Here is a 53,744-nt window from a genome sequence, read left to right as displayed (position 1 = left end):
GGCACGACCAGCATCAAGAGCCAGATGGGCTGCGTCCAGACCTGCAGGCGGCTGATGGCGGAAATGCCGTGCGTCACCAGCGGGATCACGACCAGCGCACACACGAGGTAGCCCCACACCGGCGGGATGCCGAGCGCCAGTTCCAGCGCATAGGCCATCACCGCCGCTTCGAGCGCGAAGAAGATGAAGGTGAAGCAGGCGTAGATCAGCGAGGTGAGCGTGGAGCCGATGTAGCCGAAGCCCGCGCCGCGCGTGAGCAGGTCCATGTCCACGCCATACCGCGCCGCATAGACACTGATCGGCAGCCCCGCGAGGAAGATGATGAGCCCGGTGACGAGGATGGCCCAGAAGGCGTTGACGAAGCCGTATTGCACCAGGAGCGTCGCGCCGACCGCCTCCAGGATCAGGAAGGACGCCGCGCCGCCGAAGGCGGTGCTCGCCACCCGCCATTCGGGCATGCGGCGAAAGCGCTGGGGCGTGTAGCGCAGCGCGTAGTCCTCGAGCGTCTCGCGGGCGACCCAGCTGTTGTAGTCGCGCCGGACCTTGACGATGCGCTGCGGCGCGTCGTCGCTCGGAGCGGGGGGAACGGCGGTCGGGTGCACGGGGATACGGTGCAACAGTCGTGCCACGGCACGACTGTTGCAAAGCGCCATGCCTGCCCATAATGGCCGGCGCATTCAACCGCCGAACTCCGCCATGGAACTGACACCGCGAGAAAAAGACAAGCTGCTGATCTTCACCGCCGCCCTGCTGGCCGAACGGCGCCGCGCCCGCGGGCTCAAGCTCAACTACCCCGAAGCCGTGGCCATGATCTCGGCCGCCGTGATGGAAGGCGCGCGCGACGGCAAGAGCGTCGCGGCGCTCATGAGCGAGGGCCGCGCGGTGCTGACCCGCGACGACGTCATGGAAGGCGTGCCGGAGATGATCCCGGACATCCAGGTCGAAGCCACCTTCCCGGACGGCACCAAGCTCGTCACCGTTCACCAACCGATCCTATGAACACCGCGGAGGCAGTTCCGATGATCCCCGGCGAACTCATCACCGACGAGGGCGATCACGTCCTCAATCCCGGCCGGCGCACGATCACGCTGGTCGTGCAGAACACCGCGGACCGGCCGATCCAGGTCGGCTCGCACTACCACTTCGCCGAGACCAACGGCGCCTTGGGCTTCGACCGCGAAGCCGCGCGCGGCATGCGGCTGAACATCGCATCGGGCACCGCGGTGCGCTTCGAGCCGGGCCAGCAGCGCACGGTCGAACTGGTCGATTTCGCCGGCGATCGCGTGGTCTACGGATTCCGCGGCCTGGTGCAAGGAAAACTCTGATGGCCACCATCTCAAGGCGTGCCTACGCCGAAATCTTCGGCCCCACCGTGGGCGACCGCGTGCGGCTCGCCGACACCGACCTCGTGATCGAAGTCGAGGAGGACTACACCCTGCATGCCGGCGGCTACGGCGAAGAGGTGAAATTCGGCGGCGGCAAGACCATCCGCGACGGCATGGCGCAGGGCCAGCGCACGCGCGCCGAAGGCACGGTCGATACCGTGATGACCAACGCGCTGATCCTCGACCACTGGGGCATCGTGAAGGCCGATATCGGCCTGAAGGACGGCCGCATCGTGGCGATCGGCAAGGCCGGCAATCCGGACGTGCAGCCCGGCGTGGACATCGTGATCGGCGCCGGCACCGAGGTGATCAGCTGCGAAGGCAACATCGTCACCGCCGGCGGCATCGACAGCCACATCCACTTCATCTGCCCGCAGCAGATCGAGGAGGCGCTGGCCTCGGGCGTGACCACCATGCTGGGCGGCGGCACCGGCCCGGCGACCGGCACCTTCGCGACCACCGCGACGCCGGGTCCGTGGCACATCGAGCGCATGCTGCAGGCCGCCGACGCCTTCCCGATGAACCTCGGCTTCCTCGGCAAGGGCAACGCGAGCCTGCCGGCCGCGCTGCACGAGCAGATCGACGCGGGCGTGATCGGCCTCAAGCTGCACGAGGACTGGGGAACCACGCCGGCCGCGATCAGCAACTGCCTGGACGTCGCCGATGCCACCGACACGCAGGTGGCGATCCACAGCGACACGCTCAACGAATCGGGCTTCGTCGAGAACACCATCGCGGCGGTGAAGGGCCGCGCGATCTGCGCCTTTCACACCGAAGGCGCGGGCGGCGGCCATGCGCCGGACATCCTGCGCGTGGTGGGCGAGGCGAACTTCCTGCCCTCATCGACCAACCCGACGATGCCCTACACCGTGAACACGCTCGACGAACACGTCGACATGCTCATGGTGTGCCACCACCTCGACGCCGGCATCGCCGAGGACCTCGCCTTCGCCGAAAGCCGCATCCGCAAGGAGACCATCGCGGCCGAGGACATCCTGCACGACATGGGCGCGATCAGCATGTTCAGCTCCGACAGCCAGGCCATGGGCCGCGTCGGCGAGGTCATCATCCGCTGCTGGCAGACCGCCCACAAGATGAAGGCGCAGCGCGGCAAGCTCGCCGAGGACACGGAGCGCAACGACAACTTCCGCGCCAGGCGCTATGTGGCCAAGTACACGATCAACCCGGCGATCTCGCACGGCATCTCGCACGAGGTGGGCAGCATCGAAGTCGGCAAGTGGGCCGACCTCGTGGTGTGGAAGCCGGCCTTCTTCGGCGTGAAGCCCTTCGCGATCCTCAAGGGCGGCACCATCGCGATGGCCGCGATGGGCGATCCGAACGCATCGATCCCGACGCCGCAGCCGGTGCACTACCGGCCGATGTTCGGCGCCTTCGGCGGCTCGCTGGCGAAGAGTTCGCTCACCTTCGTCTCGCAAGCCGGGCTCGCAGCCGGCATCGGCCAGCGCTACGGGCTCGCGAAGCACCTCTGCGCCGTGAAGAACATCCGCGCGGTGCGCAAGCAGCACATGATCCATAACGCCTATACGCCGAAGATGGAGATCGATCCGCAGACCTATGCGGTGCGTGCCGACGGCCAGTTGCTGACCTGCGATGCGGCGCTATCGCTGCCGATGACGCAGCGCTATTTCCTCTTCTGATCAGAGCTCGAAGATCCTCGTCATCGCCACCCATTTCTCGCCTTCGGGCGTCCACGGCGTCGGCGCCTGGAACTTCCACATCAGCGCCTCCCATTCGCGGATCCGCGGGTTGTCGCGGGTCGCGCGCGCCATGGCTTGCGCGTCGTAGCGGGCGTCGTCGGTTTCCATCAGCATCACCATCCGCGTCCCGAGGCGGTAGATGCTCATGGCCGTCACGCCATGCGCCTGCAGGTGGTCGCGGACCTCGGGCCAGATGCGGCGGTGGTGCGCCTCGTATTCGGCAATGAGGGCCGGGGCGTCCCGCAGGTCGAGGGCCAGGCAGTGGCGCATCTGGCCGGCCCCAAGTCAGTCGTACAGGACCGCGGCGATCTTCGGGTCGTCGATGTTGCTCTTGTCGTACCAGTAGAAGCCCGTATCGATCACCTTGGGCAGTTGCTCGCCCTTGATCGCCTTGACCGCCGCCTCCACCGTCTTGTAGCCGATGCCCACCGGGTTCTGCGTGATGGCGCCGGCCATGCTGCCGTCGCGGATCGCGTCCTTCTGCTGCTTGCCTGAGTCGAAGCCGACCACCACGACCTTGCGCTTCATTTCCTTGACGCCGTTGACCACCCCGATGGCCGAGCCCTCGTTGGTGCCGAACATGCCCTTGAGATTGGGATAGGCCTGCAGCATGGACTTGGCGATCTCGGTGGACTTGAGGTGATCGCCGCCGCCGTACTGGACGCTCACCACCTTCACGTTCGGATAGTTCGACTTCAGGCGGTCGAGGAATCCGTCGCGGCGATCGATCCCGGTGCGGCTGGTCTGGTCGTGCGCGATGACGGCCACTTCGCCGGACTTGCCGATGGCCTCGGCCAGCTTGTCGGCCGCCATCGCTGCGGCAGCCTTGTTGTTGGTGGCGGCGGTGGTGACCGGAATGTCGCTGTCCACGCCGGAGTCGAAGGCCACGACCGGGATCTTCTCGGCCTGCGCCTTCTTCAGCAGCGGGATCGCGGCCTGGCTGTCGAGCGCGGCGAAGCCGATGGCCTTGGGCTTCTTGGCGAGCGCGGCCGAGAGCATGTCGATCTGCTTGTCCACCATCGATTCCGACTCGGGTCCTTCGAAGCTCACCCGCACCTTGTAGTCCTTGGCGGCCTGCTCGGCACCCGATTTCACGGCCTGCCAGAACTGGTGCTGGAAGCCCTTGGACACCAGCGGAATGTAGGTGTCCTGCGCCTGCTGCGCTGCCGCGGGTGCGGCAAGCCCCGCGAGCGCGGCGCCCAGTGCGGCGGCCCATCCAGCGGCCAGCATTCTTCTTTTCTGGATCATGCTTCGTCTCCTTTGGGTGGTTGAAAAGCTCATGACTTGGCGCCGCGCCGACGCAGGATGTCGGTGTAGACGGCCAGGATGATGATGACGCCGGTGACCACGGTCTGCCACTCCTGCGCGACCGACAGGATGCGCAGCCCGTTGGTCAGCACGCTCATGATGAAGGCGCCGATGATGGTGCCCACGATGGTGCCCGTCCCTCCGCTCAGCGAGGTGCCGCCGATCACCACCGCCGCGATCGCATCCAGCTCGTAGCCCTGGCCCAGCGCCGGCTGCGCCGAATTCAGGCGCGAGGCGATCAGGAGCCCCGCCACGCCGCAGATGCCGCCGCTCATCGTGTAGACCACGATCTTCCAGAAATCGACGTTCACGCCCGACAGGCGCGCCGCCTCCTCGTTGCTGCCGAGCGCGAAGGTGTAGCGCCCGAGCAGCGACCTGTTGAGCACGATGCTCGCGGCCACGGCCACCAGGAACAGGATCAGCACCCCGTTCGGAATCGGCAGCGCCGGAACGAGCTCGCCGATCAGCGACTCCTGCGAGATCGCCGAGAAGCCCGGCGTGTTGTTGAAGTAGATCGGCTTGGTGCCCGAGATCACGAGCGACAGGCCCTTGAGCAGCATCATCATGCCCAGGGTGGCGATGAAGGGCGGGATCTTCAGCTTGGCCACCAGCGTGCCCGACACCAGGCCCGACAGCGCGCCGAAGAGGATCGCGGCCGCGATGCCCAGCGGCAGCGGCAGGCCCATGTAGGTGAGCGCCACGCCGGCCATGACGGCGCAGAAGGTCATCAGCGTGCCGACCGACAGGTCGATGCCCCCGGTGATGATGACGAAGGTGCAGGCGATCGCCAGCACGCCGTTGACGGCCGTCGACTGCAGGATGTTCACGAGGTTGTCGGTCTGCAGGAACTGCGGCGAGGCGATGCCGAAGAACAGCATGAGTGCCATCAGGCTGGCAAAGGCCAGGAGCTTCTGCCGCATCGCCGGGCGCAGCAGGCCCGTCCTGGGCGCCGGTGTTCCGGGTCCCGCTTCCAGGGCGTTGGTGCTTCCTTGCTGGGTCATGAAATGGGGCTCTCCAGTCGCTGTCGGTCGCTGGCGGCGGCGCCCTCGCGCCGGGTCGCGAGATGCATGATCTTTTCCTGCGTGGCCTCGTGCGCGGCGAGTTCGCCGGTGATCCGGCCTTCGCACATCACGAGCACACGATGGCACACGCGCAGGATCTCCGGCAGCTCGGAGGAAATGATCACGATGGCCTTGCCTTCCTCGGCCAGCGCGTGCAGCAGCCGGTAGATCTCGGCCTTGGCGCCGACATCGATGCCGCGCGTGGGCTCGTCGAAGAAGAGCACGCCGCAGTCGCGCAGCAGCCACTTGGCCACCACGATCTTCTGCTGGTTGCCTCCCGAGAGCAGGCGCACCGGCTGGTGGACCGAGGGCGTCTTGATCTGCAGCTGCCGCACATAGCGCTCCCCGGTGGCCTCGAGCGCCGCGCGGTCGACGAAGAATCCCAGCCTGAGGAACTTGCGCATGCTGGCCAGCGCAATGTTGCTCTCCACGTCCAACCCCACCGCCAGCCCCAGCTGCTTGCGGTCCTCGGAGAGGTAGCCGATGCCGTGCGCGACCGCGTCGCCCGGCGAGCGGATCGACACCTTCCGGCCGTGCACGCGGACTTCGCCGGCATCGATGGGGTCGGCGCCGAACACCGCCCGTGCCAGCTCGGTGCGGCCCGCGCCCATCAGGCCCGCGAAGCCGAGGATTTCTCCCCGCCGGAGCACGAAGCTGGCATCGCGCACGGCGTCGCCGCGGGTGATTCCCCGCGCCTCCAGCACCACCGGATTGCCGGAGGTGTCGGGCAGGTCGGCATGCATCTGCGCGAGCTGGCGACCGACCATCATGGCGATCAGCGCTTCCATCGGAGTCGAGGCCATGGGCCGGGTGGCGATGTACTGGCCGTCGCGCATCACGGTCACGCGGTCGGCGATGTGCTGCAGCTCGTCCATCCGGTGCGAGATGTAGACGATCGCCACCCCCTCGGCCTTGAGTTGACGCACCACGCGGAACAGATCGGCCACTTCCTGGTCGTTCAGCGCGGCGGTGGGCTCGTCCATGATGAGCACGCGCGAATGGAAGGTGAGCGCCTTGGCGATCTCCACCATCTGCTGCCGGGCCACGGTGAGCTCGCCCACCGGGGTGTCCGGGTCGAGCCGCAGGTTGATGCGCTCGAAGACCGCCTGCGCATCGCGGCGCATCGCGGCTTCGTCCACGAAGAGTCCGAGGCCCCGGCGAGGCTCGCGCCCGATGAAGATGTTCTGCGCCGCGCTCAGGTGGTTCATCAGGTTCAGTTCCTGATGGATGATGCCGATGCCCAGGGCCAGCGCCGCGCGCGGGCTGGCGATGTCGACCGGCTGGCCGTCGAAGACGATCTCGCCGGCATCCTTCGGGTAGACGCCGGCCAGCACCTTCATCAGCGTGGACTTGCCGGCACCGTTTTCCCCCATCAGCGCATGGACCTCGCCGGGCAGCAGTTCGAACTGCGCGTTGTCGAGCGCGCGCACGCCGGCAAAGGACTTGCAAAGGCCTCGGATCTGGACGATGGGCTGCGATGCCATGGGTCGTTCCAGTGTCCCATTCCCCCGGATTGGCCTTACCAGTGAAAACGAGAATCCGACGGACCTGGAAAGCTCTTTCCTGGCCGCGGGTTATAACCATCGTTGCAACCTCGCCAGACTCCCATGCTCCACGTCAACAAACTCATGCCCCAAGGCCGCGGCCTGGCTTCCGTCCTCGTGCGGCGCGCCGCCACCCTCGAACTGGACTGGGACGTGCGCCAGAAGAGCCGCTTCGACGCCACCGACTCCAACGGCCGCAAGCTGGGCATCTTCCTGCCGCGCGGCACGGTGGCCCGCGGCGGCGACGTGCTGGTGGCGGAAGACGGCTCGCTGATCAAGGTCGTCGCTGCGCGCCAGCCGGTGCTCGTCATCACGCATTGCGCCGACCACGGCACGCCCTTCGACCTGCTGCGCGCGGCCTATCACCTCGGCAACCGGCATGTGCCGATCGAACTGAAGCCCGACCACCTCAAGATCGAGCCCGATCACGTGCTGGCCGGGATGCTGCGTTCGATGCACCTGATCGTGCGCGAGGCCGAGGAAGCCTTCGAGCCCGAGGGCGGTGCCTACGGCGCGCACGGCGCCGGCCACGGCCACTCCCATGGCTCCGCGCCCGTGGGACCGGTGCTGCATCCGGATGCGTATTCGGGCTCGCACGCGCACGGCCATGGCCACGACCATTCGCACGGCCACTCGCATTGATGGATGAAGCGACGGCCCTCCCCGCCGCAAGCCTGCTGCAGCTGATCTGGCTCGCCTCGCCGGCGCTGCCCGTCGGCGGCTTCTCGTATTCCGAGGGGCTCGAATCGGCCATCGAGTGGGCCGGCATCGGCAGCGAGCAGCGGGCCGCCGACTGGCTGGCCGATCAGCTCCACCTGAGCCTCGCGCGCGCCGATCTCGCGGTGGTGGCGCAGGCCGTTCCCGCGTGGCGCAGCAGCGATCATTCGCGCATCGCGGCGCTCAACGACTGGGTGCTGGAGACGCGCGAGTCTTCCGAATTCCTCCTGCAGACCCAGCAGATGGGCCGCTCCTTCGTCGAATGGCTCAAGCTGCATCATGGCGATGCAGCGCAGCTCTTCGACAAGCTGCCGGCGAGCTATCCCGTTGCCTTCGCATTCGCCGCCAGCCGCACCCAGGCCAGCGCCCACGATGCCTGCCTCGCATTCGCCTTCGGCTGGGCCGAGAACATGACCGCCGCGGCGGTCAAGGCCGTGCCGCTCGGCCAGAGCGCCGGGCAGCGCATGCTGGCGCGGCTCGCAGCGGAAATCCCCACGGCCGTCCGGCATGCGCTCACACTGTCGGATGACGAGCGGCAGGCCTTTTCACCCATGCTGGCGGTCCTCTCGTCACGCCACGAAACCCAGTACTCCCGACTCTTCAGAAGCTGAACACCATGTCCTCCGCCCTTCACCACATTCCCCGCCGCACCAAGAAGCTGCCGCCGCTGCGCGTGGGCATCGGCGGCCCGGTCGGCTCGGGCAAGACCACGCTCCTGGAGATGCTCTGCAAGACGATGCGCGACAAATACGACCTCGTCGCCATCACCAACGACATCTACACCAAGGAAGACCAGCGCCTGCTGACCGTCGCCGGCGCCTTGCCCGCCGAGCGCATCATGGGCGTGGAAACCGGCGGCTGCCCGCACACCGCGATCCGCGAGGACGCATCGATCAACCTCGAAGCCATCGACCGGATGCTCGATGAGTTCCCCGACGCCGACGTGGTGTTCGTCGAGTCGGGCGGCGACAACCTGGCCGCCACCTTCAGCCCCGAACTGTCGGACCTCACGATCTACGTGATCGACGTCGCCGCCGGCGAGAAGATCCCGCGCAAGGGCGGCCCGGGCATCACCAAGAGCGACCTCTTCGTGATCAACAAGACCGACCTGGCGCCCTACGTCGGTGCCGACCTGGGCGTGATGGAAGCCGACACCAGGCGCATGCGCAAGGAGCGGCCTTTCGTCATGACCAACCTCAAGACGCTCTCCGGACTCGCCGAAGTCGTCGCCTTCATCGAAGACCGCGGCATGCTCGCGGCGCACTGAAACACGATGGCCCGGCGGACCGTGAAATGGTCCGCAACTTGCTGAGGGGACATAGGACAAAGGACCTATGTTCGGCGTTGCAGTTACGCCAGACACTCTTTGAAACGAGTCAGCAAGTCGAGATCCATCATGGCTTCCGAAGCTATCTTCCTCCCCGCGGTCGGCAGCGTTCAGTTCGCCATCTACCCGGATGGCTACGACGGTGCGCGCATCATTGCGCGGATCGACGAGGAGGCACTGCACAAACGCTTCCATGCGCCGGAGGGCCAGAAGGATCTGGTCCAGGCCTACGCGCTCAATGCGGATTCGATCGACGCCCTTGCGACGGCGCGCTACCGCGCGAACCCGAACGAGGCGATCTGCCTGCACAGCACCGACTTCTGAGCTTGACCTTGTAGTCACTTCAGGGTTTCCAATGGCGGCATGGCCAGAAGCTCCCCAGAAACACCGGTCGGCGGCGCGCACGGCGCCCACGGCGCACATGCCCATTGCTGCGCGGCCGATCACGCCCACGAACCCGCCGCCACCGCGGGGCCCATCGCGGACAACACCTTTCGCATTCCGACCATGGATTGCAGTGCGGAGGAATCCGAGATCCGCCGCGCGGTCGAGCCGATCGCCGGCATCCGCGGACTGCACTTCCAGCTCGGCCAGCGCACGCTGAGGATCGACGGCACCCCGGGCGCGATCGCGCTCGCGCTGGACGCCATCCGCAAGGCCGGATTCGCGCCCTCTGCGCTGGCCGCATCGCCGGCGCAGGGCAAGGGCGAACATGCGCACGACCACGGACAGGCCAGCGGCTACCTGCGCCTCGCCGCCGCGCTCGCGCTGGCCCTGGCGGCCGAGGGCGTCTCCTACTTTGCGCCCGACACGATGGCGTGGAGAGCCTTCGGCATGGCGATCGCGGCCGTCGCGATCGGGCTCGCAGGCCTCGAGACCTACGCCAAGGGCCTGCAAGCGCTGCGCAAGGGCCGGCTCAACATCAACGCGCTGATGTCGGTGGCGGTGACGGGCGCTTTCGTCATCGGCCAATGGCCCGAAGCGGCGATGGTGATGGCGCTGTACGCGATCGCCGAGCTGATCGAAGCCCGCGCGGTGGACCGGGCGCGCAACGCGATCAAGGCGCTGGTCGATCTGGCACCCAGCGATGCCGACGTGCAGCAGGCGGATGGAACGTGGCAGCGAATGCCGGCCGTGTCCATCGCGATCGGCGCCATCGCCCGCGTGCGGCCTGGTGAACGGCTGGCGCTCGATGGCGTGGTCACCAGGGGCAGCAGCAGCATCAACCAGTCCCCGGTCACCGGCGAAAGCATCCCGGTCGACAAGGAGCCCGGCGACACCGTCTTCGCCGGCACGGTCAACGAGCACGGCGAGATCGAGTTCCGCGTCACGGCGGGCGCCAACGACACCACGCTGGCACGCATCATCCATGCAGTCGAGGAAGCACAGGGCTCGCGCGCACCGACGCAGCGCTTCGTGGACCGCTTCGCGGCCATCTACACGCCGGTGGTCTTCGTGCTGGCCGTGGCGGTGGCGGTCCTGCCGCCGCTCGTCCTCGGCTGGGAATGGCTGGCGTCGATCTACAAGGCACTGGTGCTGCTGGTGATCGCCTGTCCGTGCGCGCTGGTGATCTCGACGCCGGTGACGATCGTGAGCGGCCTCGCGGCCGCCGCGCGCCGGGGCATCCTGATCAAGGGCGGCACCTATCTCGAAGACGCGCGCCTGCTCAAGGCGGTCGCGCTGGACAAGACCGGAACCGTCACTGAAGGCGAGCCGAAGCTCGTGGCGTTCAGGGCGTGGGGCGCCATGCAGGCGGACGAAGCCGGCGCGTTGCAGCTCGCGAAATCACTGGCCGCGCGCTCGGACCATCCGGTTTCGAAGGCCATTGCCGAGGGTCTGGAAATCGGCGCCGTCGAAGTCGATGGCTTCTCCGCACTGCCTGGCCGCGGGGTCGCCGGCACGGTCCGGGGCGAAGCATTGGTGTTCGGCAACCACCGGCTCATGAGGGAACGCGGCCAGACCGATGCGAAGCTCGAAGCGGAACTCGCCGCGCACGAAGCGCAGGGGCGCACCGTGACGCTCCTGGCGGACGAACGCGGCGTGCTCGGCCTCTTCGCGGTCGCCGACACGCTGCGGCCGGATGCGGCGAGCGCCATCTCGCAGCTCCAGGCGCTCGGCGTCGCGCCCGTCATGCTCTCCGGCGACAACGAGGCCACTGTGCAGGCCGTCGCGCGCGAGGCGGGCATCGCCGACGCGCGCGGCGGCCTGCTGCCGCAGGACAAGCAGGGCGCGATCCGCCAGATGCGCGAGCGCTACGGCGCGGCCGCCATGGCCGGCGACGGCATCAACGACGCGCCCGCACTGGCACAGGCCGACATCGGCTTCGCGATGGGCGCGGCCGGCACCGACACCGCGATGGAAGCGGCCGACGTGGTGATCATGAACGACCGGCTCGGCCGCATCGCGGAAACGATCCGCCTGTCGCGCCGCACACATGCGGTGCTGTGGCAGAACATCGGACTCGCGCTCGCGATCAAGGCGGTGTTCTTCGTGCTCGCGGTGTTCGGCAGCGCGACCATGTGGATGGCCGTGTTCGCGGACATGGGCGCGAGCCTGCTGGTGGTGGGCAACGGCCTGCGGCTGTTGCGCGGCGCCGGGCGCTGAAACAAGAAAACGGCCCCGAAGGGCCGTTGTCGTGGGTTGCAGCCCGCGGGCTGCAGCGAATTACTTCTTCGCCTTCTTGGCTGGAGCGGCAGCCTTCTTCGCAGGTGCGGCCTTCTTGGCAGCGGGCTTGGCCGCAGCCTTCTCGGCCTTGCGCTTGGCGGCCTTCGGATCGATCGCAGCCTTGAACGCTGCGCCCGGCACGAACTTGGGCACCTTCTGGGCAGCGATCTTGATCTTGGCGCCGGCTTGCGGGTTGAAGCCGGTGCGAGCGGCGCGGGCCACTTGCTTGAAGGTGCCGAAGCCGATGAGCTGAACCGGGTCGCCCTTCTTCACTGCGGCAATGATGGAGTCCGTCACCGTTTCCAGGATGCGGGCGGCCTCGGCCTTGCTGACGTTGTGGGCGGTTGCGATCTTTTCGACCAGTTCGATACGGTTCACTGAGTTTCCTTTGATTGAATACGCCATGTTGCCGATGGCGGCGCAGCATTCGACACAAGCTGCAAGCGGCGCGGAGTATAGGGCAGCGCGCAAGCGCCCCCGCCGGCTCAGCGCTCCGAAGGCTTTCTGGAGGAGCGCGAAGCGTGGTCCGCCATGGCCGAATACTGCGCGGCGGCGTCGCCGGTGCGGCCGGTGCGCATTTCCGCCGCAGTCACGCGATCGACTCCGGTGCCGGGCGCGCTCGAACGCAGGGGATCGCCACTGAATGCCGCGCCGCAGGGGCGGTCGGAAAGAACCGTCTGTCCCTTGTCATCCTTGCAGCGGTGGATTTCCGCCAAGGCCGAGACGCTGGTGATGCCCAGCGCGAGAACGAGCGCGGCCTGGAAAACGTGCGGAACCGTGGATCGCATAGTCGCCTTCGTGTTTGTTACGACATGTTAACGAAAGCGCCCGATGCGTCCGCAGGTTTTTTGCGATGGTTTGCCCGATCGTGAAAAAGGCCGCACTCGGCGGCCTGGTGTGATTCCTGGAGGCCCTGCCCATCAGGTTCCGGGCGTAGGGCCGGTGGGCTGCCCAACCGGTCGCTGCGGCCATGGACCAGGGCTCGGGGGACCACCCGGGCGTCTTCGGTCATTCACGATCGGGACCCTGCCACGAACGGACGGATGAAGGAAGCGAGCGTCGACCCAGCCGCGCCCGCTGCGCCGCGCCGAAATTTCACACCACTGCCACCCGTTCGTGCATCGATCCACCCACACCGAGGTGCGCGCAGGAAGCACCGTGACGACGCGGAACGAAGTCCCGGGCCCGGCACGGACATTGAGCGACCGCGTGGTGGCGGTATTGAAGGCCATCGCCGACAGCGGCAGCACCAATGACGCGGCGACGAGCATCGGCCGGATGATCGCTCCCGACATGGACGTCCTCCCGACGGTCGCTCAGTTCTTCTGCGGTTCCTGGTGCATCGGCATTTCGTTGCGGCGCATCTTGCCTCCGCCCTTGACGCTGCCGGTGACCGTCGTGTTGCCGGCACCCGTCACGCGCTTTTCGCAGGCCGTGCGTGCCTTGCCGGGGGGGTGGCTCTGGCAACGCTTCAACGCGTTCTCGTCGTATCCACCGGGACTGTTCAGGCGGCCTTGCCGCTTGGCTTCCTGGGCCGCTGCCGCCTCGCGATAGCAGGCCGTCCGGTCGACGCGCGGGTCCTCGCAAGTGACGGTAGCCTGGGCGAAAGCGCTCGCCGCCAGCATGGCCGTACCGCCTGCGACCAGAGCCCTCGATGCGATGTGAAGAATGGATCTTTTCACGAACTGCTCCTTGCTCAGGTGGGAACCGCGCGCAGTTTGGCGCGCTCCACGATGTTTGCCAAGTCTTCCGATGGAGGAGACGCCCAGACGGAGCCGCGGCAATCTTGCAAACTTTTTCAACTGCAATCGAGACGGCAGCTCAGCCGCCCCATTCCCGCAGCGCCTCCCACCCGTCCTCCGTCAGCTCGGCGTAGACGGTCTGGAAGCTGTCGGGATCGCCGGAATTGACCATGCGCGTGCGACGGACCCGGACCCAGCCCTTGCGCTCGTATTCCTCGGCGAGCTTCACCTCGGCCGTGCCGATGAGCTCCATCAGACGATTGGCGGCGGCGATACGACGAAGCAGTTGCATTCGAGGCCTCCGGACGATGTCGGGTGTTGGAAAGAAGAGATTCTTTTCATCCCGACCCCGCTGGAGATTGACGAGGATCAAGATGCCGGGCTCCGCGAAGCGGCGAGATCGATCCGAAAGGCCCATTGGCGGAGAGTGTGAGATTCGAACTCACGGACGATTGCTCGTCGGCAGTTTTCAAGACTGCTGGTTTAAACCACTCACCCAACTCTCCTCGGCTGTCCTTGCGTTGCACAAGAACAGAAGCGGGATTTTAGTCGGTGCGCTGCTGCGCCCCTGCGGGGCGGGGTGCCCAGCCTTGCAGCACCAGGTCGGCGATGCCCTCGGCCCAGACGCGGCGTTCCTCCGGGCCGGCCAAGGGCTTCGAAATGAAGAAGCGCACGCCGCCGAAAGCGAGGGTCGACAACTGCACCGCTGAAAGTTCGGGCTGCGGCACGTGCAGCGTTCCCGCGCGATGGGCCTCGGCGAGGTAGTCGACCACCGGCGCGAGCACGTAGCTGTTTTCGGCGTAGAGCGACTTGGCGAGTTCGGGAAAGCGCACCGCCTCGGCGATCACGAGACGCAAGAGCGCGAGCGTCTTCGGCTCGGTCGCGCTCAGGTACATGCGCTCGATGAGATCCAGCAGCACCTGCCGCTGGTCCTGGTCGTGCCGCACCAGCGTGGCCTGCATGGTCTCGCGGGCACCGGTCACGGCGCGATGCACCACTTCGCGGAACAGGGCTTCCTTGTTGTCGAACTGCCGGTAGATCGTGATCTTGGCGACGCCCGCCTCCCGGGCGATCGCCTCGATGCTGGTGGCTGCGTAGCCCTTTTCGAGGAAGGATTCGAGTGCCGCCGCGAGGAAGGATTCGCGCAGTGCGACGGCCTGCTCCGGGCTCGGCCTTCCGCGTGACCGGCGCTTGATCTCGGGAGATTCGATGTTGTTGTCCATGGCAGTGTCTCTTTTCATCAGTCCGGCAGAAAGATCGCCTGAAGATCGCTCAGGAAATCGAATCCGCGCGTCGTCGGCCAAACCCGCGCAAGGTCGCGCTCGATCAACCCTTTCCGCTCGGCCTCCTCCAGGCCGCGCTGGATGGCGGTGATCGCCATCCCTGTCCGCTCCCCGAACTGCGCAAGCGTAAACCCTTCCTTCAGGCGCAGGGCATTCAGCATGAACTCGAAGGGCAGCGCGGCGATGCCGACATCGTCGCTCTGCGCGACGGCGTGGCCCGCGAGCGCCTTGTCCATGTAGAGCCGGGGTTCGCGGAAACGCACCTGACGCACCACGCGGTGCGCAAAGCTGAGCTTGCCGTGCGCACCGGCGCCGATACCAAGGTAGTCGCCGAACTGCCAGTAGTTCAAATTGTGCGCGCACTGATGGCCGGCGCGTGCATAGGCCGAAATCTCGTAGCGGCCCAGGCCCGCCGCCGCGGTGCGCTCGGTGATCCTGTCGAGCATCGCGTAGGCCGCATCGTCCTCGGGCACCTGCGGCGGGTACTTGGCGAAGTAGGTGTTCGGCTCGATCGTCAGGTGGTAGACCGACAGGTGCGGCGGCGCCAGTGCGAGCGCCTCCGAAAGGTCGGCGTCGAGCTGCTCCAGCGTCTGGCCCGGGAGCGCATACATCAGGTCGAGGTTGAAGGTGTCGAAGGTGGCCGCGGCCTCTTGCACCGCCGCGATCGCCTGGGCGCGATCGTGAACGCGGCCAAGCGCCTTCAGGTGCGCGTCGTTGAAGGATTGCACACCCACCGACAGCCGCGTCACGCCCGCCGCCCGGTAGGCGCGGAAGCGGTCGCGCTCGAAGGTGCCGGGGTTGGCTTCCAGCGTGATCTCGCAATCGGGCGCGAGCCTGAGCCGCGCGCGCAGGTCGCCGATGAGCCGGTCGATGGACGCCGGCGAGAACAGGCTCGGCGTGCCGCCGCCGATGAAGATGGTGTGGACCGTACGGCCCCAGATCAGCGGCAGCGCCGCGTCCAGGTCGGCCACCAGCGCGTCGAGATAGCGCTGCTCGGGCAGCTCATCCGTGCCGCTGCGCCACTCGTGGGAATTGAAGTCGCAGTACGGGCACTTGCGCAGGCACCACGGAAGATGGACGTACAGCGAAAGCGGCGGCAGCGCCGAAAGCTGGAGCGGGCCGGGCCGCATCTGGTGCAGCGCATCGTTGGCGCCGGCGGCGCCGTCGGCCGCGCTGTCGCCGTCGGCTGCGATCGGGATGATGCCGTTCACGACCAGCGCTCGCGCATCAGCGCCAGCATCGCGCGCGCCGCCTGTCCGCGATGGCTGTTCGCGTTCTTCACGTCGGGGGGGAGCTGGGCAAAGGTCTTGCCGAACTGCGGCAGGAACATCACCGGATCGAAGCCGAAGCCGTTGTCGCCGACCGGCTCCTTCGCGATCAGGCCGGCCACGCGGCCGACGGCGATCAGCGGTTCGGGATCGTCCGCGCCGCGCAGCGCGACCAGGGTGCTGACGAGCGCGGCGCGGCGGTCGGTCTGGCTGGCCAGTTGCTCGAGCAGTGCACGCACGTTGTTCGTATCGCCCTTTTCGTACCCGAACTTCGTGGCATAGAAGGCGGTGTCGACGCCGGGAAGGCCGCCGAAGGCCTCGACGCAGAGGCCCGCATCGTCCGCGATGGCCGGCAGGCCGGTGTGCGCGGACGCATGGCGGGCCTTGGCCAGCGCGTTCTCGACAAAGGTGCGGAAGGGCTCCTCGGCCTCGCCGACGCCGAGTTCCGACTGGCGAACGAGCGTCACGTCGAGCGGCGCGAACAGGGCCTGCAGCTCGGCGAGCTTGCCGGCGTTGTTGGAGGCGAGGACCAGTTTCATCGCGGATTCCGTGTCGACCGGGCTTCAGCCTGCGAGCGCCAGGGTCTGCAGCGCGATCAGCTCGGAGATGCCCTTCTCGGCCAGCCCGAGCAGACGGTTCATTTCCTCGCGCGAGAACGCAGCGCCTTCGGCGGTGCCTTGCACTTCCACGAAGTGTCCGGCGCCCGTCATCACCACGTTCATGTCGGTGTCGCAGGCGGAGTCCTCGGTGTACTCGAGATCGAGCAGCGGCGTGCCCTGCACGATGCCGACCGAAATGGCCGCCACGTGGCCGCGGATCGGCGATGCGGCGATCCGGCCTTCGGCGAGCAGCTTGTCGACCGCATCCTGCGCGGCCACGAAGGCGCCGGTGATGGCCGCGGTGCGGGTGCCGCCGTCGGCCTGGAGCACGTCGCAGTCGAGGTGGATGGTGCGCTCGCCGAGCGCGCTCAGGTCGAAGACCGCGCGCATCGAGCGGCCGATGAGGCGCTGGATCTCCTGCGTGCGGCCGCTCTGCTTGCCGCGGGCGGCTTCGCGGTCGCTGCGGGTGTGGGTGGCGCGCGGCAGCATGCCGTATTCGGCCGTGACCCAGCCTTCGCCGCTGCCGCGCTTGTGCGGCGGCACCTTCTCTTCGACCGAAGCGGTGCACAGCACGCGGGTCTGGCCGAACTCGATCAGCACCGAGCCTTCGGCATGGATGGTGTAGCCGCGGGTGATGCGAACCGGGCGCAACTGGTCTGCGGCACGGCCGCCGCTTCGTACGAAATCAGTCATGTGGATGAACGAGAGAAAGAAAAACTAGCCCTTGCGCGCGGCGGATCGCTTGATCGCCTCGTTGATCTCGGCGATGGACCGCTCGATGGCGTCCTCGTCGAGGTCGTCGAGCTCGCTGTCCGAAGGCATGCCGGCCTGGATGGTCGACGCGAACACGCCGTCGCTGATGCTGTCGGTGGAGACGCCGCGCTTCTGCCCCGGAGCGTCGGGCGTTTCCCATTCGAGCGCGATCAGGGTCACGTTGTCGCTGTGGGTGCCGCCGTTGCGCAGCGCCATCTCGGCGAGATCGGGCGCCGCATCCGATACCGGCTTGCCGGACGAGAGCACATGGACGATCACGCCGTCGTCGAGCACGCCCCAGACGCCGTCGGAGCAGAGCATGATGCGGTCGCCGCGCTGCAGCTGCAGCGGCGTCGAGACATCGAAGAGCGGCGGCGTCGGCGACCCCAGGCAGGTCAGCAGCAGGTTGCGGTTGACCGGCTCCGGCGCGCCCGCGCGGGGCCGCTCGGCGTGCGAATGGTCACGGGTGCGCATCAGCAGGGCGCCATCGCGGATCACGTACAGCCGCGAGTCGCCGCAATGGATCCACGTCGCCGTGTTGTCCTGGATGATCGCCGCGACCACCGTGGTGCGCGGCGTGTCGAGCATCCCCTTGTTGCCGGCGTAGCGCATGATCTGCTGATGCGCGGCCATCACGGAGGAGGTGAGGAAGGCCTTGACGTCCTTGACCAGCGGCCGGGCTTCGCGCTGGTAGAGCGCCGCGATGGTCTGCAATGCCAGCTGGGCTGCGACCTCACCCTCGGGATGGCCCCCCATGCCGTCGGCGAGCACGAACAGGCCCGATTCGCGCGTGTAGCAGTAGCCCATGCGGTCTTCGTTCTTGAGACGACCGCCCTTGCGACTGACCTGGAAGACGGAAAACTTCACAGCGCCCGCCCGGCCGCCCGAAGGGCGATGAGCCCCCCCTGGGGGGGCAGCGAATACACGAAGTGATGAGCGTGGGGGGTCATGCCGGACGTGTGGTGGGAGCCGCCGCCTTCGGCAGGCCCTTCTTTTCGGATGAACGCATGTTGTCGATGGAGAGGCGGACCTTCTCGCCCACCGTGAGCTTGGTGTAGCGGCGCTCTCCCTCGCGGCTCAGTTCCTTCTGCAGCGCGAACACCGACTGCGGGCGCGAAAGCGGATCGAGCGACATGCACCACTCGACCACCTCGATCAGGTTGTCCGAATAGATGCCGCGCAGGCGCGAGAGCGAAAGGCCGAGGCGGTCCTTCTCGATGCGCTGCGGCGCGTCGTTCGGGGGATAACCCTGCATGCAGGCGTAGATGCAGGCGCCGATCGCGTAGATGTCCGTCCACGGCCCCATGGAGGAATCGCGCCGGTACATCTCGGGCGCCGCGAAGCCAGGGGTGTACATCGGCCGGATGAAGTTGCCCTCCTTGGACAGCACCTCGCGCGCCGCCCCGAAGTCGATCATCACGGCCCGGTCGTCGTCGGTCACGAAGATGTTGGCCGGCTTGATGTCCAGGTGCAGCATCTTGTGCTGGTGGACGATGCGAAGGCCCCGAAGGATCTCGTCGAAGAGCGAACGGATCGTCGATTCGCGGAATACCTTCTGCTTCTTGAGGTCGCGCGCGGTGACGATGAAGTCCTGAAGGGTCGCGCCCTCGAGGTAGTTCATGACCATGTAGACGGTCTCGTTCTCGCGGAAGAAATTGAGAACGCTCACCACCGAGGCGTGCGAAATCTGCGCCAGCGACCGGCCTTCCTCGAAGAAGCTCTTGAGTCCCAGCCGGTAGAGCGACAGCTTCTCGGGCGGAACCTGCGGCGCCAATTCCCCTGTGCCCCGTGTTGCCAGGGACGAAGGCAGATATTCCTTGATGGCGACCTGCTGCCCACCCGGGTCGACGGCGAGATAGACGACCCCGAAGCCCCCGGCGGAAAGCCGGCGCACGATTCGGTAGCCGCCGATCACCGTGTCAGGCAGCAGAGGCGAAGGTTTGACCTTTGACATAATCCGGGAGTTTCGCCCGAAGGCGATGGTGCGGCAAGCGAACGCCGTGCCGACGCCACGGTGCAACAACAGATCACAGCGAGGCGCGATGCCAGTTTACAGCATGACCGGTTATGCCAGCGGGCAGACGAGCCCCGTCGGCAGCCACTCCGAAGCCGAAGCCCGGGCTCATGCGACCCCTCGGCTCGGTGTTGAAATACGCTCGGTCAACAGCCGATTTCTCGACCTGAGCTTCAAGCTGCCGGAAGAGCTGCGCCAGCACGAACCCGCCCTGCGCGAGATGCTCACGGCGCGACTCAAGCGCGGCAAGGTCGAACTGCGGGCCGCCCTCGAAAGCGGCGCCGCGGCCGGCATCGGCGACCCGTCCACCAAGCTTCTGCAGCGCCTCAATGCGGTCCAGGACCACATCCAGGCATGGCTGCCCGACGCGCGCGATCTCAGCGTGGCCGACGTGCTGCGCCTCGCGGCCGGCGACAGCGTCGCCAAGGGCGATTGGGGGCCGGACCTGACCGAGGTCACCGAAAAAACACTCAAGGACCTGCTCGCCGCACGCGAACGCGAGGGCGCACGCCTGGCCCGCATGCTGCAGGACCACCTCGCGCAACTGCGCGCGCTTGCCACCCAGGCCCTGCCGCTGGTCCCTCTGCTGGTGGAGCAGCAGCGCACCCGGTTCCTCGAGCGCTGGCAGGAAGCCATGGGCCTGAGCGGCGGCACGCCGCCCGAGGCCGCCCAGGACCGCGCCCTGACCGAAGCGACCGCGTTCGCGATCCGGATCGACGTCGCGGAAGAACTGACCCGCCTGAACTCCCACCTGGAAGAGATCGAAAGGCTGGTGAAGAAGGGCGGGGAGATCGGCAAGCGGCTCGACTTCCTGATCCAGGAGCTCCATCGTGAAGCCAACACGCTCGGCTCGAAATCCGCCACGCTCGAACTCACCCGCATCGGCGTGGACATGAAGGTCCTGATCGAGCAGATGCGCGAGCAGGTCCAGAACATCGAATAGAAACGGATTCCATGGACTACCCCGGCAACATCTTCGTGGTCGCAGCCCCCAGCGGCGCAGGCAAGTCGAGCCTGGTCAAGGCGCTGATGGAGCTCGACTCCGCCGTCCAGCCCTCGGTCTCCCACACCACCCGCACGCCCCGAGGCCAGGAAAAACATGGGCGCGAATACTTCTTCGTGTCCGAACCCGAGTTCGACCTCATGGTGGCGGCCGATGGATTCGTGGAGTGGGCGCACGTCCACGGCCGGCGCTACGGCACCTCCAAGAAGGCGATCGAGGAGCGTATCGCGCAAGGCGCGGACGTCGTTCTCGAAATCGACTTCCAGGGCGCGCTGCAGATCCGCAAGACCTTCACCAATGCGGTCATGATCTTCATCCTGCCGCCGAGCTGGGAGGAACTGCGCTCCCGGCTCGAGCGCCGGGGCGAGGACAGCCCGGAGGTCATCGAACTGCGCCTGCGGAATGCCGCCGAGGAGATGGCGCAAGCCTCGGCATTCGATTTCGTTATAATCAACGAGGTATTTGAGCGCGCACTTTTCGACCTGAAAGCGATCGTCCACGCTCAGCGGCTTCGCTACTCTGCACAGCGCCGCGCACGTGCAAGCACCTTTGCCGCACTGAACATCCCCTGATCCGCCCAACGTCTGCACATCGCCGAAAGATCATCATGGCCCGCATCACCGTCGAAGACTGCCTGCAACACATCCCGAACCGTTTCCAGCTCGTGCTCGCCGCCACCTATCGCGCGCGCATGCTGAGCCAGGGCCACGCCCCCAAGATCGAGAGCAAGAACAAGCCCGGCGTTACCGCGCTGCGCGAGATTGCAGAGGGCAAGATCGGCCTCGAAATGCTCAAAAAGGTCCCCGGCTGATCTGACGCACCCTTACAACAAGGAAGCACCGCATGCGGTGCTTTTTTTATGCCTGAATGCGTCTTAGCCGCGGCCACGCTAAAGTGGTGCTCATGAGCGCGGTCGTCAAGCCTCAGTCAGAAACCCGTCGAAGTCCGCAGCCCAGCCCTGCGGCATTGAATGCGGCCGCCGCCAGCTTCGCCGCATTGACCGATCGGCTCGACTATCTGGACCCCGAAGACGTCGAACTGGTGAGGCGTGCCTACCGTTTCGCGGATGAGGCGCACCTGGGCCAATTGCGCAACAGCGGCGAGCCCTACATCACCCATCCGATCGCGGTCGCCGCGCAGTGCGCGGAATGGAAACTCGACGCGCAGGCCCTGATGGCCGCATTGCTGCACGATGCGATCGAGGACTGCGGCGTCACCAAGGCTGAGCTCATCGAGAGCTTCGGCGCCCCGGTGGCTGAGCTGGTCGATGGCCTCACCAAGCTGGACAAGCTGCGCTTCAACACCCGCGAAGAGAACCAGGCCGAGTCCTTTCGCAAGATGCTGCTGGCCATGGCGCGCGACGTGCGCGTCATCCTCGTCAAGCTCGCCGACCGGACGCACAACATGCGCACGCTCGACGATGCGCCGCGCGAGAAATGGGCGCGCATCTCGCGCGAGACCCTCGAGATCTACGCCCCGATCGCGCACCGGCTGGGCCTCAATCAGACCTACCGTGAACTGCAGGATCTTTCCTTCCGGCACCTTCGTCCCTGGCGCTACACAGTGCTTGCCAAGGCGGTGGCCAAGGCGCGCGGGCGCCGCCGCGACCTGATCCAGAAGGTCCAGCAGGAAGTCGAGAACGCCTTCGCGGCCGCGGAGATGAGCGTGCGCATCGCAGGCCGCGAAAAGACGCTTTACTCCATCTACCGCAAGATGGTCGAAAAGCACCTGAGCTTTGCGCAGGTCACCGACATCTACGGTTTCCGCTTGATCGTCCCCACGGTGACCTCCTGCTACACCGGTCTCGGCATCCTGCACCAGATGTACAAGCCGCTGCCCGGCAAGTTCAAGGACCACATCGCGATCGCCAAGCTCAACGGCTACCAGTCGCTGCACACGACGCTGGTGGGCCCGGCGGGCGTGAACATCGAATTCCAGCTTCGCACCGAGGCCATGCACGTGGTGGCCGAATCGGGCGTGGCGGCGCACTGGCTCTACAAGGCGGCCGATCCGGCGGCGGTGGCGACCAGCGACCGCCTCGGCGCGAAATGGCTCCAGTCGCTGCTCGACATCCAGGATGAGACCCGCGATGCGGCCGAGTTCTGGGACCACGTCAAGGTCGACCTCTTCCCCGATGCCGTCTACGTGTTCACGCCCAAGAGCCAGATCATGGCGCTGCCGCGCGGCGCGACCGTGGTCGACTTCGCCTACGCCATTCACAGCAACATCGGCGACCACACATCCGCCGCGCGCATCAATGGCGACCAGGTTCCGCTGCGGACCGAGCTCAAGAACGGCGACGTGGTCGAGATCATCACCGCGCCGGTTTCGACGCCGAACCCCGCCTGGCTCGGCTTCGTTCGCACCGGGCGGGCGCGGTCCAAGATCCGCCACTACCTGAAGACACTCGCGCATGCCGAATCCGAAGGGCTCGGGGAAAAGCTCCTCGCGCAGGCGCTGCGCGCCGAAGGGCTCGGCAGACTGCCGGAAGACGACGCCGAGCACCAGCAGATCTGGGAAAAGCTCCTGCGCTTCACCGGCAACCGCACGCGCTCCGAACTGCTGACCGACATCGGCCTGGGCAAACGCATCGCCAGCATCGTCGCGAAGCGGCTGATGGCGCTGCTCGCCGAACGGGGCGCAAAGCCCGATGCGCTGATGCTGAGCCGCGAGCGCTTCGCGGCCAGCGACGCGGTATCGCAAGGCGCCGTGACGCTGGATGGCAGCGAGAACTCGTCCGTGCGCTTCGCGCTGTGCTGCCGACCGATCCCGGGCGACCCCATCGTCGGCTACCTCGGGCACGGCGAGGGACTGGTGGTCCATACCGAGGAGTGCGGTGTCGGCCAGCGGCTCCGCTACAAGGACAGCGAGCGCTTCTTCGCGGTCGAATGGGCCGACGATCCGGTCCGGACTTTCGAGGCGGGCGTGGTGATCACCGTGCGAAACGACAAGGGCGTGCTCGCCCGGGTCGCAGCCGCGCTCGCCGACGCCGAAGCGGACATCACGCACGTCGAAATGGCCGACGAGACGCCGCAGGATTCGACGGATCTTCGCTTCGTGATCGCGGTGCGCGATCGCACGCACCTCGAAGCCGTGTTGCGGGCCGTGCGCCGCACCTCATCGGTGCTCGCCGCCGCGCGGATGATTCCGGTCCCCTGAGATTGCCGGCCGTCAGTCGGGCCTGGAAGAAGGCACGGGATAGCTGACCGCCAACACCTCGATGTCGTGCACGCCCCCCGGTGTGGCGAGCTTGACGACGTCGCCCTCCCGGGCCTTGAGCAGCGCCCGCGCGATCGGGGATATCCAGCTCACCTGCGAGTGCGCGCTGTTCGCCTCGTCGATACCGAGAATCGTGACCTCGCGCTCCTCGCCACTCTCGTCGGCATAGCGGACTGTCGAGCCGAAAAATACCTGGTCGCTGCCGTGATGCACCGACGGATCGGTGACCTCGGCGATCTCGAGGCGCTTGGTGAGGAAGCGAATTCGCCGATCGATCTCGCGCAGCCGCTTCTTGCCGTAGAGATAGTCGCCGTTCTCGGAGCGATCTCCGTTCTTGGCGGCCCAGTGAACGGCTTCGACCACCTTGGGCCGCTCGGCGTCCATCAGATCCAGAAGTTCGGATCGCAGGCGCGCGTACCCGGTGGGTGTGATGTAGTTCTTGCCGCCGGCAGGCAGCGGCGGCAGTCCACCGCCGTCGCCATCATCGTCGTCGGCGTCGTTTTCCTTCGTGAAAGCCTTGCTCATTTCTACAACTCTCAACCCGCAAGGTCGGGCGAATGTTGTATCACATGGCAAAGACACCGATCCGAGGATGCGACCGTTCGGTCCCGGGTCGCCCTCGTCCGCCTCAACCCGATTGCTGGTCGGGCGCCGTCAGATCCGGATCGGGAATCGATTGCTCTGCCTGCGGCGCGCCGGCCGTAACGGCCGCACGCCGGCCTTGCTCGCCTCGCGCGGGGGCCTTGACGATGTGGCGTGGCACGTGGTGGGTTCGCTTTAGCTTGGCAAGCGCCTCGCTGCGCGCGGGCTCCGAGGCGGGCAAGAATATCTGCAATGAACTCATCGTGGTTGTCCCCATGCATGAGCGCCAGAAGATGGATGCATCCGACGGGGGGTCGGATGGATGAACGCCGGTTCCGTCCGGCGCGGCCCTGGCGTTGCCGCCTGGGGATTATTGCCCCTGAACGGCCGGCTGGCACGCACAGCCCTGAAAGCGGTAGTGTCAACGGCAGCACCTTGTTGCAGCATGTGACGTAGTTCCCTTGGCGGTCCCCAAAGAAGTGGTTCACAATGAAGGCTCTCCTCTGGACTCCAAGGTCCTTAGCCCGCTCCGGCGGGCTTTTTCGTTTTGGCTAGCATCTGCGCATGCCCGAACTCACGCTAGCAGCCACTTCCGCGATCGCAGTCGCCTTTGCCGCCGTGATGACTGCCGGATTCGCTGCGCGACAACGACGCTGGGGGCCGGTCCTCATGATGGTGGGGATCCTGGGATTCCTCGGCATCATCAGCTTGGGCATCGTGACGCGCCTCTGAGAAAGGCCGCTCGACACGGGCCCATGCGCGACGCGAACGCACCAAAGAAAAAGGGTTGGTCCGCAATGGACCAACCCTTTATGAAGTGGTGCGGCTGGCAGGATTCGAACCCACGACCCCTTGGTTCGTAGCCAAGTACTCTATCCAACTGAGCTACAGCCGCACAGCTTGCGATTATAGCATCCATTTTGGAGCCACTCGCCAACAGCTTTTAATTTTGTTGAATCTCGCCTGCAGGCAACGCCTGCTGCGTCTCGGATTCAGTGGTAGGCCGTGCTGGGCTTGAACCAGCGACCAACGGATTATGAGTCCGCTGCTCTAACCAACTGAGCTAACGGCCCACGCGTCCGGGATTCTAGTGGCCCGGCGCGTTCGCGCTCCTTCACTTGCGATGACTCAGCGCGTTGGTGACGAGCTTCGACGTGATGTCCACGATCTGGATCATGCGGTCGTACGGCATGCGCGTCGGCCCGATGACGCCGAGCGTTCCGACCACTTGCCCATCGACTTCGTAGTTCGCGCTCACGATGGAGAGATCGTCGAAAGGAACGATCTGGCTTTCGCCGCCGATGAAGATGCGCACGCCGTCGGCCTGGCTCGAGACATCGAGCAGCCGCATCAGCTGCGCCTTCTGCTCGAAGAGGTCGAAAGCCCTGCGCAAGTGGCCCATGTCGCTGGAGAAGTCGCTCACCGACAGAAGATTGCGCTCGCCCGCGATGACCACTTCTTCCTGCGCCTGGGTGAGGACTTCGGAACTCACCTTGACGGCCGCCTGCATCAGCGCGGCGATCTCGCCGCGCAGTTGCTCCATTTCGGACTGGAGGCGATCGCGCACCTGCTCGATCGACAGGCCCGCATAGTTCGCATTGATGTAGTTGGAAGCCTCGACCAGCTGCGACTGCGAGTAGTCGGCTTCCGGAAAGATCACCCTGTTCTGAACGTCTCCGTCGGGCGAGACGATGATGACGAGCAGCCGGCGTTCCGAAAGGCGCAGGAATTCGATCTGGCGAAAGACCGAAGGACGCCGTGGCGCCATCACCACACCCACGAACTGCGAAAGGCTGGACAGCAGGTTCGCGGCGTTGGCGATCACCTTCTGGGGCTGGTCCGGCGCAAGACTGGGCGCGGCGAACTGCTCGCGCTGCGCAGTCAACATGGTGTCAACGAAGAGGCGATAACCTCTGGCGGTAGGAACGCGACCCGCCGAGGTGTGAGGACTGGCGATGAGGCCCAGGCCTTCGAGGTCGGACATCACGTTCCGGATCGTCGCCGGCGAGAGATCCAGACCGGAGGCCCGGGACAGCGTGCGCGATCCGACGGGCTGGCCTTCGGCGATATAGCGCTCGACGAGTGTCTTTAGCAGCAACTTGGCGCGATCGTCCAGCATCGGCCAATTTTAATGTTGTAATTTGTTCATGAGCTCTCGCTTTCGTCACGTCGCACTCATAGGGAAATACCAGGCTTCGGGTGGGCGGGCGCAGGGCGGTGCGCCCGATGTCGTCATGGAAGGCATCGCCGCTTTTCTCGAGGCGCAGGGCTGCACCGTTTTCGTCGAAGAGTCCGAGGCCGACGGGGTCCCGGTCGGTCGCTACAAGGCGCTGACGGTCGAGGAGATCGGCGAGGAGTGCGATCTGGGCCTGGTCGTCGGCGGCGACGGCACGATGCTCGGCATCGGGCGGCAACTGGCGCCTTACGGTGTTCCGCTCATCGGCATCAACCGAGGCCGGCTCGGCTTCATCACCGACATCGCGCTCGACGACTATCAGGCGACGCTGGTCCCGATGCTCGCGGGCGAGTACGAGGAAGACCACCGCCACCTCATGCACGCGCAGGTGATCCGCAACGAGGTGTCGGTCTTCGACGCGCTCGCGATGAACGACGTGGTGGTCAATCGCGGCGGCACCTCGGGCATGGTGGAGCTGCGTGTCACGGTGGGCCGCCATTTCGTGGCGAACCAGCGCGCCGACGGGATGATCATCGCGTCGTCGACCGGCTCCACCGCGTACGCGCTCTCGGCCGGCGGACCGCTGCTGCATCCGGCCGTTCCGGGGTGGGTGCTGGTGCCGATCGCGCCGCACACGCTCTCCAACCGCCCACTCGTATTGCCGGACGCCGAGGAAGTCTCGATCGAACTCGTCGGCGGTCGCGACGCCAGCGCGAACTTCGACATGCAATCGCTCGCCTCGCTGGCCATCGGCGATCGCGTGGTGGTGCGCCGTTCCGACTACCGCGTCCGCTTCCTCCACCCGCGCGGCTGGAGCTATTTCGACACCCTGCGCAAGAAACTGCATTGGAACGAAGGAGGTTCCTGAGATGGCATTGCGGCGCATCGTCCTGCGCGATTTCGTGATCGTGCGCGCATTGGAGCTCGACCTGTCCCCCGGCTTCACCGTCCTGACCGGCGAAACAGGCGCCGGCAAGTCCATCCTCATCGATGCGCTCCAGCTGGCACTCGGCAATCGCGCCGATGCAGGCGCCATCCGCGAAGGCGCCGAACGGCTCGACGTGAGCGCCGAGTTCGATGCCGACCCGGCGCTGAACGGCTGGCTCGACGAAGGCGGTTTCGAGCCGGGCGAAGGATTGCTGCTGCGACGGACCGTCGATCTCCAGGGACGCAGCCGCGGCTGGATCAACGGCAGCCCGGCCACCGCAGCGCAGCTGCGTGAGCTCGGCGACCACCTGCTCGACATCCACGGCCAGCATGCGTGGCAAAGCCTCACCCGTCCGGATGCGGTGCGCGGCCTGCTGGACGCCTATGCCGGCGCAAGCACCGACGCGCTCGACGCCGCCTGGCACGAGTGGCGGCGGGCCATCGCCGCACTCGAAAGCGCACGCTCGGCGCAGGACACGCTGCAGCGCGAGCGCGAGCGCCTCCAGTGGCAAGTCTCCGAAGTGATGAAGCTCGCGCCGGGCGCCGACGAGTGGGAAGAACTCTCGGCCGCCCACGCGCGAATCTCGAACGCGCAGGCACTGATCGATGCGGCCGAGGGTGCCTGCAACGCGCTCGAAGACGACGACAACGGTGCGCTGGCGGCATTGAGCCGGGCGGTCGCGCTGCTGCAGAACTGCGAGCACATCGAGCCGGAATTCAAGGCCCTCGGCGAAGTCCTCGCCTCGAGCGTCGCGCAGGCTTCCGACGCCGCACATTCGCTGCACGGCTATCTGAGGCAGGCCGACACCGACCCCGAAAAGCTCGCCGAGCTCGACGAGCGGATGGGCCTGTGGATGTCGCTGGCGCGCCGCTATCGGCGCCAGCCCGAGGAACTCCCCGCCCTGCTGGCCGGCTGGCAGTCCGAACTGCAGGCACTGGATGCGCAGAGCGACCTCGACGCGCTGGAGCGGGCGGAGCGGGCCGCGGAACAGGCCTACATGAAGGAAGCGAAGGCGCTCGGCAAGGCCCGCAAGCAAGCCGCGCCCAAGCTCGCGCAGGCGGTCACGCAAGCCATGCAGGAACTCGGCATGAAAGGCGGGCGTTTCGAAGTCGCCCTTCAAGCGCTCGCCCAGCCGGCACGCTCCGGCCTCGAAGACATCGCGTTCCTCGTCAGCGGGCATGCCGGCAGCACGCCGCGTTCGATCGGCAAGGTCGCATCCGGCGGCGAATTGTCGCGCATCGCGCTCGCGATCGCGGTGACGACCAGCGAGCTCGGCGCCGCGCAGACGCTGATCTTCGACGAGGTCGATGCCGGCGTCGGTGGCGCGGTCGCCGAGACCGTGGGCCGCCTCATGAAGCAGCTCGGCCGCGACCGCCAGGTGCTCGCGGTCACGCACCTGCCGCAGGTGGCCGCATGTGCGGATCACCACCTCGTGGTCGCCAAGCGCCAGACCAGCGCCAAGGGCCCGGAAGGCACTCGCACCGAAAGCAGCGTCACGATCCTCGACATCGAGGGCCGCACGCAGGAAATCGCGCGCATGCTCGGCGGCGAGCGCGTCTCGCAGACTTCGCTGGCGCATGCACGCGAGATGCTGGGTGCGAAGACGGCGGAGACTTCATCGTGAGCCTCGACCTCGTCCTGATCACCGGGATGTCCGGTTCCGGCAAGTCCGTGGCGCTTCATGCGCTCGAGGACGCGGGCTACTACTGCGTCGACAACCTGCCCCCCGAACTGCTCACGCCCTTCGTCGCGTTGCAGCGGCAGCAGCACACTGCGCGCGTGGCCATCGCGATGGATGTGCGAAGCGGCGTGTCGCTGCCGCTCGTGCCGCAACAACTGGAGGGCCTGCGTCAAGAGGGCGTGTCGCTGCGCTCGCTGTTCCTCGACTCGACCACCGATGCGCTGCTGCGCCGCTTTTCCGAAACCCGGCGGCGGCACCCGCTGTCGCGCCAGGAAGGCCGCACCGACGTGCCGGACCAGCAGCGCGCACTGACACAGGCCATCGAGCTCGAACGCGAGCTGCTCGCGGACCTGCGCGATGGCGCCGACGTGATCGACACCAGCATCATCCGGCCCGCCCAGTTGCAGAGCTACATCAAGACGCTGGTGGCGGCGCCGCAGAGCACGCTCACGCTGGTGTTCGAATCCTTCGCGTTCAAGCGCGGCGTGCCGCTCGATGCGGACTTCGTCTTCGACGTCCGCATGCTGCCGAATCCGCACTACGTGTCCGCGCTGCGGCCCTTGACCGGTCGCGACCAGCCGGTGATCGACTGGCTTCGCGAACACGACGACGTCGCGCGCATGTACGGCGACATCGAGCAGTTCCTCGAACGCTGGCTCGATGCGCTCGCCAAGGACCATCGCAGCTATGTCACCGTCGCGATCGGCTGCACCGGTGGCCAGCATCGCTCGGTCTTCCTCGTGGAACAGCTCGCACGCGCCTTCGCAACGAAGTGGGGCGCCCTCAAGCGGCACCGCGAACTCGACGGGGTCTGAGCGCCCGATCGCCCGAATCAGCCGCCGCCGGTCAGCAGCTTGCGAACAGGCGCCGGCATCCCGAGCGCCGGCCACTCGCGATCGTCGAACCAGCCGCCGCCCGACAGGCCGGCCTGCGGCTCGCTGCACACGACCGATATTGGATGCAGGTGAAGATCCTTGTGGGTCAGCACATGCACGAAGCCCGCTTCGTCGCGCGCGGACTGGCGATCCGCGGCCGCCAGTTCATCCAACAGCGCCGAGCGACTTTCAAAGACGGGAAGGCAATAGAGGCCGGCCCAGATGCCGCGCGCCGGGCGCTTTTCGAGCCACACGCGCCCCTTTGGATCGCGGGCATTCAGCATCCACAGCGACTGCGAGGTCCGGCGCAGCTTGCGGGTCTTGACCGGGTACTTCTCGGGTGCGCCCTCTTTCCGCGCCGCGCACGCATCGGCAGCCGGGCAGATGATGCAGCTCGGCTTGCGCGGCAGGCAGACCGTGGCGCCCAGGTCCATCAGACCCTGCGTGTAGCGGCCGATCGCGCGAGCCTCGGAGGCTGGTGGCAGGAGTTCGGTTGCCTCGTTCCAGAGGGCGCGCTCCTGCGCCGCGGACGCGAGATCGCCATCGAAGCCGAGCACGCGCGAGAGCACGCGCTTCACGTTGCCGTCGAGAATCGCCACGCGCTCGCCGAAGCAGAAGGCCGCGATCGCCGCGGCCGTCGATCGGCCGATACCGGGCAAGGTCTGCAGCTCGGCCGCCTTGCGCGGGAATTCGCCGCGAAAGCGCGATACCACCTCTTGCGCGCAGCGATGCATGTTGCGCGCGCGACTGTAGTAGCCGAGCCCGCTCCAGAGTGCGAACACCTCGTCCTCGGTCCCGGCGGCAAGCGCCTGCACCGTCGGAAAGCGATCGAGGAATCGCGCGAAGTAACCCAGCACGGTCGACACCTGGGTCTGCTGGAGCATCACCTCGGACAGCCAGACGCGGTAGGGGTCCCGCGTGTTCTGCCACGGCAGTTCGCTACGTCCGTGGCTTCGCTGCCACGCAACCACATTGTCGGCAAAGGTCGGCGCGATGCGATGCGCTGCCGACCGCAGGTCGTCAGGCGGCACTGAGTTCGCTACGGTAGGAAGCGGCGTTCGGCGCCTCGTGGTTCAAGAGCACCGCGGTGAGCTCCTCCAGCCGGTGGTGCAGGTCGGCGAGATCGCGCTCCTGTGCGGCGAGCTCGGCCAATCGCTCGTCGAGATTGCCTGCCGCGCCCTGGATGCGCTCGACCGCTTCGATGCGCTTGGTGAAGGTGCGGCGCCGCTCCTTGAGCTGCGCGTCGAGCTGCGCGCCTGCGCCTTTGCTCCAGCGCTCGACTTCGGTCATCGCCGCTTCGTTGACCACACGCAGCCGGCTCGCGAGCGCGCGAACCAGCTTGTCGCAGAAATCGGGCTGCGCGAGCTTGAGCATGTTGCCGACGCCGAGGTAGTGCACATGGCTCTGCTCGATCTGCGTGAGCTGCTGCTCGAAGTCCGTCAGGTCCGGCTCGGGCGGCGCCTGCAACGTGAAGCCGTGCTCCGCATTGAGCTGCCGGAAGGTCGCGTGCAGCATCGACTGGATCTCAGCAGTGGTCGCCTGGACCTCGCGCAGGTTATTGCGCAACGCATCGAAGGTTTCGCCGTAGACCTTGCGCACGTTGAACTTGATGCCGCGCCGCTTCAGCGCGGTCGCCAGATGGCCCATGTCCGCCTTCAGCGCCGTGCTGCCGAGCACCGCATAGACCTCGCGCAGCAGCTTGCCCTGCACCGAGCGCAACGCGAGGATGCGCGTATTGCTGCCTTCGAATTCCGACTGCTCCTGCTCGATGCGCGAGCGCATGTGGCGGATGACGGAGCTGTTCTTGCCGCGCAGCCCCTGCAGCTCGAGCGCCTGCTCCGACAGGTCGCGCTGGCGCACGTTCAGGATACGGGTGGCCTCGGTCCGCAGGGCGCCGATGCTGGCATCCACGGCCAGCCGCAGCATCGTTTCGCGCTTGCCGAGCAAGCCCTCGCCGAGGATGGCCTCGAGCGCGGGAAGACGGCTGGCCTGCAGCAGCGGCACGTCGCGGCGGATCTTGGCCTGCAATCCCTTCTGCGCGGAGACCGGAAGCACCTGCGTCAAGGGAACGCCCAGCACATCGGCGGCGCCCTTGCGCTGGCGCTGGATCTGCGCATCGACCTGGGCCGGAGTGCTCAGGATGTCCCACATCGTGTCGATCTTGTTCAGGACCACGATGCGCGTTTCGCCGGCGTCCCCCTCGGTGACCAGGTGCTCGCGCCAGATCGCGAGATCGGATCGCGTCACGCCCGTGTCGGCGCCGAGGATGAAGACCACGGCATGCGCCTGCGGAATCAGGCTCACGGTGAGCTCCGGCTCCGCGCCGATCGCGTTGAGGCCCGGCGTGTCGAGAATCACCAGGCCCTGCTCCAGCAGCGGATGCGGCATGTTCAGCACCGCATGCCGCCAGCGCGGGATTTCGACGCGGCCGTCGGAATCCGGCACCGGGTTGTCGTCGGGTACGTCGTCGCTCCAGAAGCCCAGCGCCTTCGCCTCGTCCACCGGGACCCAGCGGACCTCGGCGACCTTGCTCATGGCCTGCGACAGCAGTTCGGCGTTGTCGACGTCGATGTCGATGTGGGCCCAGCGCGCCGGCTCGTCGCGCCAGTGGACCAGCGAGTGCGGCTCGAGCCGCGTCTCGATCGGCAGCAGCCGCAGGCTCGGCGGGTGGGCCGGGTCGTAGCCCAGTTCGGTCGGGCACATCGTGGTGCGCCCTGCGCTCGCCGGCATGATCCGGCGGCCATAACCGGCAAAGAAGATCGCGTTGATCAGCTCGGATTTGCCGCGCGAGAACTCCGCGACGAATGCGACCATGACCTTGCTGGTGCGCAGTTGCGTCTCGACGTCGCGCAACCGTTCGGCAACGCTCTGGTTCAGCAGCTCGTTCTCGTTGAGCCAGCGCGTCAGCCACTTCAGGCGGTGCGCGAAATTACGCCGCCAGGCGCCGTGCTGGTCGAACTGCTGAGTGAAGGAAGCGGTCAACGGCGTAAATGTAAAAACAATTTACAAAAGATGGTAGCACCGGGCAGGCCTGCGCAAACCACTCCAGAAGCCACTACCGACGAATGGTCTCATGACTTTTGACACGTCGGACAGAAATACGTCGAGCGCTGCCCCTGCCGCAACTGGCGGATCGGCGTTGCGCAAACCCTGCAGGGCTCGCCGGCGCGGCCGTAGACCGTGGCTTCGAGCTGGAAGTAGCCGCTCTGGCCATCGACATTGGAAAAGTCGCGCAGCGTGCTGCCGCCGCGCTCGACGGCGCGCGCGAGGATGTCCCGGATGGCCGCATGCAGGCGAAGCGCCCGCGGCCTGCTGATGCGCGAAGCGGCCAGCGTGGGCCGGATGCCGGCCAGGAAAAGCGCTTCGGACGCATAGATGTTGCCGACGCCCACCACCACGTCGCCGGCGAGCAGCACCTGCTTCACGGGTGCCCGCCGCCTGCGCAAGCCCGCGTGGAAGGCGTCGAAATCGAAGCTGTCGCCGAGCGGCTCCATGCCGAGCCCGCCCAGGAGCTTGCCGGCGAGCGGCGATGCTTCGTCCTCCACGTAGACCACGGCGCCGAAGCGGCGCGGATCGTTGAGGCGGAGCGTGCCGCGGCTGGTCACCAGATCGAAGTGGTCATGCGCGCCGGCGGCCGGCAGCGACGCATCGAAGCGAAGGCTGCCGGACATGCCGAGGTGCAGCAGCAGAAGCCCCACGTCGAGATCGACCAGCAGGTATTTCCCGCGCCGGCGCACGCCCTTGACCGTGCGTCCGACGAGCAGCCCCGGATCGACCGAAAGCGCCCACCTGAGGGGCTTGCCGACGCGAACCGCCTCGATGCGGGCGCCGGCAATGCGATCGGCAAAACCGCGGCGGGTGACTTCGACTTCGGGTAGTTCGGGCATGACGGGGAAAGCCTGACGCGAATCACGCCGCATCCGGCGTGGCTGGCTCTCGTTTAAGAAGCGTGGATTATTATGATTCGATGAATCTTTCGCTCCGCCGATCCCGCCTCGCGGCGGCCGCAATCACGGCTCTGGTCGCACTTGCCGTGCAGGCCCAGACAGAGCCCCCGGCACCCGCCGCCCCCACCAGCCCCGCACCGATCATCGAGCCCGCCGAACCTGCGGCCACCCCGGAAGCGACCGCGCCTGCCCCCGACAAGCCGGTGGTGGAGCCTTCCGCGATGACCGCCGATCTCTTCTACGAAGTGCTGATGGGCGAACTCAACGCCCGCGGCGGCGACCCTGGCGGCGGCTACGGCCTGATCCTCGATGCGGCACGGCGTTCGCGCGACGACAAGCTGTTCCAGCGCGCGGTCGAGATCGCACTGCAGGCGCGCTCCGGCGATGCGGCGCTCACCGCGGCCCGGGCGTGGAAGGAGACCATTCCGAATTCGCGCGATGCGCGGCGCTTCGAGCTCCAGATCCTGATCGCTTTGAACCGCATCGGCGAAACGGTCGAGCCGCTTCGCGCGGAAATCGCGGCCACTCCGCAGGTCGAGCGCCCCTTCCTGATGGCGGTGATCGCGCGCAACTACAGCCGCGCGACCGACAAGAAGCTTGCCGCTTCGGTCGTCGAACAGGCGCTCGCCGACGAGCTCAAGAACCCCGCCACCGGCGGTGCGGCGTGGGGGACCGTGGGCCGGCTCAAGCTTGCGGCCGGCGACCCCGCTGGCGCACTCGAAGCGGCGATCAAGGGCCAGGCGATGGACCCGTCTTCGGAAGGCCCGGCGCTGCTCGCACTGGAGCTGATGGAGCCCTCGCAGCCGCAGGCGGAACCGATCGTCAAGCGCTATCTCGAGGGCCCGAAGGCACAACCCGAGATGCGCATCGCCTATGCGCGCGTGCTGGTCGAAGGCCGCCGCTACGCCGATGCGACCGCGGAGCTTTCGAAACTCACGGCAGCCAAGCCCGAATTGCCGGAGCCCTGGCTGCTGCTTGGCAGCCTGCAGGCGCAGGCACGCCAGGACGCAGCGGCAGAGGCTTCCCTGCGCAAGTACATGTCGCTCGCCGAAATGCAGCGCGACCAGGATGCCAAGGAACGAGGCCTGAGCCAGGCCTATCTGCTGATGGCCCAGTTGTCCGAACGGCGCAAGGATTTCGCGGCTGCCGACAGCTGGCTGGCGCGCATCGACAACTCCGACGACCTGCTCGCTGCGCAGGTCCGCCGGGCCACGCTGCTGGCCCGTCAGGGCAAGCTGGCCCAGGCTCGGGAGCTCGTGCGCAGCCTGCCCGAGCGCACGCCCGACGAGAAGCGTGAGAAGTTCCTCGCCGAGGTCCAGCTGCTGCGCGACGCCAAGCAGTACCAGGCCGCCTACGACATGCTGGGCCAGGCGAGCGCCGCCACACCGAGCGACACCGATCTCATCTACGACCAGGCCATGGTCGCCGAGAAGCTGAACCATCTCGACGACATGGAGCGCCTGCTGCGCCGGCTGATCGAGCTCAAGCCCGACAACCAGAACGCCTACAACGCGCTCGGCTATTCGTTCGCGGATCGCAAGGTGCGCCTCGAAGAGGCGAGGACGCTGATCCAGAAGGCAGTCCAGCTCGCGCCGGACGATCCCTTCATCGCCGACAGCCTCGGCTGGGTCGAGTTCCGTCTCGGCAACACGACCGAGGCCGTGAAGATCCTCGAGGACGCCTACAAGCGCCGGCCCGACCCCGAGATCGGCGCGCATCTCGGCGAAGTCCTGTGGACCGCGGGCCAGCGCGACCGGGCGCTCAGCATCTGGAAGGAAGCCAACCTCGCCGATGCCGACAACGAGACGCTGCAGGAAACGCTCAAGCGCCTGCGCGTGAAGCTTTGAACCGGCGAGCCCTGCTGCTGTCGGCTTGCGCCGCGGCGCTCGCGGTCGCCGGCTGCGCCACGCCGGGCACGTCGAAGCAAGCCGGACCGGGTGAGATCGAAGCATGGAGCGGACGGCTCTCGCTGCGGATCGACAGCCAGCCGGCCCAGACCTTCTCGGCGCTGTTCGAGCTGCGCGGTGCACCGCAGGCCGGCGAGCTCACGCTCACGAGCCCGATCGGCAACACGCTCGCACAGCTTCACTGGGCGCCGGGCGAGGCCTTGCTCAGGAACGGCACCGAAACGCGGCGCTACGACTCGGTCGACGCGCTGATCGAGGCCGCCACCGGCGCGGCGATCCCGGTCGCAGCCCTCTTCGGCTGGCTCGCGGGCCGCGAAGACCGCGTGCCCGGCTGGCGGCCGGACCTGTCCCAGATCGGCGCCGGCAAGCTGCAGGCAACGCGCGAATCGCCCGGGCCGCGCGCCGACCTTCGCATCGTGTTCGAGCCCGCATGAAGGCCATCTACGACCTCCCCGCACCGGCCAAGCTGAACCTCTTCCTGCACATCACCGGCCGACGTGCGGACGGCTACCACCTGCTGCAGTCGGTATTCATGCTGATCGACTGGAGCGATACGCTGCATTTCGAACGCCGGGACGACGGCCGGATCACGCGCGAGGACCTGACCACGCCGCTGCCCGCGGACGATCTCGTCGTGCGCGCCGCGCGGGCGTTGCAAGGCCTCACCGGGATCACGCAGGGCGTACACATCGGCGTTGCCAAGGAGGTCCCGGCACAGGCCGGAATGGGGGGCGGATCTTCCGACGCCGCGACCTGCCTGCTGGCGCTGAACCGTCTCTGGGGCCTCGATCTGCCGCTCGCAAGACTCGAGCAGATCGGGCTCGGCCTGGGCGCGGACGTGCCGTTCTTCCTGCGCGGACACAACGCGTGGGTCGAGGGAATCGGCGAGGAAATCACACCGGTCTCGCTGCCGCCGGGGCGCTTCGCCGTGGTCAAGCCGGACCGGGGCATCGACACGCGAGATATTTTTTCAGCGCCGGACCTCCAACGCGCGACTCCTGCTGCTATACTCTCTGGCTTTGCTGCATACAGTGAAGCGAGAGCAGACAGTTTTCGCTTTGACTTCGGTCATAACGACCTGCAGCCGGTCGCAGAGAGGCTCTGTCCCGCGGTCGCCCAAGCCATCGATTGGCTCGGGTCTCAAGGGTTGGAGGCGCGCATGACCGGCTCTGGAAGTTCAGTGTTCGCGGCAATGCGGCATGATGCAGAATTGGCCGAGGCCCCAAAGGGGTGGCAGGTTCGCAAGTGCAGCAATCTGGCTGTTCATCCTCTGGTGGGGTGGGCGGTCCAGAATTCAGAGCGCTCTGCGGTCTGATGCGACATATATCGGTGAGTGGCATTGGCCACTGACCTGTGTAGGGGAGTCGCCAAGCTGGTTAAGGCACTGGATTTTGATTCCAGCATGCAAAGGTTCGAATCCTTTCTCCCCTGCCAAATCTTCATTCACAAGATTGTTGGCGGCTCCTCCAAAGGGCCATTTCGCATTGCCGGATGCACTTAGCCGGGACGCTCATGCAGGCTCATAACCCTGATTTCATGGTTTTCACCGGCAATGCCAATCCAGGGCTTGCCGCTGAGATTTCTCAGCACCTCGGTACTTCGCTGGGCGCCGCACGTGTCGGTCGCTTCTCCGATGGCGAAGTCACCGTCGAGATCAACCAGAACGTCCGGGCGCGCGACGTGTTCGTCGTCCAGTCGACCTGCGCGCCGACCAACGAAAACCTGATGGAACTGCTCATCATGGTCGACGCGCTCAAGCGCGCATCGGCCGAGCGCATCAGTGCCGTGATCCCCTATTTCGGCTACGCCCGCCAGGACCGCCGTCCGCGTTCGAGCCGCGTGCCGATCTCGGCCAAGGTGGTCGCCAACCTGCTCGAAACCGTGGGCGTGGCGCGCGTGCTGACCATGGACCTGCACGCCGACCAGATCCAGGGCTTCTTCGACATCCCGGTCGACAACATCTACGCGTCCCCGGTCCTTCTGGGCGATCTGCGCCAGAAGAACTACGAAGACCTGATCGTGGTCTCGCCCGACGTCGGCGGCGTGGTTCGCGCCCGCGCGCTGGCCAAGCAGCTCAATTGCGACCTCGCGATCATCGACAAGCGCCGTCCGCGCGCCAACGTGAGCGAAGTCATGCATGTCATCGGCGAGATCGACGGCCGCAACTGCGTGATCATGGACGACATGATCGACACGGCCGGCACGCTGGTCAAAGCGGCCGAAGTACTGAAGGAACGCGGCGCCAAGAAGGTGTACGCCTACTGCACGCACCCGATCTTCTCGGGTCCGGCCATCGAGCGCATCGCCAAGGGCAGCGCGCTCGACGAAGTGGTCGTGACCAACACGATCCCGCTCTCCGCCGGTGCGACGGGTTGCGCCAAGATTCGCCAACTGTCCGTGGCACCGCTGATCGCCGAGACGATCCAGCGCATCGCCAAGGGCGAGTCGGTCATGAGTTTGTTCTCCGACCAGGAAAACCTCTTCTGAGATCCTGATCCGAGCAAAAGCCGGGCTTCCTTCGGGAAGCCTTTTTTAAACCGGAGTCGCACTGGTCGCGGTCGACTTCCACAGGAGTTGAGTTATGAAATTCGTCGCTTTTGAGCGCGCCAAGCAGGGTACGGGTGCGAGCCGCCGTCTGCGCATCTCGGGCAAGACGCCCGGCATCGTCTACGGTGGTGAAGGCCAGCCCCAACTGATCGAACTCGATCACAACGCGCTGTGGCATGCCCTCAAGAAGGAAGCCTTCCACTCGTCCATCCTCGAGATGGAACTCGGCGGCCAGGTCTCGAAGGTCCTGCTGCGTGACGTGCAGTACCACCCCTTCCGTCCGCTCGTGCAGCACGTCGACTTCCAGCGTGTCGACGCCCGCACCCGCATGACCGTCAAGGTGCCGCTGCACTTCAAGGGCGAGGAAGAGTCCACGGCCGTCAAGCTCGATCACAACCTCGTGAACCACGTGATGACCGAAATCGAAGTCAGCTGCCTGCCGGCCGACCTGCCCGAGTTCATCGAGATCGATCTTTCAGGCCTGACCAAGAACGCGACCGTCACGGTCAAGGACATCAAGCTGCCGAAGGGCCTCAAGTTCGTGGCCCACGGCAAGGGCAACCCGGTCGTGGTGTCCGCTGTGTCGCCGCTGGTTGCGGAAGAAGCGCCCGCTGAAGGCGCCGCAGCAGCCGAAGCCGCTCCGGCCGCAGCCAAGACGGAAGCCAAGGCTCCCGCCAAGAAGAAGTAATTCGCGCATCCCCTGCGTTTGCGATGGCCCGCCCCGTGCGGGCCATTTTGTTTTGGGCAAACGCAGAGCCAACATAATCCACGCATGATCAAGTTGTTCGTCGGCCTCGGAAATCCCGGTCCGGAATACGAAGCCACCCGGCACAACGCCGGCTTCTGGTGGATCGACGCGCTCGCGCGCGACCTGAAGCTCACGCTCACGCCGGAGCGCTCGTATCACGGCCTGGTGGCGCGCACGCAGGTGAACGGCAAGCCGCTCTGGCTGCTGGAGCCGCAGACCTTCATGAATGTCTCGGGCAAGTCGGTCGCCGCGCTGGCCCGCTTCTTCAAGATCGAGCCGAAGGAGATCCTCGTGGTGCACGACGAGCTCGACGTGGTGCCGGGCCAGGCCAAGCTGAAGCTGGGCGGCAGCCATGCCGGCCACAACGGCCTGCGCGACATCCATGCGCAGCTCGGCACCGGGGACTACTGGCGCCTTCGGCTCGGCATCGGCCATCCGGGCGTGAAGTCCGAGGTGGTGAGCTGGGTGCTGAAGAAGCCGCTGAAGGAACAGAGGGAGGCCATCGACGACGCGATCGTCCGCACGCTCCATGCATTCCCGGCCCTCGTGGCCGGCGAGATGGACAAGGCGACCTTGCTCATCCACACGAGCAAGCCGCCTCGCCCCAAACCGCCGAGGCGAGAGCCCGACGGCGGGGCCGAACCCGCCGCGGGCTAGCGGAAGAAGAGACGGAAGGGAGAAACAAGAATGAAGCTGTCACACACCACAACCATCGCCGGACGCTGTGCCGCGCTGCTCATGGCGACGTACAGCCCCTGGAGCGCCGTCGCGGCCGAGGGCGGCGGCATCTGGCGCTGCGGCAATACCTACACCGATCAGCCCTGCAAGGGCGGCCGGCTGATCGACGTCGACGACACCCGCGACGCCCGCCAGAAACGCGACGCCGACGACACCATCCGCGATGCCCACACGGCAGCCCATCGCATGGAGGGCGATCGCCGGCGACTCGAGGCAGCGGGTGCAGGCAACCGGCCGGCCGTGATCGACAACGCCCCGCGAAACATGACCCCGGGCAGGGATTCGGCGCCGCGCAAGGGCAAGAAGGAAGTGCTCTACGCCAGCATGCAGACCGGCCAGGACGCGGTGCCGAAAAAGAAGAAATCGAAGAAGGCGGAAAAGAAGAATTCCGGCGACTAGCCGGCTTCAGGACACCGAGGCGGCACCCGTGGAACCCGCCTCGTCCGCTTCCTTGGCGGCCGTGAGCCGCTGGAACTTCTGCCACAGGGTTTCGCGCGATTCGACGTGCGCCGGATTGACCGGGATGCACGCAACCGGGCAGATCTGCACGCACTGCGGTTCATCGAAGTGGCCGACGCATTCGGTGCACTTGTGCGGGTCGATCTCGTAGATCTCCTCGCCCATGGAGATCGCGTCGTTCGGGCACTCCGGCTCGCAGACATCGCAGTTGATGCATTCGTCGGTGATCATGAGGGCCATGGCGCGATTATCGACCCGGCGGCCGGCGCCCGCCCGTCAGCGCCGGATGCCCCCACAGCGCGTGCAAGCGCCGCCGCCCCAGGCAATCACGGGCACGGTCGTTGCGTAACTGCGGTTATGCTGCGCCCCGCCTTATGAGTTTGTTCCTGTTCAAGCGCTTCGTGACGCTGATCGCAACACTGATCGGCGCTTCCATCATCGTTTTCCTCGTGCTCGAGATCCTTCCGGGCAACGCGGCTCAGATCCTGATGGGTCCGGATGCCTCACCCGATGCGGTGGCGGCACTCGCAGCCAAGCTCGGCCTCGACCAGCCCGCCTGGAACCGCTACTGGCACTGGATCGGCGGCCTCCTCACCGGCAATCTCGGCGACAGCTACGCCTACAGCTCGCCGGTCATCGACCTCATCCTCGAACGGCTCGCGCTGACCATCCCGCTCGCGCTCCTGGCGATGACCTTCACCACGGTGCTCGCGCTGCTGGTCGGCGTGACGGCCGCGGCGCGTCACAACAAGCTCGGCGACGTCGGCCTCATGGGCCTCACCCAGGTGGGCATCGCGATCCCCAATTTCTGGTTCGCGATCCTGCTGATCCTGGTCTTCTCGGTGCAGCTGCAGTGGTTCTCCGCCGGCGGCTTCGAGGGCTGGGACGAAGGCATCCTCGCCGGGCTGAAGTCGCTGCTGCTGCCCGCGTTGTCGCTCGCCGTGGTCCAGGCCGCGATCCTGGCCCGCATCACGCGCTCGGCGGTACTCGAGGTGATGCGCGAGGATTTCGTGCGCACCGCGCGGGCCAAGGGCGTGTCGCAGCGCGCCGTGCTCTGGCGCCATGTGCTGCGCAATGCGCTGATCCCGGTCATCACGGTGATGGGCATGCAGTTCTCCGAGTTGCTCGCCGGGACGATCGTGGTCGAGAACGTGTTCTACCTCCCGGGGCTCGGCCGCCTGATCTTCCAGGCCATCAGCAACCGCGACCTGATCGTGGTGCGCAACTGCGTGATGCTGCTGGCGGCGATGGTGGTGATCGTCAATTTCGTCGTCGACGTGCTCTATGCCGTGATCGACCCCCGCATCAAGGCCCACGACATATGAGCGCAGTCCCTGTTGCGGTGCCCAGCGGCGCCGCCCTCCAGGTCCCCGGCTTCTGGCGCCGCGCGATGCACCATCGCAGCTTCGTGGTCGGCGCCGTGCTCACGCTGCTCCTGCTGCTGGCCGCCGCGGTGTCCCTGGTGTGGACGCCCTGGTCGCCCTACGAGATGGACATCGCGAGCAAGCTCCAGAAGCCCGGCGCCACGCACTGGCTCGGCACGGACACCTTCGGCCGCGATGTCGCGTCGCTGCTGCTCGTCGGGGCGCGCGCATCGATCCTCGTCGGCGTGATCGCGGTCGGCATCGGCCTGACCGTCGGCACGGCACTCGGCCTGCTCGCGGCGGCGCGGCGCGGATGGGTCGAGGAAGCAATCATGCGCTTCGCCGATTTCTCCATGGCCTTCCCCGCGATCCTGTCGGCCATCATGATGACCGCCGTCTTCGGCGCGGGCATCGTCAACGCGATCATCGCGATCGGCATCTACAACATCCCGACCTTCGCACGCATCACGCGGGCATCGGCCAACGCGATCTGGTCGCGCGAGTACATCGCGGCGGCGCGCGCCTGCGGCAAGGGCTCGTTCGCTATCACGATGCAGCACGTGCTGCCCAACATCTCGGCGGTGCTGATCGTGCAGATCACCATCCGCTTCGCGATCGCGATCCTCGCCGAAGCCGCCCTCTCCTACCTCGGCCTCGGCACACAGCCACCGCAGCCTTCGTGGGGCCGCATGCTGAGCGAAGCCCAGACCATGATGTTCCAGGCGCCGCTGCTCGCGGTCTTTCCCGGCGTGGCGATCGCTCTCGCCGTGCTGGGCCTGAACCTTCTGGGCGACGGCCTGCGCGACCTGCTCGACCCACGACTCGCACGCGCCCGCTGAGCCCGACATGCCACTTCTCGAAGTCAAAGATCTCCACGTCCAGCTGCAGACCCAGCGCGGCCCGGCCGAAGCGGTGCGCGGCATCGACTTCACGCTGGAGCGCGGCGAAACCCTGGGCATCGTCGGCGAATCCGGCTGCGGCAAGTCGATCACGGTGCAATCGCTGATGGGCCTCCTGCCCTCGACCGCCAAGGTCAGCGGCAGCATCCGCTTCGACGGCACCGAGCTCGTCGGCCTCCCGGAGCGGGAGATGTGCAAGATCCGCGGCGACCGCATCGGCATGATCTTCCAGGAGCCGATGACGGCGCTGAACCCGGTCCACACCATCGCGCGGCAGGTCGGCGAGCCGCTGCGGCTGCATCGGGGGCTTTCCGCCGGCGACGCGCGCAAGGAAGTGCTCGCGCTGCTCGAGCGCGTGGGCATCCCCGATGCCGCGTCGCGCCTCGACGCCTATCCGCACCAGTTCTCGGGCGGCCAGCGCCAGCGCATCGGCATCGCGATGGCGCTGGCCTGCGGGCCGGACCTGCTGATCGCCGACGAGCCGACCACCGCGCTCGACGTCACGATCCAGAAGCAGATCCTCGACCTGATCCGCGGCCTGGTCGCGGAGCGCGGCATGGCGCTGATCCTGATCTCGCACGACCTCGGCGTGATCGCGCAGAACGTCTCCAGGATGCTCGTGATGTACGGCGGCAGCGTGGTCGAAAGCGGCCCCACCTCGTGCGTCTTCGCCGAACGCGCGCATCCCTACACGCGCGGCCTGTTCGCGGCGCGGCCTGAACTCGGCACGCCACGCGGCGCCAGGCTGGCCACGATCAAGGGCAGCGTGCCCGAACTGGTCGATCTGCCGAAAGGCTGCCCGTTCGCGGGTCGCTGCCGCTACACCGTCGATGACTGCAATGCGACGCGGCCTCAGCCAGTGCGGCTGCCGCACGATCATCTGGCGCGTTGCATCCGGCTCGGCGAAATCGCCGCCGAGGAAGGAGTCGCGGCATGACGAACGCGCCGCCCCCCCTGCTCGAAGTCACGCAGCTCGTGCGCCACTACGCGCTGCCGCGCGAGCGCCTCTTCGGTACGCCGCCGATGGTCAAGGCGCTCAATGGCGTGAGCTTCAGCGTCCGCCCCGGCCGCAGCCTCGGGATCGTCGGTGAATCGGGCTCCGGCAAATCGACCATCGCGCGGCTCGTGATGGCGCTCGACAAGCCGACCTCGGGCAGCGTCAAGCTGCTCGGCGAAGACCTGCATGCCTTGCAGAGGGACGCACTGCGCAAGGCGCGCCGCAATTTCCAGATGGTCTTCCAGGACCCTTACGGTTCACTCGATCCGCGCCAGACGGTCGAGCGCATCGTCGCCGAACCGCTGGAAGCGCTCGGCGAAACCACGCGTGCGCAGCAGCGCGAACTCGCAGGCGAATCGCTGGCCGCCGTCGGCCTGCGCCTCGCCGACCTGCACAAGTACCCGCACGAGTTCTCCGGCGGGCAGCGGCAGCGCATCGCGATCGCGCGCGCGCTCATCACGCGGCCGAAGCTCATCGTCGCCGACGAGCCGGTGAGCGCGCTCGACGTCTCGGTGCAGGCGCAGGTGCTCAACCTGATGCAGGACCTGCAGCAGCAGTACGGCGTCAGCTACCTCCTCATCAGCCACGACCTCGCGGTGGTGAACCACCTGTGCGACGAAGTCTGCGTGCTGCACCGCGGCCTCGTCGTCGAACGCGGCGAGCCGCAGCATCTCTTCGCGCATGCGGCGCATCCCTACACGCAGGCCCTGCTGGCCGCGGTGCCGCGCGCGGAACCGGTCGCCGCGGCATGAGCAAATACTTGCCGAGCCGGTTGCGGCCCGCCATGATGTAACGTTTGTTTCTTGACACCACAGCTTTCTCTGGAGCCCAGACACCATGTTGAAACGCCGCACCCTCCTGACCACCGCCGCACTCGCCACCGTGCCGCTCGCGCTGCCGCAGATGGCGCTGGCGCAAGGCCGCAAGGACGCGATGGTGATCGGCATGGCGCTCGAACCGCCGGGGCTCGACCCGACGGCCGGTGCGGCCTCCGCGATCGCCGAGATCGTCCACTACAACATCCTCGAGACGCTGACCAAGATCAATTCGGACGGCAGCGTCACGCCCCTCTTGGCCGAGAGCTGGGAAGTCTCGCCGGACCTGCGCACCTACACCTTCAAGCTGCGCCGCGGCGTCAAGTACCAGAACGGCGAACCCTTCAACGCGCAGACGGTGAAGTTCTCCTTCGACCGCGCGGGCAGCGAGAAGAGCACCAACAAGGACAAGCGCACCTTCGCCAACCTGAGCACGCAGGTGGTCGATGACTACACGGTGGTGCTCATCAACAAGGAGATCGACCCCGACCTGCCCTTCCTGCTGGGCCAGGCCACTGCGGTGATCGTCGAACCCAAGAGCTCGGACGCCAACGCCACCAAGCCCGTGGGCACGGGCCCCTACAAGCTCGACACCTGGAACAAGGGCAGCTCGGTGGTGGTGAGCAAGTGGGACGGCTTCCGCAACCCTGGCGCGATCAAGCTCAACAAGGTCACCTTCCGCTTCATCTCCGACCCGGCCGCGCAGGCCGCGGCGATGCTGGCCGGCGACGTCGATGCCTTCCCTCGCATCGCGACCCGTGTCGTGCCGCAGTTCAAGGCCAACCCGCAGTTCCAGGTGATCCTGAGCGGTTCGCGCGCGAAGACCATCCTGTCGATCAACAACAAGCGCAAGCCGCTCGACGACGTGCGCGTGCGCCGCGCGATCTCCGCAGCCATCGATCGCAAGGCCGTGATCGAAGGCGCGGTCGACGGCTTCGGTGTGCCGATCGGCAGCCACTACGTGCCGGGCGCACCGGGCTATGTCGACACCACCGGCGTGAACCCCTTCAACCCCGAGAAGGCCAAGCAGCTGCTGGCCGAGGCCGGCGTGAAGACGCCGCTCGAACTCACGATGACGCTGCCGCCGCCGCCCTACGCCCGCCAGGGCGGCGAGGTGATCGCCGCGCAACTGGCCAAGATCGGCATCAACGTGAAGATCCAGAACGTCGAATGGGCGCAGTGGCTCAGCGGCACCTACGGCAACAAGGACTACGACCTCAGCATCGTCTCGCACGTCGAGCCCTTCGACCTCGGCAACTACGCCAAGGCGGAGTACTACTGGCAGTACCAGTCGAAGGACTTCACCGCGGTGTACGACAAGATCAAGACGACCGGGAACACGGCCGAGCGCAACAAGCTGCTCGGCGATGCGCAGCGCATCCTGGCCACCGACGCGGCCAACGTCTTCCTGTTCCAGCCGCAGTGGCCCACGGTTGCCAAGAAGGGCGTGAAGGGGCTGTGGAAGGACATGCCGATCTTCGTCAACGACCTGTCGGCGCTGTCGTGGTGAGCGGTCCGCTGAACGAACTGGGCGCACGGGAACTCGCCGCCGCGTATCGCGAAGGAAGCCTGTCGCCGGTCGAGGTGACGCAGGCGGTGCTCGACCACGTCGCGCGCTGGGAGCCGCACCTGCAGGCCACCTGGCTGCTGCGGCCCGAGTCGGCGCTCGAACAGGCGCGCGCCTCCGAAGCGCGCTGGCGGCGCGGCGAGGCCCGCGGCCCGCTCGACGGCGTGCCCACCACCATCAAGGAGAACATCGCGACGCGCGGCGATCCGATGCCTGCGGGCACGGCCGCCGTGACGCTGCAACCGGCTGCCGCCGATGCGCCACCGGCCGCGCGCCTGAAGGAAGCCGGCGCGGTCATCTTCAGCAAGACCACCATGCCGGACTACGGCATGCTGTCTTCCGGCTTGTCGAGCTTCCACACGCTGGCGCGCAATCCGTGGGATCTGTCGAGGACGCCCGGCGGTTCCAGTGCGGGCGCCGGCGCGGCTGCCGCGGCGGGTTACGGTCCGCTGCACATCGGCACCGACATCGGCGGCTCGCTGCGCCTGCCGGCGGGCTGGTGCGGCATCTTCACGCTCAAGCCCAGCCTGGGCCGCATCCCGATCGATCCGCCCTACATGGGCCGAGCCGCCGGGCCGATGACGCGCGGCGTGGCCGATGCCGCGCTGATGATGCGCACGCTCGCGCAGCCCGATGCGCGCGACAGCATGAGCCTGCCTGCCCAGGAGATCGACTGGGACGCTTTCGATGCCGCCGTCGACCACCTGCGCGGCCTTCGCATCGGTCTCTTGCTCGATGCCGGCTGCGGCCTGGCCGTCGACCCCGAGATCCGCCAGGCCGTCGAACACGCCGCACGGCTCTTCGAGCGCGCCGGCGCCATCGTCGAGCCGATGCGGCCCTTCATGTCGCAGGCCATGCTCGACGGCATGGACCACTTCTGGCGCATGCGATCGCTGGTGGACATGAAGGCGCTGCGGCCCGAGCAGCGCGAAAAGGTCCTGCCCTACATCCGTGCCTGGGCCGACAGCGCAGAAGGATTCAGCGGCGAATACGTCTTCCGCGCCTTCAGCCAGTTCCACGCGACGCGCGTCGCAGCGGTTGCGGCCTGCGCGAAGTACGACTTCGTGATCTCGCCCACGGCGCCGAACATGCCGGCCGCCGCCGAAGCGCCCTCGCCGACCAACGACCCGTTGCGGCCGCTGGAGCACATCGGCTTCACCGTGCCGTTCAACATGTCGGAGCAGCCGGCCGCGTCGATCAACTGCGGCTACGCGAAGGACGGTCTGCCGATCGGCTTGCAGATTGCCGGCCAGCGCTTCGACGACCTCGGCGTGCTCAAGGTGTCGCGCGCCTTCGAGCTCATCCGCGGGCCGCAGCGGCCCTGGCCGCAACCGCCCGTGGCCTGAGGGCGCAGCGCGCGCCACGCGCGCGCAGCCGCGTGGCAACATGGACGTTTCTGCGATCCACGCCAGGAGCCACCTTGAGTTCTGCGCCCCGCCTTTGCGACAGCCTCGGCAACCCGCTCAGCCTCGACGACCCGGCGAGCCTGCGCGCCGTCAATGACTTCGTCGAAGGCTTCATCTCGTGCGAGGCGCGCGCGGTGGACGTACTGGCCGCCGCGCACGACCCGAGCCCGATCGTGCAGGCGTATTGCGCCACGCTGCACCTGTTCGCGGAGTCGGGCGATGCGGTCGCGAACGCGCGCCCCTTCATCGAGCGCGCAGAGGCGGCGTCGGCCCGCGCGACCTCGCGCGAGCAGCGCTACATCGCAGCCGTCGCCGCCTGGGCCGAGGGCGACATCACGCGCGCCATCGCGCTGCACGAGGAGCAGGCGAAGGAGCATCCGCGCGACCTCGCCTCACTGAAGCTCGGGCAGTACCACTGCTTCAATGTCGGCGACTGCCCGGGCATGCTGCGCCTGGCATTGACGGCGCTGCCGCACGCCGGCGACGTGCCCTATCTGCATGGCATGGCCGCCTTCGGCCACGAGCAGTGCCACCGGATGCGCGACGCCGAAGCCAGTGCGCGCCGCGCGATCGCGATGGAGCGCAAGGAGCCCTGGGCACACCATGCGCTGGGCCACGTGATGCTCACCGAAGGGCGGCTCGCGGAAGGCCTGGACTTCATGCGCCGCGTGAGCGACACCTGGGTCGGGCTCAACTCCTTCATGGTCACGCACAACTGGTGGCACGTCGCGCTGTTCCTGATCGACCTGGGCCGCGATGCCGAAGCGCTCTCGGTCTACGACCGGCAGGTGTGGGGCGTGGTCAAGGACTATTCGCAGGACCAGATCGGCGCGGTGTCGCTGCTCGCGCGCTTCGAACTGGCCGGCATCGACGTGGGCGAGCGCTGGCAGGACGTCGGCAACTATCTCGCGCGCCGGCTCGATGACCACGTGCTGCCCTTTCTCGACCTGCAGTACCTCTACGGCCTCGCACGTGCCGGTCGCCCGGAAGCCGATACGCTGCTCGCGCACATCGAAGGCTTCGCGCCGCATGCGCCGCTTTCGACGCGCGATGCATGGCAGCACGTCTGCGTGCCGGCCGCACGCGGACTGCTCGCGCATGCGCGCGGGGAATGGGGAACTGCGATCGAGGAACTGGGGCAGGCCTTGCCGCGGCTCGTCGAGATCGGCGGCAGCCACGCGCAGCGCGATCTGTTCGAGCAGGTCTACCTCGACGCGCTCGTGCGCAAAGGCACCGGCAGTTCGCTCGCCGGCGCGCAGGGCATCCTGCAGCAGCAGCTCAACCGCCAGCCCGAATCGCTGCGCCTCTTGCGGCAGGCATCGGCGGTGTATGCCCGCCTCGGCCTGCCCGCCTGAGCTCAGCCCTTCGCCACTTCGTGCTGAGCCATCAGCTCGAGCGCCTTCACCAGCGCCGAGTGGTCGAGCTGGTCCCACCCATGGGTGGCGCAGGACTGCATCAGCTGGGCGGCCGACGCGGTCTGCGGCAATGCGACCGACATCGCCTTCGCGCCGGCCAGCGCAAGGTTCAGGTCCTTCTGGTGCAGGCCGATGCGGAAGCCCGGATTGAAGGTGCGCTTGATCATGCGTTCGCCGTGCACCTCGAGGATGCGGCTGGCCGCGAAGCCGCCCATCAGCGCCTGACGCACCTTGGCGGGATCGGCGCCGGCCTTGCTCGCGAAGAGCAATGCTTCGCCCACCGCCGCGATATTGAGCGCCACGATGATCTGGTTCGCCACCTTGGTGGTCTGGCCGTCGCCGTTGCCGCCGACGAGCGTGATGTTCTTGCCCATCTTCTCGAACAGCGGCCGGGCGCGCTCGAACACCGCTTCGTCGCCGCCGACCATGATCGTGAGGCTCGCGGCCTTGGCGCCGACTTCGCCGCCGGAGACCGGCGCGTCGAGGTAGTCGCAGCCGAGTTCGTTGATCTTCTTCGCGAAGCGCTTGGTGTCGATGGGCGAGATCGAGCTCATGTCGATCACCGTCTTGCCCTTCGAGAGGCCCGAGGCGACGCCGTCTTCGCCGAACAGGACCTGCTCGACGTCGGGCGTGTCGGGCAGCATCAGGATCACTACATCCGCCGCGCGCGCCACGTCGGCGTTGGTCGCGCAGGCGGTCGCTGCCTTGAGCGCCTCGGGCACCTTGCTGCGCGTGCGCACGAACATCTCGTGGCCGGCCTGCAGGAGGTTCTGCGCCATCGGCGCGCCCATGATGCCGAGTCCGATGAATCCGATCTTCATGATCAATGTCCTTTCAGTAAGAAGTCGAGCCCGCGGCCGGCTGCGCGGCGCGCATCTTCGCGAGCACCTGCTGCGAGCCCGCGGCCATGAGGCGCGCATCCGAACTCACGGTGACGAACTGGAAGCCCTTGGCGATGCGTGCGAGCGCGCCTTCGGGCGTTCCGTTGTGGATGCCGGCCACGAGTCCGTGCGCCTTGGCGCGTTCGAGGATGTGGTCGATGGCCTGCTGGACGGGCGGATCGACGTCGTCGAAGACCGGCCTGCAGCCCAGTGCGAGCGAAAGGTCCGACGGCCCGATGTACACGGCGTCGAGGCCCTCCACCGACATGATCGCGTCGAGGTTCTCGAGCGCCTGCGCCGTCTCGATCATCGCGAAGGTGACGATGGTGTCGTTCGCGTGCTGCGGGTAGTCGGCGCCGCCGTAGAGCAAGGCGCGCACCGGGCCGAAGCTGCGCGTGCCGCGCGGCGCGTAGTGCGTGTAGGCCACGAGCCGCGCGGCTTCGTCGGCCGTATTGATCATCGGGCAGATGACGCCGTAGGCGCCGGCGTCGAGCGCCTTCATGAGCGCGGCCGGGTCGAGCCACGGCACGCGCACCACCGGCACCGTGTCGGTGGTCGAGATGGCCTGCAGCATGGGGATCATCGATTGGTAGTCGACGACGCCGTGCTGCAGGTCGATGGTGAGCGAATCCCAGCCCTGGTGAGCCATGGTCTCGGCCGAGAAGCCGTTTGGGATCGCGAGCCAGCCATTGACCGCGGCACCTCCAGATTTCCAGAGCGTCCGCAGGCGGTTTTCTCTCATGGTGTCTCCTTGTCGTGTCGGGGAGCGCCCGGCGGGCTCAGCGATCGAAGGCGGGCCGCTTGGGGTCGAACTTCCAGCCGGGGATCAGGCACTGCATCGCCACCGCATCATCGCGCGAACCGAGGCCGTGCTGCTTGTAGAGCTGATGCGCCTTCTCGACTTCGGCCATGTCGAGCTCGATGCCGAGGCCGGGCTTCTTCGGCACCTGCACCATGCCGCCCGCGATGCGGAGCGGCTCCTTCGTGAGGCGCTGGCCGTCCTGCCAGATCCAGTGGGTGTCGATCGCCGTCACCCGACCCGGCGCGGCGGCGCCGACGTGGGTGAACATCGCGAGCGACACGTCGAAGTGGTTGTTGGAGTGCGAGCCCCAGGTGAGCCCCCAGTCGCGGCAGGTCTGCGCGACGCGCACCGAGCCGGCCATGGTCCAGAAGTGCGGGTCGGCCAATGGGATGTCCACCGACTGCAGCGAGAGCGCGTGCGCCATCTGCCGCCAGTCGGTGGCGATCATGTTGGTCGCCGTCGGCAGGCCGGTGGCGCGGCGGAACTCCGCCATCACCTCGCGGCCGGAGAAGCCCTCCTCGGCGCCGCAGGGGTCCTCGGCATAGGCGACCACGCCGCGCATCCGGTGGCCGAGCCGGATCGCATCCCTGAGCAGCCAGCCGCCGTTCGGGTCGAGCGTGACGCGCGCCTCGGGGAAGCGCTCGTGCAGCGCGACGATGGCGTCGACCTCCTCGTCGCCGCGCAGCACGCCGCCCTTGAGCTTGAAGTCGTTGAAGCCGTAGCGCTCGCGCGCCGCTTCGGCCAGGCGCACGATGGCTTCGGGCGTCATCGCCTTCTCGTGGCGCAGGCGGAACCAGGCGTTGTCGGCCTCGGGCTCGCGTGCGTAGGGCAGATCGGATTGGTCGCGATCGCCGACGAAGAAGAGGTAGCCCAGCATCTCGACCGCATCGCGCTGCTGGCCTTCGCCGAGCAGCGCCGCCACCGGCACGTCCAGATACTGGCCGAACAGGTCGAGCATCGCCGATTCGATCGCGGTCACCGCGTGGATGGTGGTGCGCAGGTCGAAGGTCTGCAGCCCGCGCCCGCCGGCATCGCGGTCGGCGAACTTCTTCTGCACGCGTTGCAGGACGCCTTGGTAGCCACCGAGGGCCTGCCCCACGACGAGGTCGCGCGCGTCCTCGAGCGTCTGGCGGATCTTCTCGCCGCCGGGCACCTCGCCCACGCCGGTGCGGCCGGCGCTGTCCGTGAGGATCAGCAGGTTGCGGGTGAAGAAGGGGCCGTGGGCGCCGCTGAGGTTCAGCAGCATGCTGTCGCGGCCGGCGACGGGGATCACGCGAAGTTCGGTGATCCTGGGTGTGGAGTTGGACATGACGGGTGCTCTCTCAATCTGCGGTGATCTTGCCGGTCTCGATGACTTTCTTCCAGCGGGCGTATTCCTGTTGCTGGAAGGCAGCGAACTGCGCCGGCGTATTGCCGACGACTTCGAGGCCGATCGCTGTGAACTGGCTCTTCACCGCCGGATCGTTGAGGGCCGCGACCATCGCACTATGGGCCTTGTCGCGGACCGCCGTGGGCAAGCCCTTTGGCGCGACGATGGCTTGCCACGAGTAGACGTCGACGTTCTTCACGCCCGCCTCGGCGATGGTCGGCACGTCCGGCAGGACCGGCGAGCGCTTGTCGCCGGTGACCGCGAGCGCCTTGAGCTTGCCGCCCTTGATGTACTGAACCACCGCGTTGACGTTCTGGAACGACGCATCGACCTGGCCGCCCAGAAGATCGGTGATGGCGGGCGCGCCCCCCTTGTACGGCACGTGCAGGCCGTGCGTCCCGGTCTGCTGCCAGAAGAGCTCGGCCGTGAGATGGTCGCTCGATCCATTGCCGGACGACGCGAAGCTCATCTTGCCGGGATTCGCCTTCAGGTTCGCGATGACGTCAGCGACCGATTTGTGCGGCGAGCTCGCCGGGACCACCAGCACGTTCGGCGCCTGCACCGCGACGGTGATCAGATCGAAGTCCTTCAGCGCGTCGTACTGCAGGCCCTTGATGAGATGCGGCGCGATCACCAGCGGGCCCAGCGAGGTGACGAGGAAGGTGTAGCCGTCCGGCGGCGAGCGCTTGACCTGCATCGCGCCGATGGTGCCGGTCGCGCCGGCCTTGTTGTCAACGAGGAAGGTCTGGCCCAGCTTCTCGCCGAGCTTGGGAGCGATGGCGCGGGCGACCATGTCGGTCGAACCGCCGGCCGGGAAGGGAACGATGACGTTCACCGTCTTCTGCGGCCAGTCCTGGGCCTGGGCCCCGGTGGCGGCCGCGAGGGCGATGGCACACGCAGCAAACAGTTTCCTTGTGGTCATGGTGGATGTCTCTCTTGCGATGGTAGCGCTATCTTCGGTATGCGAATGATAGCGCTACCGTGCGATTCGGCAACCGGTTCGGACCTAGGGTTTACGCGGATCAGGCGCTTTCGCGCTCGGCGATCGAGAAGCCGATGTCGACCACGCGCTCGCCGACCTGCCGCCCTTCCGCGCGCTCGACGATGAACTGCGCGGCCTGGCGGCCGATGGCGGCGCCGTCGATGCGGACCGTGGTCAGCGCGGGCTCGAGGTCGGCCGCGAATTCGAGGTCGCCGAAGCCGACGACCGAGAGCTGGCCGGGCACGGCGATGCCGCGCGCCTGCGCCTCGATCATCACGCCGAGCGCCAGCAGGTCGGAGCTGCAGAACACCGCATCGATGGTCGGATGCTCCTTCAGCAGTTCGGACAGCGCGGCGCGACCGCTCTTGAGCGTGGTGGGCGCCGGCACGCGCTTGATCGGCACCTCGGGCAGCCCCGCCGCGCGTGCCGCCTCGCTGAAGGCGCCGTGGCGCCGGCGCGAGCGCTCGTCGTCGCCTGCGACGACCGCGAGATGGCGGCGCCCTTTTCCGTGCAGGAATTCAGCCACCTTGCGGCCCACTTCCACGTGGGAGAAGCCCACCAGCATGTCCAGCGGGGTCGGCGTCAAATCCCAGGTCTCGACCACCGGGATGCCCGCGGCCAGCAGCCGCTTGCGCCCCTCGGGCGAATGCATGATCCCGGTGAGCACGATGCCGTCGGGCCGGCGGCCGATGATGGCTTCGAGCAGCGCGTCCTCGCGCGAATCCACATAGCCGCTCTGGCCCAGCATCAACTGGTAGCCCCGTTCCGCCAGCGCCTCGGTCAGCGACTGCACCGTCTGCAGGAACACCGGCCCGGCGATCGAGGGCACCACCGCCGCGACGAGCCGGCTGCGCGTCGACGCCAGTCCGCCGGCGAGCACGTTGCGCACGTAGCCGGTGCGGCTGACCGCCTCGGTGACCTTCCTGAGCACCTCGGCCGACACCTGCGAAGGCGAGCTCAGCGCGCGCGACGCCGTGATCGGCGCCACGCCGGCGAGCTTCGCGACATCGTGCAGGGTGACCGCGCCGCTGCCGCGGCGGGAACGTCGGGCGGG

The 53,744-nt window shown here is 67.1% G+C and carries 58 protein-coding genes and 4 tRNA genes (2 of these 62 running past the window's edge); 31 read left to right on the top strand and 31 right to left on the bottom strand.

Annotation, left to right across the window (positions count from 1 at the left end; all coding sequences use genetic code 11):
• Positions 1–617, bottom strand: partial view of a hybrid sensor histidine kinase/response regulator gene (locus tag VAR608DRAFT_RS18425; RefSeq protein ID WP_231973567.1) — the 5' end (the start) only. It extends 2,878 nt beyond the left edge of the window; the window shows 617 of its 3,495 coding nt (coding positions 1–617); it begins with the start codon at positions 615–617; the stop codon falls past the left edge of the window.
• 79 nt (positions 618–696) lie between these two features.
• Here VAR608DRAFT_RS18425 and VAR608DRAFT_RS18420 point away from each other — a divergent pair, with 79 nt between their 5' ends.
• From VAR608DRAFT_RS18420 to ureC, 3 genes are read left to right on the top strand one after another with little or no spacing between them, the layout of a single operon-like run.
• Entirely contained in the window at positions 697–999 is a 303-nt protein-coding gene (locus VAR608DRAFT_RS18420) for an urease subunit gamma (RefSeq protein WP_088955363.1), read from the top strand.
• Positions 1,000–1,019: 20 nt separating this feature from the next.
• On the top strand, positions 1,020–1,325 hold the full coding sequence (locus VAR608DRAFT_RS18415; RefSeq protein WP_088958853.1) for an urease subunit beta: 306 nt from the start codon (positions 1,020–1,022) through the stop codon (positions 1,323–1,325).
• Positions 1,325–3,043 carry an urease subunit alpha gene (gene ureC / locus VAR608DRAFT_RS18410; protein WP_088955362.1) on the top strand — a complete coding sequence of 573 codons (1,719 nt, stop codon included), beginning with the start codon at positions 1,325–1,327 and terminating at the stop codon, positions 3,041–3,043. Before VAR608DRAFT_RS18415 ends, ureC begins: the two co-directional genes overlap by 1 nt.
• Here ureC and VAR608DRAFT_RS18405 read toward each other — a convergent pair whose 3' ends face one another.
• From VAR608DRAFT_RS18405 to VAR608DRAFT_RS18390, 4 genes are read right to left on the bottom strand one after another with little or no spacing between them, the layout of a single operon-like run.
• A complete protein-coding gene (locus VAR608DRAFT_RS18405) occupies positions 3,044–3,373 on the bottom strand; it encodes an L-rhamnose mutarotase (RefSeq protein ID WP_088955361.1) in 330 nt (109 codons plus the stop codon).
• Positions 3,374–3,388: 15 nt separating this feature from the next.
• Positions 3,389–4,351 (bottom strand): ABC transporter substrate-binding protein, encoded by a 963-nt coding sequence (locus VAR608DRAFT_RS18400; RefSeq protein ID WP_088955360.1) that lies wholly within the window; start codon positions 4,349–4,351, stop codon positions 3,389–3,391.
• Between the two features lie 29 nt (positions 4,352–4,380).
• A complete protein-coding gene (locus tag VAR608DRAFT_RS18395) occupies positions 4,381–5,412 on the bottom strand; it encodes an ABC transporter permease (RefSeq protein WP_088955359.1) in 1,032 nt (343 codons plus the stop codon).
• Positions 5,409–6,956, bottom strand: coding sequence for a sugar ABC transporter ATP-binding protein (locus VAR608DRAFT_RS18390; RefSeq protein ID WP_088955358.1), 1,548 nt, complete (start codon positions 6,954–6,956; stop codon positions 5,409–5,411). Before VAR608DRAFT_RS18390 ends, VAR608DRAFT_RS18395 begins: the two co-directional genes overlap by 4 nt.
• 123 nt (positions 6,957–7,079) lie before the next feature.
• On the opposite strand from VAR608DRAFT_RS18390, the gene ureE reads away from it, so the two are divergent.
• From ureE to VAR608DRAFT_RS18365, 5 genes are all read left to right on the top strand, one after another.
• Positions 7,080–7,658, top strand: a complete 579-nt coding sequence (ureE, locus tag VAR608DRAFT_RS18385; protein WP_088955357.1) for an urease accessory protein UreE — start codon at positions 7,080–7,082, stop codon at positions 7,656–7,658.
• Entirely contained in the window at positions 7,658–8,344 is a 687-nt protein-coding gene (locus VAR608DRAFT_RS18380; protein ID WP_088955356.1) for an urease accessory protein UreF, read from the top strand. The genes ureE and VAR608DRAFT_RS18380 overlap by 1 nt, the downstream gene beginning before the upstream one ends.
• Before the next feature lie 5 nt (positions 8,345–8,349).
• Positions 8,350–9,000, top strand: a complete 651-nt coding sequence (gene ureG / locus VAR608DRAFT_RS18375) for an urease accessory protein UreG (protein WP_088955355.1) — start codon at positions 8,350–8,352, stop codon at positions 8,998–9,000.
• Between the two features lie 129 nt (positions 9,001–9,129).
• A complete protein-coding gene (locus tag VAR608DRAFT_RS18370) occupies positions 9,130–9,384 on the top strand; it encodes a hypothetical protein (RefSeq protein ID WP_088955354.1) in 255 nt (84 codons plus the stop codon).
• A 39-nt stretch (positions 9,385–9,423) separates the two neighbouring features.
• The gene (locus VAR608DRAFT_RS18365; RefSeq protein ID WP_157731046.1) at positions 9,424–11,664 is read left to right on the top strand and encodes a heavy metal translocating P-type ATPase; all 2,241 of its coding nucleotides are present in this window, start codon (positions 9,424–9,426) and stop codon (positions 11,662–11,664) included.
• Between the two features lie 60 nt (positions 11,665–11,724).
• Here VAR608DRAFT_RS18365 and VAR608DRAFT_RS18360 read toward each other — a convergent pair whose 3' ends face one another.
• From VAR608DRAFT_RS18360 to VAR608DRAFT_RS18305, 12 genes are all read right to left on the bottom strand, one after another.
• Positions 11,725–12,129, bottom strand: coding sequence for an HU family DNA-binding protein (locus VAR608DRAFT_RS18360; RefSeq protein WP_269458482.1), 405 nt, complete (start codon positions 12,127–12,129; stop codon positions 11,725–11,727).
• Positions 12,130–12,209: 80 nt separating this feature from the next.
• Positions 12,210–12,512: a DUF4124 domain-containing protein gene (locus tag VAR608DRAFT_RS18355; RefSeq protein ID WP_088955352.1), complete on the bottom strand. Its 303-nt coding sequence runs from the start codon at positions 12,510–12,512 to the stop codon at positions 12,210–12,212.
• 132 nt (positions 12,513–12,644) lie between these two features.
• A complete protein-coding gene (locus VAR608DRAFT_RS38565; protein WP_443082956.1) occupies positions 12,645–12,956 on the bottom strand; it encodes an SH3 domain-containing protein in 312 nt (103 codons plus the stop codon).
• Between the two features lie 84 nt (positions 12,957–13,040).
• Positions 13,041–13,406 carry a hypothetical protein gene (locus VAR608DRAFT_RS18345; protein ID WP_157731045.1) on the bottom strand — a complete coding sequence of 122 codons (366 nt, stop codon included), beginning with the start codon at positions 13,404–13,406 and terminating at the stop codon, positions 13,041–13,043.
• Positions 13,407–13,545: 139 nt separating this feature from the next.
• Positions 13,546–13,758: a hypothetical protein gene (locus VAR608DRAFT_RS18340; protein WP_088955349.1), complete on the bottom strand. Its 213-nt coding sequence runs from the start codon at positions 13,756–13,758 to the stop codon at positions 13,546–13,548.
• A gap of 126 nt (positions 13,759–13,884) precedes the next feature.
• Positions 13,885–13,972: transfer RNA gene (locus VAR608DRAFT_RS18335), tRNA-Ser, on the bottom strand.
• A 39-nt stretch (positions 13,973–14,011) separates the two neighbouring features.
• Positions 14,012–14,689, bottom strand: coding sequence for a TetR/AcrR family transcriptional regulator (locus tag VAR608DRAFT_RS18330; RefSeq protein ID WP_157731044.1), 678 nt, complete (start codon positions 14,687–14,689; stop codon positions 14,012–14,014).
• Positions 14,690–14,706: 17 nt separating this feature from the next.
• Complete coding sequence (hemW, locus tag VAR608DRAFT_RS18325; RefSeq protein WP_088958851.1) at positions 14,707–15,879, bottom strand: radical SAM family heme chaperone HemW; 1,173 nt, start codon at positions 15,877–15,879, stop codon at positions 14,707–14,709.
• 77 nt (positions 15,880–15,956) lie between these two features.
• Positions 15,957–16,556 carry a non-canonical purine NTP pyrophosphatase gene (locus tag VAR608DRAFT_RS18320; RefSeq protein ID WP_088955347.1) on the bottom strand — a complete coding sequence of 200 codons (600 nt, stop codon included), beginning with the start codon at positions 16,554–16,556 and terminating at the stop codon, positions 15,957–15,959.
• 24 nt (positions 16,557–16,580) lie between these two features.
• On the bottom strand, positions 16,581–17,309 hold the full coding sequence (gene rph / locus VAR608DRAFT_RS18315) for a ribonuclease PH (protein WP_088955346.1): 729 nt from the start codon (positions 17,307–17,309) through the stop codon (positions 16,581–16,583).
• 24 nt (positions 17,310–17,333) lie between these two features.
• Positions 17,334–18,236: a PP2C family protein-serine/threonine phosphatase gene (locus tag VAR608DRAFT_RS18310; RefSeq protein WP_088955345.1), complete on the bottom strand. Its 903-nt coding sequence runs from the start codon at positions 18,234–18,236 to the stop codon at positions 17,334–17,336.
• A gap of 79 nt (positions 18,237–18,315) precedes the next feature.
• The gene (locus VAR608DRAFT_RS18305; RefSeq protein WP_088955344.1) at positions 18,316–19,323 is read right to left on the bottom strand and encodes a serine/threonine protein kinase; all 1,008 of its coding nucleotides are present in this window, start codon (positions 19,321–19,323) and stop codon (positions 18,316–18,318) included.
• An 88-nt stretch (positions 19,324–19,411) separates the two neighbouring features.
• Here VAR608DRAFT_RS18305 and VAR608DRAFT_RS18300 point away from each other — a divergent pair, with 88 nt between their 5' ends.
• The 4 genes from VAR608DRAFT_RS18300 (at position 19,412) to VAR608DRAFT_RS18285 (ending at position 23,545) form a co-directional block, all read left to right on the top strand.
• A complete protein-coding gene (locus VAR608DRAFT_RS18300) occupies positions 19,412–20,326 on the top strand; it encodes a YicC/YloC family endoribonuclease (protein WP_088955343.1) in 915 nt (304 codons plus the stop codon).
• An 11-nt stretch (positions 20,327–20,337) separates the two neighbouring features.
• Positions 20,338–20,958 carry a guanylate kinase gene (gene gmk / locus VAR608DRAFT_RS18295; protein WP_088955342.1) on the top strand — a complete coding sequence of 207 codons (621 nt, stop codon included), beginning with the start codon at positions 20,338–20,340 and terminating at the stop codon, positions 20,956–20,958.
• 35 nt (positions 20,959–20,993) lie between these two features.
• Positions 20,994–21,197, top strand: coding sequence for a DNA-directed RNA polymerase subunit omega (rpoZ, locus tag VAR608DRAFT_RS18290; protein WP_028249368.1), 204 nt, complete (start codon positions 20,994–20,996; stop codon positions 21,195–21,197).
• 92 nt (positions 21,198–21,289) lie between these two features.
• Positions 21,290–23,545, top strand: coding sequence for a RelA/SpoT family protein (locus VAR608DRAFT_RS18285; protein ID WP_088955341.1), 2,256 nt, complete (start codon positions 21,290–21,292; stop codon positions 23,543–23,545).
• A gap of 12 nt (positions 23,546–23,557) precedes the next feature.
• Here the strand turns inward: VAR608DRAFT_RS18285 and greB are convergent, their stop codons facing one another.
• Together greB and VAR608DRAFT_RS18275 are read right to left on the bottom strand one after the other, a co-directional pair.
• On the bottom strand, positions 23,558–24,130 hold the full coding sequence (gene greB, locus VAR608DRAFT_RS18280) for a transcription elongation factor GreB (protein ID WP_088955340.1): 573 nt from the start codon (positions 24,128–24,130) through the stop codon (positions 23,558–23,560).
• 103 nt (positions 24,131–24,233) lie between these two features.
• Positions 24,234–24,449 (bottom strand): hypothetical protein, encoded by a 216-nt coding sequence (locus VAR608DRAFT_RS18275; RefSeq protein WP_157731043.1) that lies wholly within the window; start codon positions 24,447–24,449, stop codon positions 24,234–24,236.
• 302 nt (positions 24,450–24,751) lie between these two features.
• Between VAR608DRAFT_RS18275 and VAR608DRAFT_RS37455 the strand changes: the two genes are divergently transcribed.
• The gene (locus tag VAR608DRAFT_RS37455; RefSeq protein WP_172843869.1) at positions 24,752–24,919 is read left to right on the top strand and encodes a hypothetical protein; all 168 of its coding nucleotides are present in this window, start codon (positions 24,752–24,754) and stop codon (positions 24,917–24,919) included.
• 86 nt (positions 24,920–25,005) lie between these two features.
• Here VAR608DRAFT_RS37455 and VAR608DRAFT_RS18270 read toward each other — a convergent pair.
• From VAR608DRAFT_RS18270 to hrcA, 3 genes are all read right to left on the bottom strand, one after another.
• A tRNA-Arg gene (locus tag VAR608DRAFT_RS18270) sits at positions 25,006–25,082 on the bottom strand.
• Positions 25,083–25,183: 101 nt separating this feature from the next.
• Positions 25,184–25,260, bottom strand: a tRNA-Ile gene (locus VAR608DRAFT_RS18265).
• A 41-nt stretch (positions 25,261–25,301) separates the two neighbouring features.
• Positions 25,302–26,306: a heat-inducible transcriptional repressor HrcA gene (gene hrcA, locus VAR608DRAFT_RS18260; protein ID WP_088955338.1), complete on the bottom strand. Its 1,005-nt coding sequence runs from the start codon at positions 26,304–26,306 to the stop codon at positions 25,302–25,304.
• 28 nt (positions 26,307–26,334) lie between these two features.
• On the opposite strand from hrcA, the gene VAR608DRAFT_RS18255 reads away from it, so the two are divergent.
• The 3 genes from VAR608DRAFT_RS18255 to rapZ are packed head-to-tail and all read left to right on the top strand — an operon-like array spanning position 26,335 to position 29,787.
• A complete protein-coding gene (locus VAR608DRAFT_RS18255) occupies positions 26,335–27,231 on the top strand; it encodes an NAD kinase (RefSeq protein WP_088955337.1) in 897 nt (298 codons plus the stop codon).
• A 1-nt stretch (position 27,232) separates the two neighbouring features.
• Positions 27,233–28,915, top strand: coding sequence for a DNA repair protein RecN (gene recN / locus VAR608DRAFT_RS18250; RefSeq protein ID WP_088955336.1), 1,683 nt, complete (start codon positions 27,233–27,235; stop codon positions 28,913–28,915).
• A complete protein-coding gene (gene rapZ / locus VAR608DRAFT_RS18245; protein WP_088955335.1) occupies positions 28,912–29,787 on the top strand; it encodes an RNase adapter RapZ in 876 nt (291 codons plus the stop codon). The genes recN and rapZ overlap by 4 nt, the downstream gene beginning before the upstream one ends.
• A 17-nt stretch (positions 29,788–29,804) precedes the next feature.
• Here rapZ and mutY read toward each other — a convergent pair whose 3' ends face one another.
• The 3 genes from mutY to mutM all read right to left on the bottom strand — a co-directional run bounded on the left by mutY (position 29,805) and on the right by mutM (position 33,734).
• Positions 29,805–30,878 carry an A/G-specific adenine glycosylase gene (mutY, locus tag VAR608DRAFT_RS18240; RefSeq protein ID WP_231973547.1) on the bottom strand — a complete coding sequence of 358 codons (1,074 nt, stop codon included), beginning with the start codon at positions 30,876–30,878 and terminating at the stop codon, positions 29,805–29,807.
• The gene (locus VAR608DRAFT_RS18235; RefSeq protein WP_088955334.1) at positions 30,868–32,829 is read right to left on the bottom strand and encodes a dynamin family protein; all 1,962 of its coding nucleotides are present in this window, start codon (positions 32,827–32,829) and stop codon (positions 30,868–30,870) included. The genes mutY and VAR608DRAFT_RS18235 overlap by 11 nt, the downstream gene beginning before the upstream one ends.
• Positions 32,830–32,918: 89 nt before the next feature.
• The gene (gene mutM, locus VAR608DRAFT_RS18230) at positions 32,919–33,734 is read right to left on the bottom strand and encodes a bifunctional DNA-formamidopyrimidine glycosylase/DNA-(apurinic or apyrimidinic site) lyase (RefSeq protein ID WP_088958849.1); all 816 of its coding nucleotides are present in this window, start codon (positions 33,732–33,734) and stop codon (positions 32,919–32,921) included.
• A gap of 80 nt (positions 33,735–33,814) precedes the next feature.
• Between mutM and VAR608DRAFT_RS18225 the strand changes: the two genes are divergently transcribed.
• The 8 genes from VAR608DRAFT_RS18225 (at position 33,815) to VAR608DRAFT_RS18190 (ending at position 40,133) form a co-directional block, all read left to right on the top strand.
• Positions 33,815–35,641, top strand: a complete 1,827-nt coding sequence (locus tag VAR608DRAFT_RS18225) for a tetratricopeptide repeat protein (RefSeq protein WP_088955333.1) — start codon at positions 33,815–33,817, stop codon at positions 35,639–35,641.
• Complete coding sequence (locus VAR608DRAFT_RS18220; RefSeq protein WP_088955332.1) at positions 35,638–36,135, top strand: lipoprotein insertase outer membrane protein LolB; 498 nt, start codon at positions 35,638–35,640, stop codon at positions 36,133–36,135. The genes VAR608DRAFT_RS18225 and VAR608DRAFT_RS18220 overlap by 4 nt, the downstream gene beginning before the upstream one ends.
• Positions 36,132–37,016, top strand: a complete 885-nt coding sequence (ispE, locus tag VAR608DRAFT_RS18215; RefSeq protein ID WP_088955331.1) for a 4-(cytidine 5'-diphospho)-2-C-methyl-D-erythritol kinase — start codon at positions 36,132–36,134, stop codon at positions 37,014–37,016. The genes VAR608DRAFT_RS18220 and ispE overlap by 4 nt, the downstream gene beginning before the upstream one ends.
• Positions 37,017–37,058: 42 nt before the next feature.
• A tRNA-Gln gene (locus VAR608DRAFT_RS18210) sits at positions 37,059–37,135 on the top strand.
• A 78-nt stretch (positions 37,136–37,213) separates the two neighbouring features.
• Entirely contained in the window at positions 37,214–38,188 is a 975-nt protein-coding gene (locus VAR608DRAFT_RS18205; RefSeq protein WP_088955330.1) for a ribose-phosphate pyrophosphokinase, read from the top strand.
• A 94-nt stretch (positions 38,189–38,282) separates the two neighbouring features.
• Positions 38,283–38,936, top strand: coding sequence for a 50S ribosomal protein L25/general stress protein Ctc (locus tag VAR608DRAFT_RS18200; RefSeq protein ID WP_088955329.1), 654 nt, complete (start codon positions 38,283–38,285; stop codon positions 38,934–38,936).
• An 84-nt stretch (positions 38,937–39,020) separates the two neighbouring features.
• Complete coding sequence (gene pth, locus VAR608DRAFT_RS18195; RefSeq protein WP_088955328.1) at positions 39,021–39,653, top strand: aminoacyl-tRNA hydrolase; 633 nt, start codon at positions 39,021–39,023, stop codon at positions 39,651–39,653.
• Between the two features lie 30 nt (positions 39,654–39,683).
• A complete protein-coding gene (locus tag VAR608DRAFT_RS18190) occupies positions 39,684–40,133 on the top strand; it encodes a hypothetical protein (protein WP_088955327.1) in 450 nt (149 codons plus the stop codon).
• A 6-nt stretch (positions 40,134–40,139) separates the two neighbouring features.
• Here VAR608DRAFT_RS18190 and VAR608DRAFT_RS18185 read toward each other — a convergent pair whose 3' ends face one another.
• Entirely contained in the window at positions 40,140–40,433 is a 294-nt protein-coding gene (locus VAR608DRAFT_RS18185; protein ID WP_088955326.1) for a YfhL family 4Fe-4S dicluster ferredoxin, read from the bottom strand.
• Positions 40,434–40,567: 134 nt separating this feature from the next.
• On the opposite strand from VAR608DRAFT_RS18185, the gene VAR608DRAFT_RS18180 reads away from it, so the two are divergent.
• The 7 genes from VAR608DRAFT_RS18180 (at position 40,568) to VAR608DRAFT_RS18150 (ending at position 48,596) form a co-directional block, all read left to right on the top strand.
• The gene (locus VAR608DRAFT_RS18180; RefSeq protein WP_088955325.1) at positions 40,568–41,518 is read left to right on the top strand and encodes an ABC transporter permease; all 951 of its coding nucleotides are present in this window, start codon (positions 40,568–40,570) and stop codon (positions 41,516–41,518) included.
• Positions 41,515–42,396, top strand: coding sequence for an ABC transporter permease (locus VAR608DRAFT_RS18175; RefSeq protein ID WP_088955324.1), 882 nt, complete (start codon positions 41,515–41,517; stop codon positions 42,394–42,396). Before VAR608DRAFT_RS18180 ends, VAR608DRAFT_RS18175 begins: the two co-directional genes overlap by 4 nt.
• A 7-nt stretch (positions 42,397–42,403) precedes the next feature.
• The gene (locus VAR608DRAFT_RS18170) at positions 42,404–43,393 is read left to right on the top strand and encodes an ABC transporter ATP-binding protein (protein WP_088955323.1); all 990 of its coding nucleotides are present in this window, start codon (positions 42,404–42,406) and stop codon (positions 43,391–43,393) included.
• Positions 43,390–44,205, top strand: coding sequence for an ATP-binding cassette domain-containing protein (locus VAR608DRAFT_RS18165; protein WP_088955322.1), 816 nt, complete (start codon positions 43,390–43,392; stop codon positions 44,203–44,205). Before VAR608DRAFT_RS18170 ends, VAR608DRAFT_RS18165 begins: the two co-directional genes overlap by 4 nt.
• Positions 44,206–44,290: 85 nt before the next feature.
• The gene (locus tag VAR608DRAFT_RS18160; protein ID WP_088955321.1) at positions 44,291–45,778 is read left to right on the top strand and encodes an ABC transporter substrate-binding protein; all 1,488 of its coding nucleotides are present in this window, start codon (positions 44,291–44,293) and stop codon (positions 45,776–45,778) included.
• Positions 45,775–47,181 (top strand): amidase, encoded by a 1,407-nt coding sequence (locus tag VAR608DRAFT_RS18155; RefSeq protein ID WP_088958848.1) that lies wholly within the window; start codon positions 45,775–45,777, stop codon positions 47,179–47,181. The genes VAR608DRAFT_RS18160 and VAR608DRAFT_RS18155 overlap by 4 nt, the downstream gene beginning before the upstream one ends.
• A gap of 74 nt (positions 47,182–47,255) precedes the next feature.
• Complete coding sequence (locus tag VAR608DRAFT_RS18150) at positions 47,256–48,596, top strand: tetratricopeptide repeat protein (protein ID WP_088955320.1); 1,341 nt, start codon at positions 47,256–47,258, stop codon at positions 48,594–48,596.
• A 2-nt stretch (positions 48,597–48,598) separates the two neighbouring features.
• Here the strand turns inward: VAR608DRAFT_RS18150 and glxR are convergent, their stop codons facing one another.
• From glxR to VAR608DRAFT_RS18125, 5 genes are all read right to left on the bottom strand, one after another.
• A complete protein-coding gene (gene glxR, locus VAR608DRAFT_RS18145; protein WP_088958847.1) occupies positions 48,599–49,477 on the bottom strand; it encodes a 2-hydroxy-3-oxopropionate reductase in 879 nt (292 codons plus the stop codon).
• Positions 49,478–49,490: 13 nt separating this feature from the next.
• The gene (locus VAR608DRAFT_RS18140) at positions 49,491–50,279 is read right to left on the bottom strand and encodes an HpcH/HpaI aldolase family protein (protein WP_088955319.1); all 789 of its coding nucleotides are present in this window, start codon (positions 50,277–50,279) and stop codon (positions 49,491–49,493) included.
• A gap of 37 nt (positions 50,280–50,316) precedes the next feature.
• On the bottom strand, positions 50,317–51,648 hold the full coding sequence (gene gudD, locus VAR608DRAFT_RS18135; protein ID WP_088955318.1) for a glucarate dehydratase: 1,332 nt from the start codon (positions 51,646–51,648) through the stop codon (positions 50,317–50,319).
• Positions 51,649–51,661: 13 nt separating this feature from the next.
• Complete coding sequence (locus VAR608DRAFT_RS18130; RefSeq protein ID WP_088955317.1) at positions 51,662–52,630, bottom strand: Bug family tripartite tricarboxylate transporter substrate binding protein; 969 nt, start codon at positions 52,628–52,630, stop codon at positions 51,662–51,664.
• A gap of 100 nt (positions 52,631–52,730) precedes the next feature.
• A protein-coding gene (locus VAR608DRAFT_RS18125; RefSeq protein WP_088955316.1) for a LacI family DNA-binding transcriptional regulator crosses the window boundary here: on the bottom strand, positions 52,731–53,744 show its 3' portion. It continues 21 nt past the right edge of the window; 1,014 of the gene's 1,035 nt are visible here — the last part of the coding sequence; its start codon lies off the right edge, out of view; it ends in the stop codon at positions 52,731–52,733.

The sequence above is a fragment of the Variovorax sp. HW608 genome, from assembly GCF_900090195.1.
GTDB lineage: Bacteria > Pseudomonadota > Gammaproteobacteria > Burkholderiales > Burkholderiaceae_C > Variovorax.
The sequence above is the reverse complement of the archived record's forward strand: the minus strand, read 5'-3'. Positions and strand labels throughout refer to the sequence as shown.

What these genes read in the sequence shown, in the direction of transcription:
- VAR608DRAFT_RS18420 (WP_088955363.1), top strand. Translation starts at nt 697, where the DNA reads ATGGAACTGACACCGCGAGAAAAAGACAAGCTGCTGATCTTCACCGCC.
- VAR608DRAFT_RS18415 (WP_088958853.1), top strand. Translation starts at nt 1,020, where the DNA reads ATGATCCCCGGCGAACTCATCACCGACGAGGGCGATCACGTCCTCAAT.
- ureC (WP_088955362.1), top strand. Translation starts at nt 1,325, where the DNA reads ATGGCCACCATCTCAAGGCGTGCCTACGCCGAAATCTTCGGCCCCACC.
- VAR608DRAFT_RS18405 (WP_088955361.1), bottom strand. Translation starts at nt 3,373, where the DNA reads ATGCGCCACTGCCTGGCCCTCGACCTGCGGGACGCCCCGGCCCTCATT.
- VAR608DRAFT_RS18400 (WP_088955360.1), bottom strand. Translation starts at nt 4,351, where the DNA reads ATGATCCAGAAAAGAAGAATGCTGGCCGCTGGATGGGCCGCCGCACTG.
- VAR608DRAFT_RS18395 (WP_088955359.1), bottom strand. Translation starts at nt 5,412, where the DNA reads ATGACCCAGCAAGGAAGCACCAACGCCCTGGAAGCGGGACCCGGAACA.
- VAR608DRAFT_RS18390 (WP_088955358.1), bottom strand. Translation starts at nt 6,956, where the DNA reads ATGGCATCGCAGCCCATCGTCCAGATCCGAGGCCTTTGCAAGTCCTTT.
- ureE (WP_088955357.1), top strand. Translation starts at nt 7,080, where the DNA reads ATGCTCCACGTCAACAAACTCATGCCCCAAGGCCGCGGCCTGGCTTCC.
- VAR608DRAFT_RS18380 (WP_088955356.1), top strand. Translation starts at nt 7,658, where the DNA reads ATGGATGAAGCGACGGCCCTCCCCGCCGCAAGCCTGCTGCAGCTGATC.
- ureG (WP_088955355.1), top strand. Translation starts at nt 8,350, where the DNA reads ATGTCCTCCGCCCTTCACCACATTCCCCGCCGCACCAAGAAGCTGCCG.
- VAR608DRAFT_RS18370 (WP_088955354.1), top strand. Translation starts at nt 9,130, where the DNA reads ATGGCTTCCGAAGCTATCTTCCTCCCCGCGGTCGGCAGCGTTCAGTTC.
- VAR608DRAFT_RS18365 (WP_157731046.1), top strand. Translation starts at nt 9,424, where the DNA reads ATGGCCAGAAGCTCCCCAGAAACACCGGTCGGCGGCGCGCACGGCGCC.
- VAR608DRAFT_RS18360 (WP_269458482.1), bottom strand. Translation starts at nt 12,129, where the DNA reads ATGGCGTATTCAATCAAAGGAAACTCAGTGAACCGTATCGAACTGGTC.
- VAR608DRAFT_RS18355 (WP_088955352.1), bottom strand. Translation starts at nt 12,512, where the DNA reads ATGCGATCCACGGTTCCGCACGTTTTCCAGGCCGCGCTCGTTCTCGCG.
- VAR608DRAFT_RS38565 (WP_443082956.1), bottom strand. Translation starts at nt 12,956, where the DNA reads ATGGCCTTCAATACCGCCACCACGCGGTCGCTCAATGTCCGTGCCGGG.
- VAR608DRAFT_RS18340 (WP_088955349.1), bottom strand. Translation starts at nt 13,758, where the DNA reads ATGCAACTGCTTCGTCGTATCGCCGCCGCCAATCGTCTGATGGAGCTC.
- VAR608DRAFT_RS18330 (WP_157731044.1), bottom strand. Translation starts at nt 14,689, where the DNA reads ATGGACAACAACATCGAATCTCCCGAGATCAAGCGCCGGTCACGCGGA.
- hemW (WP_088958851.1), bottom strand. Translation starts at nt 15,879, where the DNA reads ATGCGGCCCGGCCCGCTCCAGCTTTCGGCGCTGCCGCCGCTTTCGCTG.
- VAR608DRAFT_RS18320 (WP_088955347.1), bottom strand. Translation starts at nt 16,556, where the DNA reads ATGAAACTGGTCCTCGCCTCCAACAACGCCGGCAAGCTCGCCGAGCTG.
- rph (WP_088955346.1), bottom strand. Translation starts at nt 17,309, where the DNA reads ATGACTGATTTCGTACGAAGCGGCGGCCGTGCCGCAGACCAGTTGCGC.
- VAR608DRAFT_RS18305 (WP_088955344.1), bottom strand. Translation starts at nt 19,323, where the DNA reads ATGTCAAAGGTCAAACCTTCGCCTCTGCTGCCTGACACGGTGATCGGC.
- VAR608DRAFT_RS18300 (WP_088955343.1), top strand. Translation starts at nt 19,412, where the DNA reads ATGCCAGTTTACAGCATGACCGGTTATGCCAGCGGGCAGACGAGCCCC.
- gmk (WP_088955342.1), top strand. Translation starts at nt 20,338, where the DNA reads ATGGACTACCCCGGCAACATCTTCGTGGTCGCAGCCCCCAGCGGCGCA.
- rpoZ (WP_028249368.1), top strand. Translation starts at nt 20,994, where the DNA reads ATGGCCCGCATCACCGTCGAAGACTGCCTGCAACACATCCCGAACCGT.
- VAR608DRAFT_RS18285 (WP_088955341.1), top strand. Translation starts at nt 21,290, where the DNA reads ATGAGCGCGGTCGTCAAGCCTCAGTCAGAAACCCGTCGAAGTCCGCAG.
- greB (WP_088955340.1), bottom strand. Translation starts at nt 24,130, where the DNA reads ATGAGCAAGGCTTTCACGAAGGAAAACGACGCCGACGACGATGATGGC.
- VAR608DRAFT_RS18275 (WP_157731043.1), bottom strand. Translation starts at nt 24,449, where the DNA reads ATGAGTTCATTGCAGATATTCTTGCCCGCCTCGGAGCCCGCGCGCAGC.
- VAR608DRAFT_RS37455 (WP_172843869.1), top strand. Translation starts at nt 24,752, where the DNA reads ATGCCCGAACTCACGCTAGCAGCCACTTCCGCGATCGCAGTCGCCTTT.
- hrcA (WP_088955338.1), bottom strand. Translation starts at nt 26,306, where the DNA reads ATGCTGGACGATCGCGCCAAGTTGCTGCTAAAGACACTCGTCGAGCGC.
- VAR608DRAFT_RS18255 (WP_088955337.1), top strand. Translation starts at nt 26,335, where the DNA reads ATGAGCTCTCGCTTTCGTCACGTCGCACTCATAGGGAAATACCAGGCT.
- recN (WP_088955336.1), top strand. Translation starts at nt 27,233, where the DNA reads ATGGCATTGCGGCGCATCGTCCTGCGCGATTTCGTGATCGTGCGCGCA.
- mutM (WP_088958849.1), bottom strand. Translation starts at nt 33,734, where the DNA reads ATGCCCGAACTACCCGAAGTCGAAGTCACCCGCCGCGGTTTTGCCGAT.
- VAR608DRAFT_RS18225 (WP_088955333.1), top strand. Translation starts at nt 33,815, where the DNA reads ATGAATCTTTCGCTCCGCCGATCCCGCCTCGCGGCGGCCGCAATCACG.
- ispE (WP_088955331.1), top strand. Translation starts at nt 36,132, where the DNA reads ATGAAGGCCATCTACGACCTCCCCGCACCGGCCAAGCTGAACCTCTTC.
- VAR608DRAFT_RS18205 (WP_088955330.1), top strand. Translation starts at nt 37,214, where the DNA reads ATGCAGGCTCATAACCCTGATTTCATGGTTTTCACCGGCAATGCCAAT.
- VAR608DRAFT_RS18200 (WP_088955329.1), top strand. Translation starts at nt 38,283, where the DNA reads ATGAAATTCGTCGCTTTTGAGCGCGCCAAGCAGGGTACGGGTGCGAGC.
- pth (WP_088955328.1), top strand. Translation starts at nt 39,021, where the DNA reads ATGATCAAGTTGTTCGTCGGCCTCGGAAATCCCGGTCCGGAATACGAA.
- VAR608DRAFT_RS18190 (WP_088955327.1), top strand. Translation starts at nt 39,684, where the DNA reads ATGAAGCTGTCACACACCACAACCATCGCCGGACGCTGTGCCGCGCTG.
- VAR608DRAFT_RS18185 (WP_088955326.1), bottom strand. Translation starts at nt 40,433, where the DNA reads ATGGCCCTCATGATCACCGACGAATGCATCAACTGCGATGTCTGCGAG.
- VAR608DRAFT_RS18180 (WP_088955325.1), top strand. Translation starts at nt 40,568, where the DNA reads ATGAGTTTGTTCCTGTTCAAGCGCTTCGTGACGCTGATCGCAACACTG.
- VAR608DRAFT_RS18175 (WP_088955324.1), top strand. Translation starts at nt 41,515, where the DNA reads ATGAGCGCAGTCCCTGTTGCGGTGCCCAGCGGCGCCGCCCTCCAGGTC.
- VAR608DRAFT_RS18170 (WP_088955323.1), top strand. Translation starts at nt 42,404, where the DNA reads ATGCCACTTCTCGAAGTCAAAGATCTCCACGTCCAGCTGCAGACCCAG.
- VAR608DRAFT_RS18165 (WP_088955322.1), top strand. Translation starts at nt 43,390, where the DNA reads ATGACGAACGCGCCGCCCCCCCTGCTCGAAGTCACGCAGCTCGTGCGC.
- VAR608DRAFT_RS18160 (WP_088955321.1), top strand. Translation starts at nt 44,291, where the DNA reads ATGTTGAAACGCCGCACCCTCCTGACCACCGCCGCACTCGCCACCGTG.
- glxR (WP_088958847.1), bottom strand. Translation starts at nt 49,477, where the DNA reads ATGAAGATCGGATTCATCGGACTCGGCATCATGGGCGCGCCGATGGCG.
- VAR608DRAFT_RS18140 (WP_088955319.1), bottom strand. Translation starts at nt 50,279, where the DNA reads ATGAGAGAAAACCGCCTGCGGACGCTCTGGAAATCTGGAGGTGCCGCG.
- gudD (WP_088955318.1), bottom strand. Translation starts at nt 51,648, where the DNA reads ATGTCCAACTCCACACCCAGGATCACCGAACTTCGCGTGATCCCCGTC.
- VAR608DRAFT_RS18130 (WP_088955317.1), bottom strand. Translation starts at nt 52,630, where the DNA reads ATGACCACAAGGAAACTGTTTGCTGCGTGTGCCATCGCCCTCGCGGCC.